General features: G+C 60.3%; 44 protein-coding genes and 1 pseudogene (1 of these 45 running past the window's edge). 33 read left to right on the top strand and 12 right to left on the bottom strand.

The annotated features are described in order from the left end of the window. Window positions 1–1,416, top strand: partial view of a 1-deoxy-D-xylulose-5-phosphate synthase gene (dxs, locus tag QNJ86_RS02250; protein WP_283830949.1) — the 3' portion only. It extends 471 nt beyond the left edge of the window; only the last 1,416 of its 1,887 coding nucleotides appear in the window; its start codon lies beyond the left edge, outside the window; its stop codon occupies window positions 1,414–1,416. Window positions 1,417–1,524: 108 nt separating this feature from the next. Then, window positions 1,525–2,577, top strand: coding sequence for an inorganic phosphate transporter (locus QNJ86_RS02245; protein WP_283830948.1), 1,053 nt, complete (start codon window positions 1,525–1,527; stop codon window positions 2,575–2,577). A 133-nt stretch (window positions 2,578–2,710) separates the two neighbouring features. Here the strand turns inward: QNJ86_RS02245 and QNJ86_RS02240 are convergent, their stop codons facing one another. Continuing rightward, entirely contained in the window at window positions 2,711–2,884 is a 174-nt protein-coding gene (locus tag QNJ86_RS02240; RefSeq protein WP_283830947.1) for a YegP family protein, read from the bottom strand. Between the two features lie 151 nt (window positions 2,885–3,035). Then, window positions 3,036–3,551, bottom strand: coding sequence for a GNAT family N-acetyltransferase (locus tag QNJ86_RS02235; RefSeq protein WP_283830946.1), 516 nt, complete (start codon window positions 3,549–3,551; stop codon window positions 3,036–3,038). 192 nt (window positions 3,552–3,743) lie between these two features. Here QNJ86_RS02235 and QNJ86_RS02230 point away from each other — a divergent pair, with 192 nt between their 5' ends. From QNJ86_RS02230 to rpsA, 3 genes are all read left to right on the top strand, one after another. Then, a complete protein-coding gene (locus QNJ86_RS02230) occupies window positions 3,744–4,178 on the top strand; it encodes a Fur family transcriptional regulator (protein ID WP_283830945.1) in 435 nt (144 codons plus the stop codon). A 153-nt stretch (window positions 4,179–4,331) separates the two neighbouring features. Continuing rightward, window positions 4,332–7,259, top strand: a complete 2,928-nt coding sequence (locus QNJ86_RS02225) for an EAL domain-containing protein (RefSeq protein ID WP_283830944.1) — start codon at window positions 4,332–4,334, stop codon at window positions 7,257–7,259. Between the two features lie 266 nt (window positions 7,260–7,525). After that, entirely contained in the window at window positions 7,526–8,764 is a 1,239-nt protein-coding gene (rpsA, locus tag QNJ86_RS02220) for a 30S ribosomal protein S1 (RefSeq protein WP_283830943.1), read from the top strand. A 143-nt stretch (window positions 8,765–8,907) separates the two neighbouring features. On the opposite strand, the gene QNJ86_RS02215 is transcribed toward rpsA, so the two are convergent. Beyond that, window positions 8,908–10,887: an acyltransferase family protein gene (locus QNJ86_RS02215; protein ID WP_283830942.1), complete on the bottom strand. Its 1,980-nt coding sequence runs from the start codon at window positions 10,885–10,887 to the stop codon at window positions 8,908–8,910. Between the two features lie 286 nt (window positions 10,888–11,173). Here QNJ86_RS02215 and mnmA point away from each other — a divergent pair, with 286 nt between their 5' ends. The 3 genes from mnmA to uvrB all read left to right on the top strand — a co-directional run bounded on the left by mnmA (window position 11,174) and on the right by uvrB (window position 15,180). Further along, entirely contained in the window at window positions 11,174–12,241 is a 1,068-nt protein-coding gene (gene mnmA / locus QNJ86_RS02210; protein ID WP_283830941.1) for a tRNA 2-thiouridine(34) synthase MnmA, read from the top strand. After that, the gene (coaE, locus tag QNJ86_RS02205) at window positions 12,238–12,837 is read left to right on the top strand and encodes a dephospho-CoA kinase (RefSeq protein WP_283830940.1); all 600 of its coding nucleotides are present in this window, start codon (window positions 12,238–12,240) and stop codon (window positions 12,835–12,837) included. Before mnmA ends, coaE begins: the two co-directional genes overlap by 4 nt. Before the next feature lie 192 nt (window positions 12,838–13,029). Continuing rightward, window positions 13,030–15,180, top strand: coding sequence for an excinuclease ABC subunit UvrB (gene uvrB, locus QNJ86_RS02200; RefSeq protein ID WP_283830939.1), 2,151 nt, complete (start codon window positions 13,030–13,032; stop codon window positions 15,178–15,180). An 83-nt stretch (window positions 15,181–15,263) separates the two neighbouring features. On the opposite strand, the gene QNJ86_RS02195 is transcribed toward uvrB, so the two are convergent. Continuing rightward, a complete protein-coding gene (locus QNJ86_RS02195) occupies window positions 15,264–16,574 on the bottom strand; it encodes an MFS transporter (protein ID WP_283830938.1) in 1,311 nt (436 codons plus the stop codon). Between the two features lie 1,141 nt (window positions 16,575–17,715). Between QNJ86_RS02195 and QNJ86_RS02190 the strand changes: the two genes are divergently transcribed. From QNJ86_RS02190 to pheT, 6 genes and pseudogenes are all read left to right on the top strand, one after another. Continuing rightward, the gene (locus tag QNJ86_RS02190) at window positions 17,716–17,889 is read left to right on the top strand and encodes a hypothetical protein (RefSeq protein ID WP_283830937.1); all 174 of its coding nucleotides are present in this window, start codon (window positions 17,716–17,718) and stop codon (window positions 17,887–17,889) included. Then, window positions 17,864–17,941: pseudogene (locus QNJ86_RS13865) on the top strand (hypothetical protein); the annotation flags it as partial. The gene QNJ86_RS02190 and the pseudogene QNJ86_RS13865, both read left to right, overlap by 26 nt. Window positions 17,942–18,019: 78 nt before the next feature. After that, entirely contained in the window at window positions 18,020–20,692 is a 2,673-nt protein-coding gene (locus QNJ86_RS02185; RefSeq protein ID WP_347278110.1) for a leucine-rich repeat protein, read from the top strand. A 77-nt stretch (window positions 20,693–20,769) separates the two neighbouring features. Continuing rightward, window positions 20,770–22,125 (top strand): InlB B-repeat-containing protein, encoded by a 1,356-nt coding sequence (locus tag QNJ86_RS02180; RefSeq protein ID WP_283830935.1) that lies wholly within the window; start codon window positions 20,770–20,772, stop codon window positions 22,123–22,125. 541 nt (window positions 22,126–22,666) lie between these two features. Then, window positions 22,667–23,728, top strand: coding sequence for a phenylalanine--tRNA ligase subunit alpha (gene pheS, locus QNJ86_RS02175; protein WP_283830934.1), 1,062 nt, complete (start codon window positions 22,667–22,669; stop codon window positions 23,726–23,728). Window positions 23,729–24,008: 280 nt separating this feature from the next. After that, on the top strand, window positions 24,009–26,480 hold the full coding sequence (pheT, locus tag QNJ86_RS02170) for a phenylalanine--tRNA ligase subunit beta (protein WP_283830933.1): 2,472 nt from the start codon (window positions 24,009–24,011) through the stop codon (window positions 26,478–26,480). A 56-nt stretch (window positions 26,481–26,536) separates the two neighbouring features. Here pheT and QNJ86_RS02165 read toward each other — a convergent pair whose 3' ends face one another. The 3 genes from QNJ86_RS02165 to QNJ86_RS02155 all read right to left on the bottom strand — a co-directional run bounded on the left by QNJ86_RS02165 (window position 26,537) and on the right by QNJ86_RS02155 (window position 27,934). Then, on the bottom strand, window positions 26,537–26,821 hold the full coding sequence (locus tag QNJ86_RS02165) for a type II toxin-antitoxin system RelE/ParE family toxin (RefSeq protein WP_283830932.1): 285 nt from the start codon (window positions 26,819–26,821) through the stop codon (window positions 26,537–26,539). A 3-nt stretch (window positions 26,822–26,824) separates the two neighbouring features. Continuing rightward, window positions 26,825–27,082, bottom strand: coding sequence for a type II toxin-antitoxin system prevent-host-death family antitoxin (locus QNJ86_RS02160; protein WP_283830930.1), 258 nt, complete (start codon window positions 27,080–27,082; stop codon window positions 26,825–26,827). Between the two features lie 129 nt (window positions 27,083–27,211). Beyond that, the gene (locus QNJ86_RS02155; RefSeq protein WP_283830929.1) at window positions 27,212–27,934 is read right to left on the bottom strand and encodes a LytR/AlgR family response regulator transcription factor; all 723 of its coding nucleotides are present in this window, start codon (window positions 27,932–27,934) and stop codon (window positions 27,212–27,214) included. 477 nt (window positions 27,935–28,411) lie between these two features. Here QNJ86_RS02155 and QNJ86_RS02150 point away from each other — a divergent pair, with 477 nt between their 5' ends. The 4 genes from QNJ86_RS02150 to QNJ86_RS02135 all read left to right on the top strand — a co-directional run bounded on the left by QNJ86_RS02150 (window position 28,412) and on the right by QNJ86_RS02135 (window position 32,316). Beyond that, window positions 28,412–29,275 (top strand): DegV family protein, encoded by an 864-nt coding sequence (locus QNJ86_RS02150; protein WP_283830928.1) that lies wholly within the window; start codon window positions 28,412–28,414, stop codon window positions 29,273–29,275. 125 nt (window positions 29,276–29,400) lie between these two features. Then, window positions 29,401–30,120 (top strand): TVP38/TMEM64 family protein, encoded by a 720-nt coding sequence (locus QNJ86_RS02145; RefSeq protein WP_283830927.1) that lies wholly within the window; start codon window positions 29,401–29,403, stop codon window positions 30,118–30,120. Window positions 30,121–30,160: 40 nt separating this feature from the next. After that, window positions 30,161–31,045, top strand: coding sequence for a methionyl aminopeptidase (locus QNJ86_RS02140; protein WP_283830926.1), 885 nt, complete (start codon window positions 30,161–30,163; stop codon window positions 31,043–31,045). Between the two features lie 446 nt (window positions 31,046–31,491). Further along, on the top strand, window positions 31,492–32,316 hold the full coding sequence (locus QNJ86_RS02135; RefSeq protein WP_283830925.1) for a hypothetical protein: 825 nt from the start codon (window positions 31,492–31,494) through the stop codon (window positions 32,314–32,316). Window positions 32,317–32,611: 295 nt separating this feature from the next. On the opposite strand, the gene QNJ86_RS02130 is transcribed toward QNJ86_RS02135, so the two are convergent. From QNJ86_RS02130 to QNJ86_RS02120, 3 genes are all read right to left on the bottom strand, one after another. Continuing rightward, window positions 32,612–33,040, bottom strand: coding sequence for an FKBP-type peptidyl-prolyl cis-trans isomerase (locus tag QNJ86_RS02130; protein ID WP_283830924.1), 429 nt, complete (start codon window positions 33,038–33,040; stop codon window positions 32,612–32,614). Window positions 33,041–33,156: 116 nt separating this feature from the next. Then, on the bottom strand, window positions 33,157–33,591 hold the full coding sequence (locus QNJ86_RS02125) for an FKBP-type peptidyl-prolyl cis-trans isomerase (protein ID WP_283830923.1): 435 nt from the start codon (window positions 33,589–33,591) through the stop codon (window positions 33,157–33,159). A gap of 58 nt (window positions 33,592–33,649) precedes the next feature. Beyond that, complete coding sequence (locus tag QNJ86_RS02120) at window positions 33,650–34,954, bottom strand: glutamate-cysteine ligase family protein (RefSeq protein WP_283830922.1); 1,305 nt, start codon at window positions 34,952–34,954, stop codon at window positions 33,650–33,652. A 131-nt stretch (window positions 34,955–35,085) separates the two neighbouring features. Here QNJ86_RS02120 and QNJ86_RS02115 point away from each other — a divergent pair, with 131 nt between their 5' ends. The 10 genes from QNJ86_RS02115 to QNJ86_RS02070 all read left to right on the top strand — a co-directional run bounded on the left by QNJ86_RS02115 (window position 35,086) and on the right by QNJ86_RS02070 (window position 48,708). Continuing rightward, window positions 35,086–36,930, top strand: coding sequence for a polysaccharide biosynthesis protein (locus tag QNJ86_RS02115; RefSeq protein WP_283830921.1), 1,845 nt, complete (start codon window positions 35,086–35,088; stop codon window positions 36,928–36,930). Between the two features lie 157 nt (window positions 36,931–37,087). After that, complete coding sequence (gene argC, locus QNJ86_RS02110) at window positions 37,088–38,152, top strand: N-acetyl-gamma-glutamyl-phosphate reductase (protein WP_283830920.1); 1,065 nt, start codon at window positions 37,088–37,090, stop codon at window positions 38,150–38,152. A gap of 76 nt (window positions 38,153–38,228) precedes the next feature. Continuing rightward, window positions 38,229–39,569 carry a bifunctional glutamate N-acetyltransferase/amino-acid acetyltransferase ArgJ gene (gene argJ / locus QNJ86_RS02105; protein WP_283830919.1) on the top strand — a complete coding sequence of 447 codons (1,341 nt, stop codon included), beginning with the start codon at window positions 38,229–38,231 and terminating at the stop codon, window positions 39,567–39,569. Continuing rightward, window positions 39,566–40,549, top strand: a complete 984-nt coding sequence (gene argB, locus QNJ86_RS02100; protein WP_283830918.1) for an acetylglutamate kinase — start codon at window positions 39,566–39,568, stop codon at window positions 40,547–40,549. The genes argJ and argB overlap by 4 nt, the downstream gene beginning before the upstream one ends. A gap of 182 nt (window positions 40,550–40,731) precedes the next feature. Beyond that, on the top strand, window positions 40,732–42,003 hold the full coding sequence (locus tag QNJ86_RS02095; protein ID WP_283830917.1) for an aspartate aminotransferase family protein: 1,272 nt from the start codon (window positions 40,732–40,734) through the stop codon (window positions 42,001–42,003). Window positions 42,004–42,173: 170 nt separating this feature from the next. Beyond that, complete coding sequence (locus QNJ86_RS02090; protein WP_283830916.1) at window positions 42,174–42,602, top strand: arginine repressor; 429 nt, start codon at window positions 42,174–42,176, stop codon at window positions 42,600–42,602. A 236-nt stretch (window positions 42,603–42,838) separates the two neighbouring features. Then, a complete protein-coding gene (locus QNJ86_RS02085) occupies window positions 42,839–44,173 on the top strand; it encodes an argininosuccinate synthase (protein WP_283830915.1) in 1,335 nt (444 codons plus the stop codon). A 12-nt stretch (window positions 44,174–44,185) separates the two neighbouring features. Continuing rightward, window positions 44,186–45,580, top strand: coding sequence for an argininosuccinate lyase (argH, locus tag QNJ86_RS02080; protein WP_283830914.1), 1,395 nt, complete (start codon window positions 44,186–44,188; stop codon window positions 45,578–45,580). Between the two features lie 194 nt (window positions 45,581–45,774). Further along, on the top strand, window positions 45,775–48,096 hold the full coding sequence (locus QNJ86_RS02075; RefSeq protein ID WP_283830913.1) for a transglycosylase domain-containing protein: 2,322 nt from the start codon (window positions 45,775–45,777) through the stop codon (window positions 48,094–48,096). A gap of 84 nt (window positions 48,097–48,180) precedes the next feature. Further along, complete coding sequence (locus QNJ86_RS02070; protein WP_283830912.1) at window positions 48,181–48,708, top strand: hypothetical protein; 528 nt, start codon at window positions 48,181–48,183, stop codon at window positions 48,706–48,708. A gap of 93 nt (window positions 48,709–48,801) precedes the next feature. On the opposite strand, the gene QNJ86_RS02065 is transcribed toward QNJ86_RS02070, so the two are convergent. After that, a complete protein-coding gene (locus QNJ86_RS02065) occupies window positions 48,802–51,051 on the bottom strand; it encodes a transglycosylase domain-containing protein (RefSeq protein WP_283830911.1) in 2,250 nt (749 codons plus the stop codon). Between the two features lie 187 nt (window positions 51,052–51,238). Between QNJ86_RS02065 and QNJ86_RS02060 the strand changes: the two genes are divergently transcribed. The 5 genes from QNJ86_RS02060 (at window position 51,239) to QNJ86_RS02040 (ending at window position 57,265) form a co-directional block, all read left to right on the top strand. Next, on the top strand, window positions 51,239–53,755 hold the full coding sequence (locus tag QNJ86_RS02060; RefSeq protein ID WP_283830910.1) for a U32 family peptidase: 2,517 nt from the start codon (window positions 51,239–51,241) through the stop codon (window positions 53,753–53,755). A 125-nt stretch (window positions 53,756–53,880) separates the two neighbouring features. Continuing rightward, window positions 53,881–55,092: a tyrosine--tRNA ligase gene (gene tyrS / locus QNJ86_RS02055; RefSeq protein WP_283830909.1), complete on the top strand. Its 1,212-nt coding sequence runs from the start codon at window positions 53,881–53,883 to the stop codon at window positions 55,090–55,092. Between the two features lie 111 nt (window positions 55,093–55,203). Further along, on the top strand, window positions 55,204–55,812 hold the full coding sequence (locus tag QNJ86_RS02050; protein WP_283830908.1) for a hypothetical protein: 609 nt from the start codon (window positions 55,204–55,206) through the stop codon (window positions 55,810–55,812). A 14-nt stretch (window positions 55,813–55,826) separates the two neighbouring features. Further along, window positions 55,827–56,318 carry an RNA polymerase sigma factor gene (locus tag QNJ86_RS02045; RefSeq protein ID WP_283830907.1) on the top strand — a complete coding sequence of 164 codons (492 nt, stop codon included), beginning with the start codon at window positions 55,827–55,829 and terminating at the stop codon, window positions 56,316–56,318. Beyond that, window positions 56,315–57,265, top strand: coding sequence for an anti-sigma-I factor RsgI family protein (locus tag QNJ86_RS02040; RefSeq protein WP_283830906.1), 951 nt, complete (start codon window positions 56,315–56,317; stop codon window positions 57,263–57,265). Before QNJ86_RS02045 ends, QNJ86_RS02040 begins: the two co-directional genes overlap by 4 nt. Before the next feature lie 214 nt (window positions 57,266–57,479). On the opposite strand, the gene QNJ86_RS02035 is transcribed toward QNJ86_RS02040, so the two are convergent. Further along, on the bottom strand, window positions 57,480–57,671 hold a 192-nt coding region (locus QNJ86_RS02035; RefSeq protein WP_283830905.1), incomplete at its 5' end, for a hypothetical protein.

Here is a 57,671-nt window from a genome sequence, read left to right as displayed (position 1 = left end):
GCCTTGAACCACATCGGCCAAGCTCAGACGCCCCTTGTCATCATCCTGAACGACAACGAGATGTCCATCTCGCGCAACGTGGGCGCCCTTATGAAGCACCTCGGCTACATGCGTGCCTCTTCGCAGTATCGCCAAACGCGCGACTCGGTGCAGGAAGTGCTCGAAAGCAGCGGCGCCCTTGGCACGGCACTCGCGAACTTCGGGCGCAACGTGAAAGAGTCTATGAAGCAGTTCGTGCTGCCGCGCGCGATGATCTTCGAGCAGTTGGGCATCCTGTGTACCGCGCCCATCGACGGCCACGACATCGGCGCGCTCAGGGAGACGCTGGCCACCGTGCTGGCCACCGACGCGCCCGTGCTCATGCACGTGGTAACGCGCAAAGGTGCAGGTTACGCGCCCGCCGTGCGCGAACCCGAGAAGTTCCATGGCATTGGCCCCTTCAACATTGAAACGGGCGAGTTGAAGAAAAAGCCCGCCTCAGCACCCTCCTACACCAGTGTGTTCGGAAAGGCACTTATTGAGGAAGCTCGCCGCGACGACCGCATTGTGGCCATCACGGCCGCCATGAAGGATGGCACCGGCCTGTCCGCATTCGCTGAAGCATTCCCCACGCGCTTCATCGACTCGGGCATTGCCGAAGAGCACGCCGTGGGCCTGGCGTCGGGCTTGGCGGTGGGCGGCATGAAGCCTGTGGTGGCCATCTATTCCACGTTCCTGCAGCGTGCGCTCGATCAGCTCATCATCAACAACGCGCTGCCGAACCTGGACGTGGTGTTTGCCATCGATCGCGCGGGCATTGTGGGCGAAGACGGGCCGACGCACCACGGCATGTTCGACCTTGCCTATACGCGCATGGTCCCCCATATGCGCGTGCTTGCCCCGTCTGACGAGGCCGAACTCGTGCACGCGCTGCATACGGCGCTGGCGCTGGGCGGCCCGTTCGCCATCCGCTATCCGCGCGGATCGGCCGAAGGTGTGCCGCTGCCCGATGAACCCGAGGTGCTGGAAGTGGGCCGCGCACGCGTGATGCGTGAGGGCAGTGACGTAGCCATTCTGGCATTCGGTCGCATGGTCTCGCGTGCCCGCGGTGCGGCAGAGTTGCTGGCCGCACGCGGCATTGAAGCGCGCGTCGTGGACATGCGCTGGGCCAAGCCGCTTGACGCAGACGAAATTGCGCGCGCCGCGCAAACGCGCCTCGTGGTGACGGTGGAAGGTGGCATTTGCGCGGGTGGTGCAGGCGAAGGTGTGCTGGCTGAGTTGTCGCGTCAAGGCAGCGACGTGCCCACGCTCGTGCTGGGCATTCCCGACACGTTCGTTCCCCAAGGTAAGGCGGATCTTTTGCTTCACGACTTGGGCCTCGACGCCGAAGGCATCGCCGCCTCCATTACGAAGCGCCTGAACGCCCAGGACAAGTGATGTGCGCCGCAACTTTACCTAAACTTGATCTTCCCGTTGCTCCTATTTAACAATGAATCACTACTATAATTCTGAGTGCTCTTTAACGGAAAACGAAAGGGGATGGTAGTGGGCTTCGATCTGGGTTCGTTTGTCGCCGCGCTTGCGGGCGACCCGGTGCTTGCGCTTATTGTGGTGCTGACGCTGGGTGCTACGGTGGTAAACGGGGCAACCGACGCGCCGAACGCTATCGCTACGGTTGTCGGTACGAAGGCTATGCGTCCCGGTCCAGCCATTGCAATGGCTGCCGTCTGCAACTTCGTTGGGTTGGCGGGCATCACCATGATCTCGTCGGCCGTGGCCGCCACCATCTTCAAAATGGTGGACTTCGGCGGCGATAACCACGCGGCGCTTGTCGCTCTGGCCGCTGCTATGGTGGCCATCATCGTGTGGGGCGTGGTGGCCTGGTACTTCGGCATTCCCACGTCACAAAGCCATTCGCTCATCGCGGGCATCACCGGCGCGGCCATTGCGCTGCAGGGCGGTCTTGCTGGTGTGAACGGTGCCGAGTGGATGAAAGTGGTCTATGGCCTGGCCATTTCCACGGTGCTCGGGTTTGGCACCGGGTGGTTATTCACGCGCCTCATCAAGCGAACGTGCGCAAATGCAAACCGCCGCAAGGCCAACGAATTCTTCAAGTGGGCCCAAATCATCTCAGGTGCGGGCGTGGCAATACTTCATGGTGCGCAAGACGGCCAGAAGTTTTTGTCGCTGTGCATGCTTGGCATCATGCTGGCCATGACCGGGCAGTCGGGCGGCGACGTGACGTTCCCGTTCTGGCTCGTGCTGCTGGTGTCGGCCGTCATGGCGCTTGGCACGGCCGTGGGCGGCAAGAAAATCATCAAGTCCGTGGGCATGAACATGGTGAAAATGGAGCAGTACCAGGGCTTTTCTGCGTGCCTGTCCGCCTGCTTCTGCATCGGCCTGGCAACGTTCACGGGCCTGCCGGTGTCCACGACGCACACCAAAACCACGGCCATCATGGGCGTGGGCGCCGAGAAAAGCCTCCGCAACGTGAAGTGGGGCCTCGCCGGACGCATGGTATTCACCTGGATACTCACGTTCCCCGGCTGCGGTTTGCTCGCGTTCGCGTTCACGCACCTCTTCCTCACATTCTTTTAGGTTTCGGTGGTCTGACGGCAGAACAAAAAACCAGGCCACGCCGCGACACAGAAAGGCCCTGGCACCCGCCGTGTGCGGACGTGCCAGGGCCTTCCCAATAACTCACCTACGCCAACCCAGTAGCGCAGGTGCGCTAGTCCTCTTCCACCACGTCGGCGTCGGGGGCGTTCTTCTTCACGCTTTCGATGCCGTTTTTGCACGACTCCTTCGACTTATACGTCTCAGACGTGGCGATGATCTCGCCATTTCCCGCCTTCAGTACGAAGTGATAGCCCGCGCCGGTCTTCTTGATAACGAATTTACCCATGGCCTTCTCCCTTTGTCCGAGTATTCTCGCGCTGCGGAAATCATACTCCCGGAGCAGGGCGCGAAGAGGGCCGCGCGGCGCGGTTCACCCATCGTTTGAAGTCACGCGGCCCGCCGCACGCGCTGCACGCCACAAGCGCGCCGCAAACGCCTTACGCCTCGATGCGCTTCTCCATGATGAAGTCGTCCATGATGAAGCCCTGGCCGATGTCGGTTTCCACGGAGTCGATGGTCTCGAACCCCTTGCCCTTGTACGCGCGTACGCCCAGGTCGTTGTACTTGTTCACCGTGAGATACATCGCGGAAAGCCCGCGCTCGCGGCACAGGTCCTCGTAGAAGCGAATGGTCTGCGAGGCGAACCCGTGCCCGCGTTCCTCGGCACGCAGATAAATCTTCGAAATGAAGAACCGGTTCGTCTCTGGTTCCACGTGGCCGCCCGTGTAGCCCGCGATGCGCCCGTCTTCCGGTACGCGCAAAAACCAGTATTCGTAGGCGTGCTCGCGCATGTCGCGCTCGATGGCCTCAAGGCTTTGGAACTGCTCCACCATGTAGTCGGTCTGCGCCTCGCCAATGAGTGCCGGCCAGTACTCGTGCCAAATCTCGTCAGCCAGCGCGGCCAGCGCTGCCTTGTCCTCAGAACTCGTCACGGGAACAAACTCAATCGTCATGTGTATCTCCTTCCTTATACCCCTCTACTTTACCGCAACCCGCCGCCCACCCATCGCTCCCCGGGGATGATTTCGCCGCCGTTCGGTGCGCAGAGGTGCGCCACGCCGCACCCGCGACTTGCATCTGGTCGCTAATGAGATATAATCCTATTTGACTTACACTACAGTTAAGCGACCATCAGAGGAGCGTCTATGAGCACAGCCACCGGAAAGCGGACCAGTGCGGCGGCCCCGCCCACGCGCAACACCATACAGCGAGCCCTTGTGCTGGAGGCGGTGCGTTCGCTGCATAATCACCCCACGTCAGCCGACGTGTACGACGTCGTGCGGGCGAAGCATCCGAACATCTCGCGCGCCACGGTGTATCGCAACTTGGGCGTGTTGGCGAACCGCGGGGAAGTGCTGCGCGTGGAGGTGCCGAACGGCGCCGACCGCTACGACTTCTTTAACGAGCCGCATTACCACGGGAAGTGTCGCGTGTGCGGCGGCGTGTTCGACATTGACATGCCCTATCAGGAAAACCTGTTAGCCCAGGTGGTCGACTCGTATGGCTTTACCATTGAAGGCCACGAAATCATCTTCGACGGAGTGTGCGCCGACTGCCGCGCTGCCGCCCAACGCGGCTAGCCCGGGCCGCTCGACGCGCCGTGGTTGCGCGTTCGTAAAGGTAACGACTTGATAGCCCTGTTTTCAACCACCCTCCTTACGTTATAGTATGGGGGGTGGTGTTTTTTGACGCTCCACCCGCACGGGATCACGTTGAAACAATCAAAAGGAGGGATGGCGCGCACCGTGTTCGAATCTGTGGGAAACACCCCCGCTCAGCATGACGAAAACGACAACTGCACGCTCCCTCAGTCCTTCCACGCCAGCGCACCCGCGCAGCTTACCAACAACGGGGAAGCGGAGTTGCGCAATGCACTCGAAGCCGAAAGCATGGTGCTGCGGTGCGCCCACGAGCTGTATCGTGTGTGCGATATCGACAGTGCAGCCGACATCATGCTGAGCACGCTCGGGGCGTATTTCCAGGCCGATCGCACCTACCTCATGCGCTTCCACGGCGATCTGATGTCGAACACGCACGAGTGGTGCGCTTCCGGGGTAATACCTTATAAAGAGAGCCTTCAGGGTGTGACTCGCTCCATTGTTGAGCGATGGGCGCCGTTCCTTGAAAACGGCGAATGCCTCATCATTGAAAACGTTGCTGCACTACCGTTAGGATCGGCCGACCGCGAAGCGCTCACTGCCCAAAGCATCGATAGCGTGGCGGCGGCTCCCCTTGAACGAGATGGCAAAGTGGTAGGGTTTCTTGGTATCGACAACCCCGCGCGGTCGCTCGTGCGTAATGTGTCTTCACCGCTAAAAACGCTCGCGTACTTCTTCATGATGACGGAGAGGCGCATAGAAACGGAGCGTCGCCTCACGCTCATGAGCTACCACGACGAGTTGACCGGCCTCTACAACCGCAACCGCTATTTGGTGGATCTTGAGCACCTCAAGAAGGCAAAGGAAGGCTCGCTTGGTATTGCTTTTGTGGATGTGAATGACCTCAAGGAGACGAACGATGTGTACGGCCATGCGTGCGGCGACGAAGTGCTCGTTGCCTGCGCCGCAACCTTGGCCGATGCGCTGCCGGGTGCCGACCTTTACCGCATCGGCGGTGATGAGTTTGTGGCGCTCGTGCGTAACGTGGACGAAGCAAGTTTCTCCCGCATGACGTCCGCACTTGAGCGCGCCTTTCCCTGTACGACAGAGGGCGAAGGGCCTGGTGGAGACCGCGTGGCTATCGGTGCTCAGTGGTCGGCGCGCCCGTCCGACGTCTCCGCCTTACTGGCGGCTGCCGATGCCGAAATGTATGCGCGCAAGCGTCGCTACCATCTGGAAAAGGCGCTGTCGGGGCGTTTGCTACAAGTGGTTGGAGACGAGACGCCCGACCACGTAACTGCCTCCGTCAGCTTGGGTGACGTGGCGCGTCTCGAGCGCGAGCAGGCTGCCACCTACGACAACCTCCCCGGGTTTGTCGCGCGCTATCGCGTAAGTCCGCAGGGGCTTAAGCTTTTGTACGGCAATGAACGCTTTGTCGACTTCTTTGGTGCGGTGGACGACCCATTGACGGCCAAGCTGTTTCAGAAAAACCTCGATTTCAACGCCGACGTGGTGAAACAGTTCTTCTCGCGCATCCTTAGAGGCGAGTCGGTGTCCTTCGACGTGGAGGCCATCAGTCGCGCCAACGAGAAGGCGTCCTTCCGCGTGTACGCGGACTGTGTGGACTGGATTGAGGGTGACCCCGTGTATCTGGTGTTGTACCTGGACACCACTGAAACCGAGCGGCAGCGCCGCCGCGCCGAAGAGGCTGCCGAGCGTCTGCGTACGCTGGCCTACGTTGACTCAGTGACCGGTGGACGTAACCGCACCAGCTTTGAGGCCGACGCAGGTGCTGCCGTGAAGGCCGCGCCGCCGGGCACCTATGCACTTGTGGCGCTTGACGTGGACAAGTTCAAGGTAGTGAACGACCAGTTCGGCCTGGACGCGGGCGATGCCGTGCTGCGCGCCGTGCATGAAAGTATTGACGCACACCTGAGCGAAGGTGAGTTGGCGGCCCGCATTTCGGCCGACCTTTTCAACCTGCTGGTGAAAGCGGACCAAGCCGAGCGTGTGGCCGCGCGCGTGGAAGAGGTGGCCGCCGCCGCAAATGCGGGACTCACCTTGGGAAATGCGCAGGCCTACCTGCTCACGCTCACGGCGGGCATCTACGTGGTGGACGATCCTGCGCTACCCATGATGCAGATACAAGACCGCGCCAACGTGGCCCTCAGCAAGGCGTCGTCCGGCGTGCGCACGGGCCGGCTGAGTTCATGCCGCTTCTACAATAACGAAGACCGCGTGCGCCTCGCCCACGAAAAGGATGTGGAAGGTCGCATGCGTGCGGCCCTCGAAGCTGGCGAGTTCATCGTGTATCTCCAGCCCAAGCTTGACCTGCGCCGCGGCGTGATAGCCGGCGCCGAGGCGCTCGTGCGTTGGCGCGACCCCGAGCGCGGGCTGGTGCCGCCCAACGACTTCATCCCGCTGTTCGAGCGCAACGGTTTCATTGTGGAGCTTGACTTGTACGTGTTTGAGCAGGTATGTCTTCTTCTGCACGACTGGCTTGTCGCGCGCCGCCGCCCCGTGCCGGTGTCGGTGAACCTCTCGCGCGTGCACCTGCGCGACCCGCACTTCCTCAACCGCTTCGAGGAGGTGCGCCACCGCTGCGGCGTGCCGGCCTCGCTCATCGAATTCGAACTCACCGAAACGCTAGTGTTTGACAACCCGCAGCTGCTCACCCACGTTATCGACGCCATCCATCGGGTGGGTTACACCTGTTCACTGGACGATTTTGGCAGCGGCTATTCGTCGCTGAACGTGCTCAAAAACCTGGAGGTGGACACGTTGAAACTTGATCGCGTGTTCTTCGACGACGCGGGGGTGGACGAAGACGGCGGGCGCGGTGCCGACATCGTGTCGGTGGTCATTGGCCTGGCGCGACGCCTCAACATGAAAACGGTGGCCGAAGGCGTGGAAACCGACGAGCAGCGCCGCTTCCTGGAAGAGGCGGGGTGTGACTTGCTGCAGGGCTTTCTGTTTGCGAAACCGCTGCCCCCCGACGCGTTCGAGCGCCTTGCGTTCGGCCCGGAAAGTTCGGAAAGCGGCTCGGAAATATCGTGCGCATAATATCGTGCGCAACAGGGTGGGTCCCTGTTGCGTTTCATTTTGTAATTTTTAATATCGTGCGCTTCCTGAAAATGAGGAAGGAGCCGGGGGCGGCTTGTGCTATACTAATGCAGCTTATCGGGATAACGCCGGTAAGCAGACGTAATGTAGGCCCCCGAGACATGTTTTGTTGCACAGCTGAGCGAGCAAGCTTTTGCAAAGCGAACATGGTGTGAACAAGTAATCATGACGAAGGGTCCCCGATGTAAGTTTGAAAGGGGTCCGTTTTGACCGACATCAAGAACACGTCCGTCATCGACTTCAGCGACATCTCCGACGAGCAGATGAACGAGATGATTGACGGCACGCTGACCGAATTTGACGAGGGCGATCTCGTCGACGGCACCGTTGTTAAAATCGAGCACGACGAAGTGCTCGTGGACATCGGCTTCAAGAGCGAGGGCGTCATTCCCTCCCGCGAGCTGTCCATCCGCAAGGACGCTGATCCGTCTGACATCGTTGAACTGGGCGAGAAGATTGAAGCTTTGGTTCTGCAGAAGGAAGACAAGGACGGCCGTCTGATTCTTTCCAAGAAGCGCGCCGAGTACGAGCGTGCCTGGATTCGCGTCGAAGAGAAGTTCAAGGCTGGCGAAGTGGTTACCGGCGAGGTTATCGAAGTCGTCAAGGGCGGCCTCATCCTCGACATCGGCCTGCGCGGCTTCCTGCCGGCGTCTTTGGTCGATCTCCGTCGCGTCAAGGATCTCGACATGTACCTCAACACCGAGATCGAAGCGCGCGTCATCGAGATGGATCGCAACCGCAACAACGTCGTGCTGTCCCGCCGCGTGCTGCTTGAGGAAGGCCGCAAGAACGAGCGTGCCGAAATCCTCGCGAAGCTGTCGAAGGGCATGCGTCTCAAGGGCACTGTTTCCTCCATCGTCGACTTCGGTGCATTCGTCGACCTGGGCGGCATCGACGGCCTGGTGCACATCTCCGAGCTGTCTTGGAACCATGTCAACCATCCCTCCGAGGTCGTCAAAGTGGGCGACGAGGTGGAGGTCGAGGTGCTCGACGTCGATCTGCAGCGTGAGCGTATCTCGCTCGGCCTCAAGCAGACGACGGAGGATCCGTGGATCAAGCTCGTCGAGAGCTACCCGGTGGGCACCATCGTCGACGGCAAGGTGACGAAGATCGTGCCGTTTGGTGCGTTCATCGAGCTGGGCCAGTCCATTGAGGGCCTGGTGCACATCTCCGAGATGTCGCAGCGCCATATCGACACCCCTGCGCAGGTCGTGAAGGCTGGCGACGAGGTGAAGGTGAAGGTCATGGAGATCAACCCCGAGCGTCGCCGTATCTCCCTGTCCATGAAGGCTGCTGCCGAGGAACTGGGCTTCGAGATTGAAGTTGACGAGTCCATCCAGGTGGAAGAGAAGCCGGCCAAGAAGAAGGCCGAAAAGAAGGAAGAAGCCCCGGCTGCCGAGGCTGCTGCCGAAGAGGCCCCCGCCGAGGAAACCCCCGCGGAATAACCTTCCTGAAAAACGAGTTACCAAAAGGAGCCGGCCCAAGGGTCGGCTCCTTTTTTGCGCGGGACGTGCTGAATAATTTCGGGATGCCACGTAGGGGCGGTTCACGAACCGCCCGTTCGCGCGAAGCGCAAAAACGCAGGTACCTACGCGGTTTCTTCTCCCGTAGGCTCGGGTTCCGCAGTGGGATCTTCCGGCTCCGCATCCGATTCCACAGGTTTTTCCTGTGCGTCGCCCACGGGTTCCTCCTGCGCAGCATCCAGGGCATTCCGGTCGCCCTCGGCATGTTGGGGGAGGCGGTCGCCCAGGGCTTCGCGTACGAGGTCGATGTAGAACCGCGCGCCCTCGTCGGTAAGGTGGGTGCCGTCGCCGTCGAACAGCTCGTCGCGACCCTCGCTTGCCGCGAACCAGTCGATGAGGTGCACATTCTCGTAGCGCTCGGCGGCGCGGGCTAAGGCCTCGTTGGTCGCTTGCACCCAATCGCGCGGACTGCGCGTGTTGATGAACCATATCTGCTTGTCCGGCCCCACGTCAGCCACCAGCGCATCCAATTCCTCGTCGGTGGCCAGACCGTTGGTTCCCAGCGCGAACACTACCAGCCCACCCACAATATCCTGGTCCTTGTACGCGTCGTACACCTCGCGCCCCACGTAGATTTGCCGGTTGATGGCAGCGTCAATGGCGCCGAAGGGGAACACCTCGTCAAATACCGGTATGGCGCGCACCGACACGGAGTCGCCAATCATCAGCACATCGAGCCGTGGTTTTTCGGGCGGCGTGTTCGCGGGTTGGTCGGCGGGTGGGTCGTTTATGACGCTGTCGGCCAGTGCCTGCTTCGCGTCGGCTGCGGCGGCGTTCGTATCGTGCGGTTCCTCCTGTTTCAGCAGTTCAGCGCCTTCCACACTCGACGTCGGCGGTACGAGCGCCAGTCCTCCGGCGGCCACCAGCACCAGTGCAACACACCCAATTCCCTGCGCAGCATGCTTCTGAAGCCAACGCTGCGGCGCCACCTCGTGCGCACGCACACGACTCACGAAGCGCCCGATGGCTCCGTGGCGAATGGGGTCTTCCACAAAGCGGTACGAAAACGCCGCGCACGCAAACACCACGGCCACCTGCACCAGGCGCAGCCACCAGGGCACCTCGCCCACGCCGCCCGGATCCATGAGCAAAAGCAGCGGATAATGCCACAGGTAAATGCCATACGAGCGCTTACCAATCCACACGAGCGGGGCCGCCCCCGCCGCGCGCCCTAGAAGGCTGGCCGGGTGCACCATTACGGCAATGACTACGGCCGTTAGCGCCGAACACAGCACCAGCCCGCCTTCATACAGAAACGGCGAGAACCCGTTCGAAAACGCCATCATTAGTACCACGCCCACCAGCGCGCCGACGCCCACCACGTCAAGCACCGTGCGCACGCGCTTCGACAGCTTCACGCTGCCTTGTGCGCCCAGCTGGTGCGACGGCCACGCGAAGGCCAGCCATGCGCCAATGAGCAGGGAGAACGCGCGCGTGTCGGTGCCATAGTACACGCGGCTGGGGTCGGCGGTGGGGTCGAACAGAAGCGCCATCTCAAGCGCCGACAGCGCCGCCAACACCAGCGTGGCGTTGCGCAGCGTGGTTTTCTTCGCACCGGCTTTCAGCGAAACCAGCAGGGCGACCGGCCACACGAGGTAGAACTGCTCCTCAATGGCGAGCGACCAAAAGTGCGCCAGCGGCGAGGGCGAGCCCAACGCCTCGAAGTACGACACGTCATGGAATATCTGCCACCAGTTGTTGAAGAAGAGCAGCGATGGTAGCACGTCGGGGCGCATCTTCGTTAGCAGCTCGTGGTTGAACAGCGTGCAGAGCGCCGCTGTGCACACCACCACGAACACGATGGCAGGCACGAGCCGCCGGACGCGGCGTAGCCAAAAGTGCGGCAGGTCGATGGTGCTCGTGTTGTCGTGCTCAATAAGCAGTAGGCTGGTAATAAGGTAGCCCGACAGCACGAAGAACACCGTGACGCCCAGAAGGCCGCCCGGGGCCCAGGGCATATGCATGTGATAGGCGATAACGGCCAGCACGGCCAGCGCGCGCAAACCATCAAGCGCGGGTATGTAGCGCGATTTCGAGCCCGGCATGCAGCCTATCCTCCCTGGTTATCGCATCGTGTGCGCCGAAGCGCGGAACGTGGGGGCACGGCGTTTTCCTCCCGTTACCAAAAGCGCATCATAGCGCCGCAGGCCCCGTCTGCGAAGACCCTCCACGAATTGTTAACATACAGCAGGGGGCTGACATATAAGGTTGAGCCGCCAGTTGTCGTTCTGCGGGGGAGGCGCGCGGTGTTTTCATGCGCTCTTCCTTTATACTGGGCGGGTTGAAAGGCTCCGCGCGCGGCGGGGTGTGCGGGCGAAGAAAGGCAGGGGTATGGCGGACGTGAGTGAAGGCGTGCAGCGCGTTGCGGTGGGCATGAGTGGCGGCGTGGACAGCGCGGTGTGCGCTGCGCTGCTGATGCAGGCCGGCTACGAAGTGGTGGGCGTGACCTGCCGCTTTCAGGACGACGCGTCTGCCGATGCCGCCGCGGCCGATGCCGCCTCTGTGTGTGCGTGTCTGGGGGTGCCCCACGTGGTGCGCGACTGTACGGCAGCGTTCGAGCACGCGGTGGCCGCGCCCTTTGCTGCGGCGTGCGGGTGTGGCCTCACGCCCAGCCCGTGCGTGGGCTGCAATGCCTCCTGCAAGCTTCCCGCACTGCTGCAAGCGGCCGATGAACTGGGCTGCCAGAAGGTGGCCACCGGCCACTACGCGCGCATAGCGCAGCTGACCGATTCCGGCCGCTACGTGGTGAAAACGGCGCTCGACGAGCGCAAAGACCAAAGCTACATGCTGGCGCTACTCTCCCAAGACCAGCTGGCGCGCCTTTTGCTGCCGCTTGGCGGCATGACGAAGGTTGAAGTCCGCATCCGGGCTGCGGACTGGGAGCTTCCCGTGGCTGAAAAGCCCGAAAGCCAGGACCTCTGCTTCACCACCGACTACCGCGCCTTCTTGCGTGAGCGCGGCGTGCGCGACGAGCCGGGCCCCATCGTTGATGGCGCGGGCCGCGAAGTGGGCCGCCACGAGGGTCTTTCCAACTACACGGTGGGGCAGCGCAAAGGCATTGGCGTGGCCGCGCCCGAGCCGTATTACGTAGTGGAAAAGCGCGTGGCCACCAACGAGCTGGTGGTGGGGTTCGCCGACGAAGCGCGCATTCGCTCCGTGCACCTGGCGCACGCGAACTGGCAGGCCTTTGAGCGTTTGGACGCGCCGCGCGCCGCCAGCGTGAAACTGCGCTACCGGAGCCGTGCCGTTGCGTGTATCATAGAACCCGAACCCGCGGGCGGGGTGCGCCTTGCGCTGCGCGAACCCCAGCCAACGACGGCGCCGGGCCAGTACGCCGTGCTCTACGAAGGGGCCACCGTGCTCGGAGGCGGCATGATTCAGGAGGTAGCATCGGTATGAAAAAGCTGTTCATCATAGGTGGCATGGGTGCTGGCAAGTCGACGGCCCGCAAAGCCCTCGTGGATGCCGGGCTGCCGTTCATCGACCTGGACAAGGTGGGCCACGACGTGCTCACCTGGGACACCGTGAAGGAAGAGCTTGTCGAAACGTTCGGCGCCGACATCATGAATGCGGAAGGCGAAGTGGACCGCAAGGCGCTCGCGCACAAGGCGTTCGTGAGCCCCGCCGAAACGCGCAAGCTGAATCGCATCACGGTGCCGCGCATCGAGGACGCCTACCGAGACCAGGTGGCCGAACTGTCTGCCGCCGGCAACAAGGCCGTGGTGGTGGAGTATTCCGTGTTCAAAAACCGTACATCGTCGCTCGCGTATGACGCCGACGTGGTTATTGCCGTGCTGGCTCCGCTCGACCTGCGTATTGAGCGCGCCGTGGCCTCCGGCTTCGACGAGCAGGACGTGCGCCGCCGCATCGCCCGCCAAATCACCGATGCCGACCGCATCGAAGCCGCCGACGTCGTCTTCAACAACGACGGCACCCCCGAAGAACTCCGCAACCAGGTCATAGCCTGGTGGGGAACGTACAGCAAGGATCTGTAGGGATTCGGACAATTCTGGTACAGGGAGGGCGCCGCTGGTTGGCGCCCTTGTTTTTTGTCGACGGCGAATAACAGTTTCTTCACGAACATCTGTTCATATTGCAGCGGCTGTGCTACACTGGGTGCCTTATGAGCTTCTGATCGCCGCGCGGGTTGTGGGCGCGGCGTGGCGCTTTGTCTCGGAAGGAGCATCATGGCGCATCTTTCTAACATTGAGGGTATTGAGATGGAAGGTAAGCTGCCCGAGGTACGGCTGGCCACCACGCCCTTTGAATCGGTGTCCCCCTACGAGCCGGCGGGCGACCAGCCGCAGGCCATCGAGAAGTTGGCGCGCGGCATTGAGGAAGGCCTGCGCTACCAGACGCTGCTTGGCGTTACCGGCTCGGGCAAAACCTTCACCATGGCAAAAACTATTGAGGCGGTGCAAAAGCCTACGCTGGTCATGGCGCCGAACAAGACGCTGGCCGCCCAGTTGGCAAGCGAACTCAAGGAATTCTTCCCGAACAACGCCGTGGTGTACTTCGTGTCGTACTACGACTACTACCAGCCCGAAGCCTACGTGCCCTCATCCGACACATTCATCGAAAAGGATGCCTCCATCAACGAAGAGGTGGAGAAGCTGCGCCACGCGGCCACCTCTGCGCTGCTGTCGCGGCGCGACTGCATTGTGGTGGCGTCGGTCAGCTGCATCTACGGCATCGGCAGCCCGATGGACTACGCCGGCATGGCTGTGTTCGTGGACAAGCAGAAGGAAATGGATCGCGACGACGTCATCCACGAACTGATTGACATTCAATACGACCGCAACGACTACGATCTGGTACGCGGCACCTTCCGCGTGCGCGGCGACTCGCTTGATGTGTTCCCGCCCTACGCCGACAACCCCGTGCGCATCGACTTTTGGGGCGACGAAATTGAGGCCATCACCGAAATTGACAACGTCACCGGCGAGGTGCTGAACGAGTTCGAGGCGCTGCCCATCTGGCCGGCGTCGCACTACGTGGCCACGCGCCCGAAGATGGATCGCGCGTTGGGTACCGTCCGCGATGAACTGCGCGAACGTCTGCAACAGTTCAAGGAGGAAGGCAAGCTCCTGGAAGCGCAGCGCCTGGAAATGCGCACGAACTACGACCTGGAAATGATGGAGACGATGGGCTTCTGCTCCGGCATTGAGAACTACTCGCGCCACATCGACGGGCGCCAGCCGGGCGAGCCGCCCTACACGCTCATCGACTACTTCCCGAAAGACTTCTTGTGCATCATCGACGAGAGCCACGTCACGGTGCCACAAATTCGCGGCATGCACGAGGGCGACCGCTCGCGCAAAATCACGCTGGCCGAGCACGGGTTCCGCCTGCCTAGCTGCCTAGACAACCGCCCGCTGCGCTTCGATGAATTCGAAGAGCGTATCCCGCAGTTCGTGTACGTGTCGGCCACGCCGGGCGACTACGAGCAGAAGGTGAGCCAGCAACAGGTGGAGCAGATCATTCGCCCCACCGGCCTGCTTGACCCCGAGATTATCGTGCGCAGTTCGGCCTCGCAGATTGACGACATCATTGACGAGGCGAAGGAACGCGCCGCCCGCGACGAGCGCGTGCTCATAACCACGCTTACGAAGAAGATGGCCGAAGACCTGACTGACCACTTACTCGACCAGGGTGTGAAGGCGCGCTATATGCACTCAGACATTGCCACGCTTGAGCGCGTTGAGATTCTGCGCGAGTTGCGCCAGGGCAAGTTTGACGTGCTGGTGGGCATCAACCTGTTGCGCGAGGGCTTGGACTTGCCCGAGGTGTCGCTGGTGGCCATCTTGGATGCGGATAAAGAGGGCTTCCTGCGCAACCACCGCTCGCTCATCCAGACCATCGGCCGCGCAGCCCGCAACGTGTCGGGCCAGGTCATCATGTATGCGGACAAAATTACCGACTCCATGCGCCTGGCCATCGACGAAACCACGCGCCGCCGTGCCATACAAATGAAGTTCAACCAAGATCACGGCATCGAGCCGCAAACTATCCGCAAGGCCATCAATGACATTATGGAATACGTAACCGACGAGGTGGGCAATACCACGGCTGAGCAGGTGAACAAAGAGCTGGCCGCCCTCTCGCGTGAAGAGGTGCTGCGCATCATTCAGTCAATGGAAGACGAGATGGCCTCCGCCTCGCAAAACATGGACTTCGAAGAAGCGGCGCGCCTGCGCGACCAGGTGGTTAAGCTGCGCGCAAGCGTGGAGGGCTCAAGCGAAGACGACGTGCTGAAAAGCCTGAAGAAGAATGCCCGCAAGGGCAGCGCATTCGGCAACCGCAAAAACGCCGCCTACGGAAGCAGTCGCCGCTCGTAAAAAGCGGCGGGTAAGAACTCACGAAGAGGGGAGCGGGTGACCGCAGTGGTTGCCCGCTCCCCTCCACTAGTGTCGCGTTACGCCTAGTCGCGCGAGACGGTGGTGTCGGCGACTTCCGGCATCCCCGCCTCAGCGGCAGCATCCTCGTTGTGGTCAAGGGCGCGCACACTCTTCGGCAGGTACACCAGCAGGCCCAGCACAATACACACAAGGCCGTCCACCATGAAGAACGGTGCGATACCGATGGCTTCGGCCAGCATGCCGCCAAAAGCAATGCCCACGGGTGAGGCCAAACCAAGCGCAGCCGTGGTGAATCCCAGAGCGCGGCCGGTTTTCTCCGCCGGCACGTTCTTCTGCACCAGCGTGATAAGCGGTCCGTTAAACCAGGCGCACGCCATGGCCATCACCGCGCACAGTACGGCGAACGCGGGGAACATGTCCGGCGTCAAGAACCCGCAGGTCGACGTGGTTACACCCACAATGAGCGCCGCCACGGCAATGAGCCCGGCGAGTCGCTTGCCGCCACCCCACGCCATGAGTAGCACCGACCCCACAATCATGCCGATGCCAAACGCCGCCTCCACAAGCGAGGCCATGTAACCATCGCCACCAAAGTGGTCGTACGTCATAAGCGGGAACACGGCGCCCAGTGGGGCAAACGCCATCATGCCCACGGTAATGCCCGCAATGAGAATAACCAGCCCGCGCGTGGACGACAGTGCCTTCCACCCGTCGCGCATGTTCTGAAACACGTTCTGATCGTCAGTGGTTGCGTCGTGCACGGTGGGAATCTTCGCCAGCGCAAGGCCCGCCACCGCGGCCACGGCACCGAAGAAGTCCAGGAACATGACGGAGTGGAAGCCCAGCGTAGTGTACAGAAAGATGCCGAACGCCGGCGCGCCAACGGAGGCCACGCTCATAAGCAGCTGGTCAAGCGTGTTGATGCGCAGCAGGTGCTTCTCGGGCACAAGCAGCGGCATGGCGGCCATCATGGCTGGTCCGTGGAACGCCTGCCCCAGGCTGCGCACCACCACCATGAACAAAATGAGGCCGAACGTCACGTGCCCCATGAGGATGATGAAGCCCAGCACGAGTGACACCACGCCAATGCCGAGGTCGGCCACAATCATGACCGTTTTGCGGTTGTACTTGTCGGCAATTACGCCGCCGAAGGGCGAGAGCAGGCCCTGCGGCAGATACGCGCAGATGGCCGCAATGGCAAGCGCAAGCGCACTGCCGGTGGTTTCGGTAACGTACCATACGGCCGCGTAACCAGCGGCGTAGCTGGTAACCATGGAAACAGCCTGGCCAGCCCAGATGGTAACAATGATGGCAAGCCAGCGCTTCGGAAGCGGCTGGCCCGCAGCGCTCAAAGGCGCAGGGGACTCGTTCATGAAAAGCTCCTTGTATACGATGGTTGGGTGGTTTCAGCATGCGGTAGCACCGTCGGTTGCGCTACCTACTCCGGTTGGAATTGAAGCTGAAAAGGGAAACTACGCGTTGCGGAGGCACGCGTCTTAGAAATACAGCTGTCCAGCCATCAAAAACAGAGCTCCTTGGATCGAAAGCAACAAGGGCTGCCCAGTCTACCACGGACGAAGTGGTTTGTCACCCGGGCAAAATGGCGCGGGTACTGGCTCAGAAATGTGCCGCGCCGCGCACCGCCGCGCACCGCCCTGTAAAAAAGTGACGCGCTTACGCGCTATCTATTACGCCAAGAGTACTCTACATCCCTAACCTTACGACGCGGGCTGACTAGTTTGTAGGCGAGGTCTGACTAGAAGGATAACCTGCGTAGGGATGCAACAGCGACGGCGCGCAGCGCCTAGTCCCTTTAGGGATGCATCCGCTCCGCCGTAGGCGGAGAACACAACCTGGTAAGTTGTGTGGAATTGCCCTCGTCATAAAGATAGGGAAGGCAGCAATTTTTAGCGTATTCGATAGCGCGAAGCGCGTCACACTTTTGTTGCATGGCGAGCAACAAAACAAGCGGGTGAACAGCACGTTTGCAGCGAAGCATTGCCCCTGGTTGTCATCCTGAGCGCAGGCGGCGAAGCCGCCGGAGTCGAAGGATCCCGTGCGGCGTTAGCGAGAAGTCTCCCAAGAGTTTTCCAAAATTGCCCCCTTTGCAAAATGGAAACTGTAGCTATACTGTCGAATATATCCATCCCGGGCACTAGTCTGGGGAACTCGGCATGTACGTATGCCGGATACGTTGTAAACCGAAACGAAGTGAGGAAGCGATTACCATGCGGCTGACAAGCAATCGCACACACGGCAAGACCGTCGCAAACGCGGCTGTCTCTGTCGTTCTGGTCGCGAGCCTCGCGTTTTCGGGTACGGTAACAGCCTTTGGTGCTGAAGCCGAAAATCTCCGGGGGGGGGGGGCTTTCTGAGCCTCTTATCTCCCAAGGAGATACCCAAGGCGCGACCTCCGCCGGATTACCTAGCACCTACACCCCTGCACTTGATTCTCAAACCACAGGCGCTCTGCCTCTTGTTCAAGGAACCCCCAAAGCAACTCTTGGCACCTTTGTGTCCGAAGGTCTTATCTTCGAAGTGAACGAAGACGGTACGTCCGTTTCTCTTGTTGGCATCCACGCCACCGATCTCAAAACCATCTCCGTCCCCACCCAGGTAGCTAGTGGTAGTGACACCTATACGGTGACTACCCTCAAAAACCTTGCGGGGGGGGGGGGCATTCACTGACTCTTCTGTAGAGTCACTCTCCCTTCCCGAAACAATCCAACATATCGACGACGGTGCACTCGTAAACTGCCCGTCGCTCAAGCATGTCCAAATAAGCCCCAAGTGTGAGGGCTTTGTCTCGTTTGACGACATGCTCTTTACCAAAGACTACTCGCAACTCCTGCTCATTCCCGAGGGCAAGGAGGGCGCTGCTTCTCTCCCCGACCAGACCACCCTTGTCCCTGCTGCTGCATTTTCCCGGTGCAGCAGCCTCTCTCGGCTCCTGGTCGGGGACAGTGCCACGTTTACCTCTTACGACGGCATCCTCTACAGCAAGGATATGAAGACCCTGGTAGCCTGTCCTGCAGGCGTTGGTGCCTCCATCGTGATTCCTGCTGAAACAGAAACCATCGACAAAGATGCTCTTGCTGGCTGCAAAGACCTCGCATCCATCACTGCCCTGGGCACTGTCCAAAAGATCGACCCCACAGCCTTCACGGATGAAACCAAAGCAACAGCAGTGGTAGCCCTCCCGGCAGGCCAAGACTACGAAGCCCGCAAGGCAACCTGGGAGCAAGCCGGCTTTAAGAACTTCGCTGAACCCGCCAAGCCCGGCTCAACCACAAACCAAGACAGCGCCAACGAAGCCACTGGCCTCACCTACACCCTGCTTGATGACTACACCCTCTCCGTCTCCTGGCAAGGCAAAGATGATCCCGAGGCTGACCTTGAAATCCCCGTCTCCACCGAGATCAACGGCGTCCCTTATCGCGTGAGCACCATAGCCGAAAACGCCTTCGCGAACCGCGGCTCCCTCACCAGTATCAAACTTCCAACCACTATCACCACCATCAACAACGGAGCCTTCGCCGGCTGCGCGAACCTATCAACCATCGAGTTTCCAAACACCCTCCGCGAGATAGGGGAGCGAGCCTTCGAAGCCACCTCTCTCAAGGACATCTGGCTTCCTGCCAGCATAGAGTCCATCGGCTCCCGCGCCTTCGCATCCTGTTCATCACTTAATCGCATGGTCGCCCTCGGCACTCCCGAGGTCGCAAGTGATGTCCTCGCAGGCTGCACTAATGTTTCGATCTACATCCCCTCCGGTTCCGAGGACTCCTGGAACCCAGGTCTTCCTGCTGATGGTAACCACCTCATGCCCTACGGCATCACTCTCTCCGAAGAACCCCTCGCCATCGAAGCGGGCCAGGAAGCCAACCTGCTAGAAGGCGGCAGCCTGGAAGTTCCCGATCCCATTGAGGCTTCCTACTCCTACGCTGCCGCTCCCTTGTCGGTGGATGCCGGCACTGTCTCAGCCAAGAAAGCCGGCACTTCTGACATCACCGCAATTCTTACCCTCGACGATGTCGAACTCACTCGCGCAACCCGCACCGTAGAAGTCTCCCCAAACCCCAATGCTGAGGCCGACATTGCCCTTTTCGATGCCAGCACCTCCCTTCCTGGAGCCTACCTCGCTAATCCCCGCGATCTCCAAATCAACGTCTCTGCCCCCACGCAGGTTATCCTTGGAGAAGGTAGCGGCTATGATGTGGCAACAAAGCCCGACTGTGCTACTGGCTCTGCGGTCTTCAAAAACAACTCCGTTGGTCTTGCTGTACAACTTGATAGTATTGCATGTGAAAACACCTCCACGGAAAGCTTCATCGAAACAAATGACCCTGCAAGAAGCCTTGATACTCAAAGTATTTTTAGCCTCTATCCCCAAAATAATGAAGGTGCAGCTGTAGACTTCGGCTATGGGGCGGGTGTGAATAACGTCACTCTTGCTGAATCTGATAAAGCAGCCTTCGGTATGGGCCCCGAATCTTGGGCTTCCTATACCTTCCGTTTGAACCTGACGAACGATCTCGCTCTGGCAAATGCTCAAGTGATAGAAGGAGTAGCGAATGGCAGTAGTGATCCAAAACCCCTCGCTACGGTCATGTGTACGTTCGAAAGCTTTACGTTCAAGCCATCGGGCAATGGTACTAAAAATGCCGATTTTTACCTCGAAGACATCTCGGTAACTCCGAATCAGATTTATTCTCTCGATGATGTTAAAACACATGCTAAAGATATTTCCCGAAAAGGGACGGGTTCCTTGTACTACGACATGTACGCAGCTTTCGCCACTGATGATACTAAGTACGTGTGCAAGTCAACATGGAACGATGGTCGAACATACGACTTGCGCATTATCGGAGTTTTCCATGACGATAAGATATCCGGCAGCAAAGCTGGTCTTACGTTCCAGTTTAAAAACCTATTTGGAACTGAGGGCTACCAGATGAATAGTTATGAGAAGACCAACGCCGGCGGCTGGGGTACTAGCGAACTCCGCGCAAACATGAACCCCGGAATTGACATTGTTCCTTATGGCGAGGATACCAACACCATCTGGAGCCAAGTCCCCGAAGATCTGCAAAACTCCATCGAGGTTGTCAAGAAGAAATACCAGCCTGACAGCCAGGAGAATACCTCTACAACCATCACTTCCAACGACAAGCTTTTCCTTGCGAGCTACTCCGAGCTTGTTGAAGCCAGTTATTGGGCTTCCGACTATCCTTGGTCGGCTCAAGAGGGCACACAATATGCTTACTGGCATGGCAAGGTGGATCAAAACAACAATGTAAACGAATGTCTCAAGAAGGTATACCAAAAAGATGCTGAAGCAGCAGCTTCTTCGGTTGGCGTCATTTGGTGGGAGCGCTCTGTTAATCCGAATACCTTCTTGAGCTTCCTTCGGGTGAACTCGGAAGGAAACCCCGGCGACAACAATCACGCTACGAGTTTTTATGGAGTGTGTCCCTGCTTCTGCCTTTAAAAATACAACGAACGATCCAAGAAGCCTTTTGTTATAAGTCCCAAGTAATTGCATTATTGGAAGGGATACCGACAAGCATGTCAAGCAAGAAAAACATATCAAACTTTCGGTTCACCTGGCATGTTGTGACGTACGCACTTGCTTGTGCATTTGTACTGACGGCTCTGGCGCCCGTCCCTGCTATTGCGGCGGATGCCGGCAACTTCGGTACTGCGCTTATAGGGTTGCGTGTTACTGACTCGTCCAAAAATCAGTCAGCAGGTGAAGGAGGCCAGCCAGGCAAAACGCCTATCGGTCTCCGTGTGACCAACTCCAACAGCACTAAGCTCATTACGGTTCGAGTGACTTTTAGTGGCAATGGTGGTATGTGGGGTGCAGCGACAACTCAAGGCTTCGATGTTACACTGCTTCAACCTACAGTCGCTCCTGTTGAAGATCCCAAAAAGCCCGGCTACAAGTTTGATGGCTGGTCCACAACGCCGACGGGGGAGGCGGAAGAACTGCCGACGAAAACTACGCAGTCTGCCACTTGGTATGCTGTGTGGAAGGCTGATACTTACCCTGTTAAATTTGACCCAAATACCGGCTCAGGTGGTCCTACTGCGTCCACTGCTACCTATAATTCTTCCATGGAGGTTATTTCATCTTTTCCAACAAAGAAGGGTTACGAGTTCTTAGGCTACTTTGACGCTCAAGCTGGTGGTAATCAATACTACAAAGCTGACGGAACCAGTGCTCAGAACTGGGACAAAACCTCGGGCGATACCTTGTATGCCCAGTGGAAGGCAAAGACCTATACGGTGAAGTTTGACTTCGCTGAGGGCAAAGATGGCGATGTCACAGCAGTTGTTACCTATGATGCCCCTATGCCAAAGATCAAAATCCCTGACAGGGGTGGCTACACGTTTGCTGGTTACTTTGATGACAACAACAAGCAGTACTACGACGAGAAGGGTGAAAGCAAAGCCGACTGGGACAAAGATACTGACAACGTGACACTTAAAGCTCACTGGAACTTACAACTCAACTTCAAGTTCCCCACTGCTGTTCTTATTCAGGTGGATGCTTCGGGCAACGTCACGGGGGAAGATCTTGAGTTTATGTCCACTTCGGCTGAACCTATCAAAGTAACCTCGGTTATCAGCAAGCAAGGTGAGGATGCTACCTCGCTTTTCGCTAACGAAACAACCATAAAGGGTGTACGTGTTCTGCTTACGCCTCCCAAGGGTTCTGGGGCGGAAGTGAAGGTTCCTCTTACCACACCTGCAGCAGGTGAAACCATTACTGGCGGCTGGACTATAGCTGCTAATTCCAATCTTGCAGTTGCTTTCGGTATGTCTCTTCCCGAAGGAGCACAGCTCAACTACCTAGCAGATGCCCAAGTAGCTGTTGCTAACCTCTCTTATGAGGTGGAAGCTGTTCCTTCTTCCTAATGCCGGCGCGCCATGACCCGCGGTGGGGATCACCCGCTCCGCCATGGGTCATGCGGTCAATGTGCGGCCACCTTCTCCCACCTTCTTCCTCCTTCTTCCGTGAAACCTCTGCGGAAAAGTGGGCGCGCTTGGCGTTCGTTGGGGTATACTTCACGGTTACATGCGATGACGAAGACAGCGTCGTGCATCACTGCCGCCCTCAGAGACGGGCTTCACCGGCTGAAAGGGCCCGGACGGCACGCGCGACGATTCCCTTCCGAGCAGCGCGTTTGAACGCGGACGCCCATGGCCCAGCGGCCTGCGGCGAGACGCTCAAGTAGGACGCGCCGGGTGCTCCCGTCACAGGGCAAAACGAGCGGGCGGCACGCGCGTTGGCGCAGCCGTCAACCGAGGTGGTACCGCGAGAGCCTTCTCTCGTCCTTGGATCCGGGGATCACTCCCCAACGGGCAAGGACGCGAGAAGGCTCTTTTTGTTTGGCGCGGGGGCCGAGCACGGCGCTTCGCAGAGGCGAGAAGAGACGGAAAGGAACGGGAGAAGCTGATGGCAATCGTGGAGGAAGTGGCGGCGCTGCGCGAGCAGACGCTGGCCGACATCGCGCAGGCGGCCGACACCGCAGCGCTTGACCAGGTGCGCGTGGCGGTGCTCGGCAAGTCAGGCTCGCTCACGGGGTACCTGCGCAGCATGGGCCAGGTGCCGAAGGAAGAGCGCGCCGAGGTGGGCAAGACCGTAAACGAGGTGCGCGTGGAAGTGGAGGCCGCGCTGGCCGAGCGCAAGGCCGCGCTTGAGTCTGCGGAACTGGCGGCTGCCATCGACGCGGCGGCCGTGGACGTGACACTGCCCGGCCGCGCGCAGCAGATGGGTACGCGCCACCTGATCAATGGCATCATCGACGAAATTTCCGAGATCTTCTTGGGCCTGGGCTACTCGGTGGCCGAGGGGCCTGAGGTGGAGACGTGCTACTACAACTTCGAAGCGCTGAACGCACCGGCCGATCACCCCAGCCGCGGTTTGGCCGACACGTTCTACGTGGTTGACCGCTCGGGTGCCGAATGCAACGTGCGTGGCGAATCCGACGTGCTTCTGCGCACGCAAACCTCCGGCGTACAGGTGCACGCGATGGAGGACGAAGAGCTGCCCATCTACGTGATTGCGCCGGGCAAGGTATACCGCCGCGATGTGGCCGACCCGTCCCACCTGCCGCAGTTTCACCAGATCGAGGGCTTGGTGGTTGATCGCGGGATCACCTTTGGCGACCTGAAGGGCACGATGGACTACCTGTGCAAGCAGGTGTTCGGGCCGGAGCGCAAGACGCGGTTCCGCGCACACTTCTTCCCGTTTACGGAGCCGTCCGCCGAGGTGGATGTGAGCTGCGGCATCTGCCACGGCGAAGGGTGTCGCATGTGCAAGGGCACGGGCTGGATTGAGATTCTTGGTTGCGGCATGGTGGACCCGAACGTGCTTTCCATGTCGGGGATTGATCCGGAGGAATATTCCGGCTTCGCCTTCGGCATGGGGGTGGAGCGCATCGCCTGCCTGAAGTACAACGTGCCGGATTTGCGCATGCTGCTTGAAGGCGACATGCGATTCTTGCGGCAGTTTTAGTTTTGTGGCGGGGCGGTGGGCGACGCCCAGTCGCTCAGACAGTCCTCGCTTCGCTGCGGAACTCGCTTGGTGGGCATCGCCCACCGTCCCTTCGCGAGCGCTTAGGTTGTCGATCTACTTGGAGTGCGTCACAGCTTGTCATCCTGAGCGGAGTGCGAGGCTGCGGATAGCTTGTCATCCTGAGCGGAGTGCGTAGCGCGGAGTCGAAGGATCCCGTGCGGCGATAGCAAAGAGAGCAACGGGGCCGCATGCAGCGGCTAAAGATAGAAGGAAGAACAACATGAAAGTATCTCTCAAGTGGCTTTCCGACTATGTGGAAGTGCCGACTGACATTAAGGCGTTCTGCGACCGGCTTGACCTGACGGGCACGGGTGTGGAAGGTGTGGAGAAGACGGGGGCGGCGCTGGATGGTGTGGTCGTTGGGCACGTGGAGACGTGCGAGGCGCACCCCGATAGCGACCATATGCACGTGGTTACGGTGAACGTGGGTGCGGACGAGCCGGTGCAGATTGTGTGCGGCGCGCCGAACATCGTGGCGGGCATCAAGGTGCCGGTGGCCGCGGTGGGCGCGGTGCTGCCGGGCGATTTGAAGATAAAAAAGTCGAAGCTGCGCGGGGTGGCAAGCGCGGGTATGTGCTGCTCGCGTCGCGAGTTGGGCATGGGGGCCGACCACGAGGGCATCTGGATTCTGCCGGATGACGCGCCCGTGGGCATGCCCATTGCCGACTACGCGAAGCTTTCCGACACGGTGCTTGACCTGGAGATTACGCCGAACCGCCCCGACTGCCTGAGCATGGCGGGCTTCGCGCGCGAAGTGGGCGCGATGTACCAGAAAGAGTGGACGAACCCGCTCGGCGAGATGGCCGCAAAGATGCAGCTTGATGTGGCCGCAACGCCGGTGGACGAAGCCGTGCAGATAACCATCGAAGACGACGTGCGCTGCCCGCGCTACACGGCGCGCGTCATTCGCGGCTGCAAGGTGGGGCCGAGCCCCGACTGGATGGTCGAGCGCCTAGCGGCCATCGGTCAGCGTTCTATCAACAACATCGTGGACGTGACGAACTACATTCTGTTCCTGCTGGGCCAGCCGCTGCACGCGTTCGACCTGGACAAACTCACTGGTGCTGACGGGCGTGCGCACGTGGTGATTCGCGCGGCCAAGGACGGCGAGCAGCTGACCACGCTCGATGGCGAGAAACGCACGCTCACCTCCGATATGACGGTTATTGCCACGCCTGAGCAGGGCGCGGTGGCGCTGGCTGGTGTCATGGGCGGGCTCGACACTGAAGTCACGGACGCTACGGTGAACATCCTGCTTGAGGCTGCCACGTTCGAGGCTGGTCGCACCAGCCGCACGAGCCGTAACCTGGGTCTTATCTCCGAAAGCTCGCTGCGCTACGAGCGCGGCGTGGATGATCACGACATTGAGGCGCGCTCCGCCGCGGCCGCCGCGCTCATTGCCGAGGTGGCGGGCGGTACCGTGAGCGTCGCGCGCGCCAATGATGCAGGTATCGTGGATGTGTGGCCGCGCGTGTCTGAGCCGGTGGAGCTTGCATTCCGCATTCCGCGCTTCTGTGTCATGATGGGCGCGGACATTCCGCGCGACTTCATTGCCGACATTCTTGTGCGCCTCGGCTGCGAGGTGGCGGACGCCGCGGATGCCGACACGCTGGCCGTGACCGCACCCACATTCCGCCCGGACCTCGTGCGCGAAATCGACCTGTATGAGGAAGTGCTGCGCCTCTGGGGCATGGATCGCATTCCGGCCACGCTGCCCGGCGGCCGCGAGCGCGTGGGCACGCGTACGCCGGCCGAGCGCACCATGGATACCATCAACCACACCCTGCGCGCGAGCGGCCTGAACGAGACGATGACCTACTCGTTCGCCGAGCCGGGCGACCTTGAGCGCTTGCGCCTGCCCGCTGATGGTCTGGGAGAACCGGTGGAGCTCATCAACCCGCTGAACGCCGACCAATCCGTTATGCGACAGAGCATTATCCCTGGTCTGCTGCGTAGCGTTGCCTACAATCAAAGCCGCGGCGTGAAGAACGTGCAGCTGTACGAGTCGGGCATGGTGTTCTTCGCTCACGAGGGCAAAAAGCAGCCGAAGGAGAAGCGCAAGCTGGCCGGTGTCCTGGCCGGTGCCATGCGCGACGCTGGGTGGAACGACGCGCCCGCTGCGTTCGACTTTTTCGACGGCAAGGGCGTGGTGGAAAACCTCGCGCGCGAACTGGCGCTGCCGAAGGTGCGCTTCAAGGCGCTTGCCGCCGACGAGGCCCCGCACCTGCAGCCTGGCCGTGCGGCGGCGGTGCTGTCCGGCGGCACCGAGCTTGGCTGGGTAGGCGAGGTGCACCCGCTGGCCGTGGACGCGTTTGAGGCCGACGCGCCGGTGGTGGCGTTCGAGTTGGATGTGGACGCGCTCGTGAAGGCTAGCCGTCCCGCGCGCGATTACGTGGATGTGCCCACATTCCCCGCCGTGTCCATGGACGTGGCGTTTGTGGTTGACGAAGCCGTGACCTGCGAGAAGCTGATGCAGTGCATGAGTTCAGCCGGCGGCAAGCTGCTGGAAGACGCGCGCCTGTTCGACGTCTACCGCGACGAAGAGCGCGTCGGCACTGGTAAGAAGTCCATGGCGTTCGCCCTCACGTACCGCGCCTCCGACCGCACCCTCACCAGCGAGGAAGTCGACAAAACCCACGACCGCCTCATCAAAAAAGTAAGCGCCGCCACCGGCGCCGAAGTTCGCGGCTAACAACCAAAAAAGCCGGGCGAATCCCTCGCCCGGCTTTTAATCACACTCACTAATAGCTATCGATACAACTCATCATGTGTTCCCGTTCTTTCGAAGCCCACGACCTCGTTTTCTCTACTATATATAATGAGCCAATCGCTTTTTCTTCCACCTATATGGAGTTCTCTCTTGCCTTGAAGACTGCCTTTTAAAGCATGATCATTGAACGAAAGCGGGATAGGCGTTGTATCAGAGTTGAGCACAGCAACGACAGCCGCTTTGAATTCATTCATATCACGATGTTTTTTAAGGCACCGTTTAACGTCGCGCTCGAAATTTGGCGTTCGGTAGAACTTATACATGAGTTATATTCCCAATTCCGAAAACAGCTCTTCAGCGCTTCGGTATATTTTTGTTCGAGGGTCATTTCGCATGGCTTCGGATTGCTGCATAGCCTCAAGGGTTTCCTCGTTGGGTGTTTCCTGGGCAGGTGAAATGGTGATATAGGGGCGATTGCGCTTAAAGACAGTGACTGATTGGCCTGTCTCATTGACAAGGTTTGCGATTTTATTCAGATTCGCTTTGGCTTCGGACAGCCCGACGGTAAACGTTGACATAGTCATAGAAACCTCCTTTTCTTAAGGTGAGTATAGCATGGATTGACCTTAAAAAGGTATCAATAATAGGTCTAAAAATAGGTCTATTTAGAAAGAAAACTGTTAACCGAATGTGCGGCGATTTTCCTTACTTATTTACTCCGCGTCGCGGGTGGCGGCGAAGAGGCGGTCGAAGTAGCGGCGGCGGGCTTCGGCGTGGGAGGAACGGCGCACGGGGAGGCGTTTGCCGCCTTCCATGATGAAGCAGCCGTCGTCGGTGAGTTCGCTCACGTGGTCGAGGTTCACCATGATGCCGCGGTGGCAGGTGAAAAACTGCGGGTAGGAAGCCAGCATGTCCACAAGGCGGGCGAACGACTGCCGCCAGCGCAAGAGCCCGGCCTCGGTGTTTACCATCAAATAATGGCCGTCGGTTTCCACATAGCGAATGCGCGACAGCGGCACATTTACCGGCACCGCGCCGTCGCGGGCCAAAAGCACCGTTTCGTCCGTCGCCAGGCGCGCGAGGGCTTCGTCCAGCACCACGGCCAAATCCTCGTCGGTGTAGGGCTTCATCAGGTAGTGGAATGCGCGCACGCGGAACCCGTCCACCGCGTGGTCGGCCGACACGGTGGTGAATACCACCAGCCCCGGGTAGCGTTCCTCGTGCAGGCGCTCGGCAATGCGAATGCCGTTTTCGTCGCCCAAATAGATATCGAGAAATATCAGGTCAAACGCCAGTGTGTCCTTCGCGAAAAGCCCGCCGCTCTCGGAAAACCGCGCTGTTTCGCACGTGCGCCCGCGACGCGTCAGATGGGCGACGATGGCGTGCTCGAGCGCTTCGGCATCGGCGGAGCAGTCGTCGACGATCGCGATTCTCATGGGCCTCTTTCTCCAGTGAAGGCGGGACACAGCAAGGCCCCGATCATGTGCGGGCTGGACGCCTTCCATGCTGATCGCGGCCTCCTTCCTATTTTCGCAGTTCACTCGGATGGTGAGGGTTCTTTTCGTGCCTGAAACGGGCTTTTTGTGTCACGTACGTGCTAACCAGGCCCAAGAAGCGCTGTCGGGGGAAGTGTAGCACGCCGCGCGCAAGCCGTGGCTGTCGTCGTTTTTGCGGTCGTGCGAAGGAGCATGACACGGCGGCCGAGGGAGACCGGTTCCCTTCTGCGGAAACCTGCACTGAGCTGCTTGCTAAAACAAAGAGCGCGTGTCATGCATGAAGATGGCGTGGCTCCGTGCACGCTTGGGTCTTCGCCCAAACCTATGACGCTATAATTTGACGCACGAGGAGAAGGGTGGGCCAGGGGTGCCCACCGCAGAGCGGTTGCGTGCCGCCGGGGAAAGAAGGGCGGACACATGACCGAGGGTATCGCGCTTGTGACGGATACAAACAGCGGCATCATGAGCGACGAGGCTAAGGCGCTCGGCGTCCACGTGGTGCCCATGCCGTTTGTGGTAGACGGCGAGGAATGCTTCGAAGACGTGAGCCTAAGCGCCCCGCAGTTCTACGCGCGTCTGGCTGAGGGTGCCGACATCGTTACCTCGCAGCCCTCCCTTGTTGACTTGGGAAAACTGTGGCGCGACTTGCTGGAAACATATGCCGAGATTATTTATATTCCCATGTCAAGCGGCCTTTCTGGGTCGTGCGAGACCGCTCATGCGCTGGCGGAGCACTTCGACGGGCGCGTGCACGTGGTAGACAACCAGCGCATTTCCGTCACGCAGCGCGAGGCTGTGCTTGATGCTCTGCGCTGGGTAGCTGAGGGCCGCACCGCCGCCGAGGTGACCGCGCTGCTTGAGCGCACGAAACTTGACGCAAGCATTTATATTATGGTGGACACACTTGACTACCTGCGCAAAGGCGGGCGCATCACGCCGGCGGTTGCCTCCATTGGTTCCTTGCTGAAGATCAAGCCTATCCTGCAAATTCAGGGCGAGAAGCTGGACGCGTTCGCTATTGCGAAGTCGTTCAAAGCCGCCAAGCGCACCATGATCAAGGCGCTCGCTACCGACATTGAGCGGCGTTTCACCAGCGTTGAGCACGTGCACCTCTACGTCGCCCACACGAATCGCGACGAAGATGCCGAATCCTTCGCCGCCGACATTCGCGACCATTTCGCCACGGATGCTGTTCACGTGGCCCGCCTTCCCTTGAGCATCGCGTGTCACGTGGGCCCCGGTGCCCTCGGCATTGGTTGCGCGAAGAAGCAGTTCGCGTAAGCGCGCCTTCGTAACCCGGTCTTCAACGAACCGTTTCCCGCCGCACGCGCACACGCGCGTGCTTCGTATGACAATGGCTGGTGGCATACGAGCGAAGCGAAGGCGGAAGCGGAAGGTGGCGGGCGATGGGCGAGCCGGATCGGCAGGAGCAGCGGGCGCGGCATATTCGGATTGCGATCCTTGCGGCGCTGGCCGTTGTGGTTGTGGTCGCCGTCGTGCTGCTGGCCACGCACGGGCGCACGGTACTTGCGTATCTCACGAATGGCCATGTAGTGCAGCAGCAGGTGGAGCGCCTGGGTCCGCTTGCCCCCTTTGCGCTAGGGGTGCTGGTGGTGTTGCAGGAGGTCACCGTCATTGTGCCCAGCGAGCCGCTTGAGCTGGCGGCCGGCTATGCGTTTGGCTTTTGGGAAGGCGCGTTGGTGTATCTGGCGGCCAGCGTGGTGGGCTGCCTTGCCATTATTGGCATTGTGCGCCGCTTTGGCGAGAAGGTGTTGCGGGTGCTGGTGTCGCCCAAACGCCGCGAGCAGTTGCAGCGTCTCAAGTATTCACAGCGCTTCGACTTGGCCATTCTTGTGGCGTTCTTCATTCCCGGGCTGCCGAAAGATATCATGGCGTACTTCGCTGCGCTGGCGGGTATGCGGCCTACTCACCTGGTGGTTGTCACCACGGTGGGGCGGTTGCCCTCGGTGGTGGCGGCCACGCTGGCCTCGTCGTATGCGGCGGCGGGGGACTGGCGTGCCACGGCGCTCGTGTTCGCCATCACGGCGGTGTTTGTGCTGGCGGGCATGCTTATCTATCACCGGGTGACACGTCGATCTTCGCGAAACCCCAACGACAAACACTAAGTTCGCGGTACAATAGCCCGCGAGCGAAAGGAATACCTGCATGTATGATGGACAGCCCCAGCCCGGCCGCAACGATGAATGTTGGTGTGGCAGCGGCAAGAAGTACAAGAAGTGTCACCTCACGTTCGATGAGCGCCTGCAAAACCTGGCCGACCAGGGGTTCGAAGTGCCCCCGCGCGATCTGCTGAAAACGCCGGCCGACATTGAGGGCATTAAGCGCAGCGCCGCTATTAATATCGGTGTGCTCGATTACGTGGCCGAACATATTACGGTGGGCACCACCACGGGCGAGATTGACCGCTGGGTGCACGATTACACGGTGGAGCACGGTGGCATTCCGGCCGACCTCGGCTACGAGGGCTTCCCCAACAGCGTGTGCACCTCGGTAAACGAGGTGGTGTGCCACGGCATTCCGTCGGATGACCACGTGCTCGCCGAGGGCGACATCGTGAACGTGGACTGCTCCACTATTTTGGACGGCTACTATTCGGATTCTTCGCGCATGTTTTGCATTGGTGAGGTGTCGGCGGAGCGGAAGCGCCTGGTAGACGAGACGAAGAAGGCTCTTGAGGCCGGTTTGGCGGCCGTGAAGCCCTGGGGTTTCATTGGAGATGTGGGCGCGGCGGTGAAGGCGTATGCGAACAGCTGCGGCTTCACGGTGGTGCGCGAGTTTGGTGGCCACGGCATCGGGTTCGATTTTCACGAAGACCCCTTTGTGAGCCATGTGGCTGAGGCGGGTACGGGCATGGTACTGGTGCCGGGACTCACGTTCACTATTGAACCCATGATTAACGCCGGCGCGCAGGAAATTGACATGACCGATCCGAACGGCTGGACGGTGCGCACTGCCGACAGAAGCGATACCGCGCAGTGGGAAGTTCAGCTGGTGGTTACGGAAGACGGCTACGAACTGCTGAGCTGGTAGTGTTGGTGGTGACGGGTGCCTTCAAGGCGAAGTGAGTGCTTTTTGCCTGTTCACCCGTCAAGCACGAAGTCAAGAGGAAGATGCCCTCGCCGCGTCTTAGGGGCGCGTCTGCCTGCGTGTTTTGAGGGTCTTCAAGTTGCGTACAATTGTTCCAATTTTTTCCAATTTTGCAAACAAACGTTCTATTACTATGCTATACTGTCGGCGAACAAAAAGAGCCAGTGCAAGCGCTGTTTCGGTTATTGCTTTTTCGTAATACCGCAGCCCATAGATGGCGGCAGTGTTCCCTGCCGCCCGTACCACGCTTGCAAGATCCTCTCCGCCCGGGAACGCAGGGAAGCGAGGTGTCTTGCCATGTCCGCGCACGTGTGTGCCCGTCATGTCGCAGGAGCTTTCCAACTGTCTCATGCCTCCAAAGCTAGGCCTTCTTATGAGGGGAGGCTGTCATGAGCAAGCATTCTGTGAAGAAGCACAAGCACCTGCGCTTGAGTGATCTTCCCACGCTGCAGGAAGCGCTCGCGACGTGTGATCGCGAGGTGTTTGCGCGGGTTGTCATAGATGATTTTGCCTGTCGGGGCTGGCGGCCTACCAGGGAAGAGCGTGCTTCTATGTGCCGGCGGCTCAACGCTTCGCTCGATGCGATGATGGCGCTTACCGTTAACCCGCAGGCGAACCGCAACTGGGTACTGGTGCCGCGTGAATCGTATGTGTTGAGCGCGCGGGACTGGTCTATCAGCTGGCGTCTCCATGCGGCGTTGGTGCCTGTGCTTGATGAGAAAAGCGCGCGTCGGCTTGTTCGCGCGACGGGCGGCCCCGCTGCTTCGTATAAGGAGGTCAAGAAGGCGGATAAGCGCTTGCGAAAGGTTTTGGGGCCTCAAAGCCCCCGGGTAGATGACGGCGACTGGGCTGGTCTGGAGCGAACGTACACGCTTGCTCCCTGGGAAGACACGCTGGGGTGCAAGGTGTGGCTCGGGAGCGGCTGGTGTCGGCGTGAGCGTTACGTGGCGCTGGCCAGCGCCTACTGGGAGATGACGTTCTTCGGCTTCGAATACGACAAGGTGCAGTCCCGTGCCGCGCAAGAGAAGGCGGCGCGCGTACTCGGCGACGCTCCGGAGAAGGAAGCCTCGTGTACTCCCGTGCCGCACCTCGACTCGCTCGACCGTAAAACCTCGCAACGCTTGGCTCGCCGCATTGCGGTCATCAATCACAACGCACTGTATACCTTTACTGAGCGCTTGCTCGATTTGGCCGTTCGCCTGGAGAGGGGGTGAGGGTAATGAATGCTGTCCAGCTTTCCTTTGTAGAAAACACGCGCACCCTTGCGCGCCTTGTGCGTACCGCCGATGCCCCCGTGCTCGTAAAGGAGGGGAGCGAAGATGCTTTGGTAGTGCTGTCGCCCCGCGCTCTTGAAAAACTCCTGTTCGGAGGCGGTGGTTGCGGGACGTTGGCCTTCCCACGCGTGCCTTGCTGCTTCGAGGAAGAGGCTCTTCCATGGTAGCGCTTGGGTCTCTCAATAACAAAAGGCGCCCGAAGGCGCCTTTCGAGGCAACGTGCACAGAGGTGCGATTAGTCGCAGACTTCAACCAGCGTAATCTCGAAGTTGAGGTCCTTGCCTGCCAGCTCATGGTTCATGTCGAACGTGGCTACGCCGTCTTCGATGGATTCCACGAACACGGGGAAAGGCTGGCCGCTCGGGCCACGCATGTAGATGGTCTGGCCCACCGGCAGCTGGTCGCCATTGGGAATCTGGTCAACGGGCACCTTCTGCACCATGTCGTCGCGACGCTCGCCATACGCTTCGGCTGCGGGAATGTGTACGGTCTTCGTTTCGCCTTGCTCCATATCCTTCACGGCTGCGTCGAAGCCCGGAATCATCTGGCCAGCGGCGCAGGTGAACTCAATAGGCTCACCGCGGTCAACCGAGGAATCAAACTTCGTGCCGTCATCCAGCGTGCCCGTGTAGTGGACCTTGACCTTTTTACCTTCGTTGCTCATGAAAAGAGCTCCTCTCGATCAAAAAACAGTAGACTCAGTCTACCTTACGGGTTCGTAGAACCCTGGCTGCGGCTTGAAAGTCTCTCCAAGTCGTCACAAGTCTGTCGCTCAGTTGCTCAGCGGTCGGGCAAGTCGTTCACGTCCAAAAGCGTGAACTCGAAGTTGAGCGCCTTGCAGATGGCGTCGTGGTTCAGGTCGAATAAGGCCACCTCATCGTCAAGCGATATGAGCCGCGCAGGGAAGGTTTGGCCGTCGGGTTGTTCGAGGTTTACCATCTCGCCCACCACCAACCGAACGCTGGCGGGTATCTTCTCGCGTTTTATGTCGATGATGCGCTCGTCGGTACGCTCTTCGTACGCTTCACTTGGGCTCACGTGCGCAGTGCGCGTTTCGCCTATAGCCATGTCGCGCACGGTTTCAATGAAGACGGGAGGCATCCAACCCTCTATGCAGGGAAACTCAATGGGCTCTCTGGTTTGGTCGATGAACACCGAACCATCGTCGAAGAACCCTTTGTATGCCACCGTCACCATCTTGTTGGTATGGTCCATAAGGACCTCCTTCATGCGATACGCCGTGCCGTGTTATCGAACTGTCGCACGTGTCCTGTTAGTTGTGCTGTTCGCTCAGACTTGCCAACGTAGTGCGGCGGGCTACCAGCTGCGCCAAGGGGGCAAGATAGGGCTGCTCATGTTCACTCAGCCCTGCATGAGCCAATTCCATCACGCGGTCGGCAAGCTCTGCGACAGGACGCCCGTATACCTGCGCCTCGTATCCGTGTGCCATGAGTGCGGCCTTGGCGTCGTTCACATCGGCAGCGCTTACCTTCGCAAACAGTTCGTCGAGTGCGTCCAAGTTAGCTGCGCTGTAGAAGAGCCCTTTAACTATGCCAGCATAGGCCACCACATACGGAATGGGCAGCGCATCGGCGGGCCGTATCTCAATATAGGTCTTCAGCCGCACGTCATTGAAGAACATCGACGCCGCGTGCTCCACCTCGGCGCGCGTCATCGTACGCGTGGCATAGATATCACCGAACGTGCGCTCGGAATAGCACCACTGCTCCTTGCGACAGGGTACCAGAATGGCGGGGGTGTCCAACAAATATTCAGCATAGTGGCGCAGGTCGAAGGCGGGGTCCATCACGCCGGGTACCAGTCCGCAGCGGTCGGGATCGCACTTTTCCCATATCTCGGTGCGAACAAGCTGGTGGGTGCGTGGCTTTCCCTCGAACACGGGGGAGTTGTCGCACATGAGCGAAAACAGCGGCACCAAAGCAAACGCCAGGCGCAGCTTGCGCAAGCAGTCGGCTGTCGACCAGTAATCAATCGACACCTGGGTAGACGCGCTACCGCGCATCATGCGCTGCCCAAACGGCCCTCGCTCGGAAAAGTACAAGTCCATGAACTTGTAGCGGCGCTTGGGAATAAGCTCCAAATCCAGCGCAGCCGCTGTGGGGTGGTAGCCTATCGTGAGCGCACGCTCGCCCACGGGGGACAGTACCTCTGTAAGGTCGCGCTCAAACGCCTCGAAGGTGTGAAGCGCCTCGTCCAAGTTCTCGAAGGGTCCCGCCGACAACTCAAGCTGTGCCGCCGGCTCAATGGTCACGGCTTCGCGAGGGCGCGCCACGCCCAGAAGATCGCCTTCCGGGTCGCGTGTTGTCTGAGGAAAGGAGGCCTGCAGCTGCTCCAAAAGCCACTCCACTCCGTGTGCACCGTGGTACGAAACGGGGGACAAATCGTCGCGCACAATGGTGTGCTCCAGCTCAATGCCCAGCTCGCCCCGCACCGAAGCGGGCTTGATGCCGCTTTCGAAGTACGAAACGATGGCGTCGATGTTGCTTTCCCGCGCCGGCTGGGCTGTGTGAACGGGGGTTTCTATGGTGGGTGCTTTCACTTGGGCTGTTTTATTCATGTAGCAAACTCCTGAAGGCGCGTGGGTCAAGTGCAAGATAACGTTACTTTGTATACAATAACCTTTCGATCGGCGAGCTTGTCAGTGAAATGACGACGTTTCGCTTATTCCACTAAAGGACGAGGCTACACGTGGATGCTCACATCACAAAAAGAACAGCGCTTCTCTTGTTGCTTGACATCGTAGCGACGTATGCCGCCTATTGGTTTGCATCGCTTTTGACCGACGTGGAGGGCGAGGTTTTCGTTAACAACGAGATCTACTTCATGTTGGGTATTCTTGCTCTTATCAATGTGGCGGTGCTCGGGTTGTTCAGGATGTATAACAACCTCTGGGAATACGCCAGTATTGACGAAGTGATTCAAATCGTTTTGGCGGTGGTGCTTTCCACACTGGTCGGTGCTGTGTTTTTGTGGATCATCGACGTGCGCCTACCCATTCGTGTGTTCGTTGTCTCGTGCATCTTACTGATATTTTTCATGGGAGGCATACGGTTCATATTCCGCATCATGCGGCAGAAGGGCCGCGCACTTGCCTCGTCGCAGCGTGCGTGTGACCGCCCGCGCACCCTCATCGTGGGTGCGGGTGAGACCGGCTCGCTGGCCATTGGTCGCATGGCTTCGAAGGATCCCTACATGCCTGGCATTCCGCTCGTGGCCACCGATGATGATCCTTCCAAGCGCGGCAGCCGCATCCATGGCGTGAAGGTAGAAGGCGGCACTGATGACATTGTTGATCTGGTAGACAAATACGACATCGAGCAAATTGTCGTGGCTATTCCCTCGTCCACGCCGGAAGAGCGCAAGCGCATCTATGGCGAATGCACGAAGACCGACTGTAAGCTGCGTACCCTGCCGAATGTCCGCGAACTCTCGCTCGACGAGATCGGCGACGTGAAGCTGCGTGACGTGGATGTGGCCGACTTGCTTGGCCGCGAGGAAATTATCTTGAACACGCGCGCGGTGTCGGGCTACATTGCTGGCGAGACGGTGCTTGTCACCGGCGGCGGCGGATCAATCGGTAGCGAACTTGTCCGCCAACTGTGCAAGGTTGCTCCCGCACGCATCGTTATCTTCGACATCTACGAAAACGATGCCTACATGCTGCGCAACGAACTTCTGGGCGAGTATGACGACATCGATCTCGTCATTGAGATTGGCAGCGTGTGTGATGAAGCGCGTGTGAACGAACTGTTCGCGAAGTATCGCCCGGGTGCTGTATTCCATGCGGCCGCCCACAAGCATGTGCCGCTCATGGAGTCCTGTCCGCGCGAGGCGCTGCACAACAACGTGTTCGGCACGCTGAATGTGGTGCGCGCCGCCGACGCCTTTGGTGCCGCACGCTTCATTTTCATCTCCACCGACAAAGCCGTGAATCCTACCAGCGTCATGGGTGCCACGAAGCGCATGGGCGAGATGGTGATGCAGTACTACGCACGCACATCAAAAACCATTTTTTCCGCCGTGCGATTCGGCAACGTGCTGGGCTCCAATGGCAGTGTTATTCCGGTGTTCCAGCGCCAGATTGCCGCAGGCGGCCCTGTCACGGTGACGCACCCGGAAATCGAGCGCTTCTTCATGACCATTCCCGAGGCGTCGCGCCTGGTTATCCAGGCAGGTGGTATGGCACGCGGCGGCGAGATATTTATTCTCGACATGGGCGAGCCTGTCAAAATTGTCGACTTGGCGAAGGGCCTCATCCAGCTGCAAGGCCTCGTGCCTGACGTGGATATCAACATCGTGTTCACCGGCTTGCGCGATGGCGAGAAGATGTACGAAGAACTGCTCATGGATGAGGAAAGCACGCTTCCCACCAACAACGCCTCTATCATGATTTCCACCGGTCAAGAAATCAGCTACGACGAAGTGGCCGCCAAGCTTGACGAACTGGAAGCCGCCATCAGCAAAACCGACGAGGAAGCAATCCACATCCTCGAAACCGCCGTCCCCACCTACCACCACACGAAGAACTGCTAAATGAGGCGTCCGCGGTTTCGCAGAGCGCAAAGATAAGTGTAACTATTTCATTGCGCGCCTTGCAAAACGTCCGTTTCTTTCTTAGGATGATGAAAACCGGGCTTGAAGCGCATTTTTGTGCAGGCGCACTATTTTGGAAGTACAGGCGAGGAGCAACATGGCCATCACAACGGGAATTGTGGGAGCAGCAGGGTTTGCGGGCATCGAATTGGTGCGCCTTGTGCTGCGCCACCCCGACCTGAATTTGGTTGCCGTCACTTCCAACGAGCTTGCTGGCACTCCCGTTGCCGTGGAATATCCTGGCTTTACCGGTGCCACCGACCTCACGTTTATCACGCACGATGACCCGGCTCTTGAGACTTGTGACCTGGTGTTTCTCGCGGTGCCGCACACGGCTGCGCTGTCGATGGCACCCGCATTGGTTGCGCGTGGCGCGACGGTTATCGACCTGTCGGCCGATTTCCGCCTCAAGGATGCAGCCGTCTACGAGCAGTGGTACAACACGCCCCATACCCAGTCCGAGCTGCTGTCTCGCGCGGCATTTGGCCTGCCTGAACTCTTTCGGGCTGATCTCACTCGCGTTCACGCGAGCCGGGAGGCAGGCGAGGGCGTGCTGGTGGCGTGCGCGGGTTGCTACCCCACGGCTACCTCGCTCGCGGCAGCGCCTGCCGTGCGTGGGGGGCAAGCTGCGCCGGATGGCGTTGTGGTGGTTGACGCCGTATCGGGCGTGACGGGTGCCGGCAAGAAGGCCAGCGCACGCACACACTTCTGCTTCGCCGACGAAAACGTGGAGGCCTATAGCGTAGCCTCGCATCGTCACACTCCCGAGATCGAACAGATACTGGGCCTACAAGGCCGCCTCGTGTTCACGCCGCACCTTGCTCCGCTGAATCGCGGCCTGCTGTCCACGGTGAATATCCCGCTGGCACCCGACGCGCCCCTTGATGCGGCCGTGTATGTGGAACACTACCGCACCTTCTACGAGGATTCACCGTTTGTGCAGGTGCTCACCGCGGGCTCCATGCCGAAGACGTCCTCGGTTGTTGGTACAAACAACGCCCATATTGGCCTCGCTGTGAACGCTTCTGCGCGTATGCTCATTGCCGTGTGCGCTATCGACAACCTGGGCAAGGGGGCAGCCGGTCAGGCGCTGCAGTGTGCAAACGTGGTGTGTGGCCTGCCCGAACGACGAGGTTTTGACGCCATCGCCGTGCCTGTGTAGGCAACCTTTCACGACCCTTGCGAGCACTCTCCAGCAAAGGTCATCCCCTCAGTAAGAACCAAGAAAGAGGCAGCCCATGATCGACCATCCCGCAATCGCCTCCGCGGCGCCCGCGCCACTGCGCGACCAGGGAGCGCCTGCTGCGCCAGCGGGTCCCGCGCCCTCGTCTCCGCTCGAAGGGGGCGGTGTTACCTCGGCGAAGGGGTTTCGTGCCGCAGGTGTGCATGCTGGCTTTCGCAAGAACCCCGAGCGATTCGACTTGGCGCTTGTGGTTGCCGACGAACCGTGCGCGTGCGCTGCGGTGTTCACCAAAAACGTATTTTGTTCGGCGCCGGTGAGCGTCTCGCGCGAGTACTTGGGGGCCGCGGCTGGCGAGCCAGCGTACGGAACGGCGCGCGCCGTGGTGGTGAACTCGGGTAACGCGAACGCAGCAACGGGTGAGCGCGGTCTAGAAACCGCCCGCACGTCGGCGCGCCTTACGGCCGAGGTAGTTGGCTGCGCGCAGGAAGAAGTCATGGTGGCTTCCACCGGCGTCATTGGCGAACATCTGTCGCTCGAACCGTTCGAAGCGGGACTTCCCGTCGCCCACGCTGCTCTTTCCGCTGCTGGTGGGGCAGATGCTGCGCGCGCCATCATGACCACGGATACGCGCCCGAAAGAAGCTGCCGTCAGCTTCGACGGGAGCGACATTGGGTATCCCGGCTGCATCTTTACGGTAGGGGGCATGGCAAAAGGCTCCGGCATGATTATGCCGAACATGGCCACGATGATATCCGTAATCACCACCGACGCGCCCGTGTTGTCCGACGTGCTGCACCATGCGCTGACGGAAGCCGTGAACAACAGCTTCAACAAGGTCACGGTGGATTCAGACACTTCCACAAACGACTCATGCTTCCTGTTTGCTAACGGCGCGGCCGCACCTGCTGGCGTGCAGTCCTTCGCACCCGGCTCACCCGCTCTCGCCGCGTTCCAGCAGGCGCTCAATGCTGTGTGTCAGAACCTTGCACGCCAGATGGCCGCCGACGGCGAAGGCGCCACGCGTCTTGTGACGGTGAACGTCACCGGCGCGGCCAACCAGGCAGATGCCGACGCCGCCGCCCGTGCGGTCGCAAATTCGCCGCTCGTGAAAACGGCCGTGTACGGGCATGACGCCAACTGGGGTCGTGTGGCTATGGCCATCGGCAAGTCGGGTGCCGTCTTCCGCCAGGAAGAGGCGGCCATCGACATCCTGGGTTTGCCCGTGTGCCGCAAGGGACTCACCGTGCCGTTCGATGAAGACGAAGCGCTCCGACGATTCGAAGCACCCGAAATCATTATCGATGTCGACCTCGGTGCCGGCGACGCCGGATCCACCATGTGGACCTGCGATTTTTCCCACGACTACGTCACGATTAACGGAGATTACCGCTCATGAAGTACGCAAAGGACACGCGCCCCAAGGGTGTTTCCCACAAAGCCGCAGAAGTGCTCGTCGAGGCACTTCCCTGGATCAAAAACATCACCGGCAAAACGGTGGTCATCAAGTATGGCGGCTCGGCCATGGTCGACGAAGAGCTGCGCGCCGATGTCATGAACGACATCGTGCTGCTCAAAATTGTTGGCGTGAACCCGGTCATCGTGCACGGCGGCGGCAAAGCCATCACGGCTGCCATGGATCGCATGGAGCTGCCCGTCGAGTTCAAGGACGGTCAGCGCGTCACCACGCCCGAGTCCATGGACCTGGTGCGTACCGTGCTCATGGGCAAGGTGAACCTGGAGCTGGTTGAAGCCTTGAACGAGCACGGTAACTTCGCCGTGGGCGTGTCGGGCGCGGATGCGGGCGTTATTGTGGCTGAACAGGCCTCACCCGACCTCGGGCGTGTGGGGCGCATCACGCGCATCAACTCACCTCTGCTCGACGACCTGGTCGCCGGCGACTACATCCCTGTGGTTGCCTCGGTGGCGCTCGGCGAAGACGGCGGCTTCTACAACGTGAACGCCGACATGGTTGCCGGTCACATCGCCGCCGCCATCGGCGCGCACAAGGTAGTCTTCCTCACCGATGTGGACGGCCTCTACGAAAACTTCCAGGACAAGTCCTCGCTCATCTCGAACCTCACGCTGTTCGAGGCGCAGTATCTCATCGAGAACAACATCGTGTCCACGGGCATGATCCCCAAGCTCAAGTCGTGCGTGCATGCGCTCGAATCCGGCGTGTTCCGTGCTCACATCATCAACGGCACCACGCCGCACTCGCTGCTGTTGGAGCTGCTCACCAGCACCGGCGTGGGCACCACGATGCACTCCACCGAAGAGGCATGCAAGTTTGATGCACACCCGCTCGGCAATTTCGCCTCCAAACTTCTGGAGAACCGCCAGCAGGCGCTCCAAAACGCAGGGGGAAGCCAGTCGTAACATAGCTGTGCCCCTAAGGGGTTCTCCGTAGGGCAAGGGCTCTGCCCTTGCCGCTCGGCATTGGGAAAATTGCAGGTCAGACGTAGTTATCGGCAAGGGTAGAACCCTTGCCCTACGGTCAACCTGGCGGGTAAAGGGCTCTTGTTGTAGAGCTCAGTACCACTGATTGAAAGGATGCTCGCATGAGCCTTCAGCACCAGCAGGAATTGGAATCGACCTACGTCATGCACACGTTTGGGCGCAAGCCCGTCGAACTTGTACGCGGCCGCGGCATGGAGGTTGAGGACGACCAGGGGCGCACTTACCTGGACTTCATTGCTGGCATTGGCGTTATCAGCCTGGGTCACTGCCATCCCGCCGTGGTGCAGGCGCTGCAAAGCCAGGCCGAAAAGCTCATCCATGTGAGCAACTACTACTATATAGAGCAGCGTGGTGAAGTGGCCAAGCGCCTGTCCGACCTCTTAAACGAAGGGGCCGCCTCCGACGCCGAGCCGTGGGAAAGCTTCTTTGCGAACTCGGGTGCCGAAGCGAACGAGTGCGCCATCAAGCTGGCGCGTCTTTACGCGCGCAAGCACTCCGCTGATCAGGTACGCGCCGCGGGCGGCAACGAGGAAGCCATTCACGCAGCCGAGGCCGCCGCACCCCGCGTGATTGTCACGCTTGATCGCAGCTTCCACGGCCGCACGCTGGCCACGTTGGCCGCTACGGCGCAGCCTGCCAAGCAGGAAGCCTTCCAGCCCCTGCCCGACGGCTTCGCCCACGTGCCGCTGAACGACGTGGCCGCCCTAGAAGACCTGTTCGCCCGTCGTGGCACAGAAATCTGCGCCGTCATGGTGGAGTGTGTGCAGGGCGAAGGCGGTGTGCACCCCTGCACGCCTGAGTTCTTGCAGGCTGCCCGCAACCTCACGCACGAGCACGGCGCGCTGCTCATGTGCGACGAAGTGCAAACCGGCATCTTCCGTTGCGGCACGCCGTTCGCGTTCCAACGCTTCGGCATTGTGCCCGATGTGGTAACTATCGCCAAGGGCGTCGCTTCCGGCATGCCAACGGGCATGTGCGCGGCGCGCGCCCAGGTGGCACGCGCGTTTGGCCCCGGCGACCACGGCAGTACGTTTGGCGGCAGCTGTCTGGCCGTTGCCGCAGCAGAAGCCACGCTACGTACGCTTGCCGACGAAGGTTTTGCCGCCCACGTGGAGCGCACGGGCTCCTATCTGCGCGAACAGCTTGCCCAGCTGCCGCATATAAAGGAGGTGCGCGGCCTCGGCCTCATGGTAGCCGCCGACGTGGACGAAACGGTGAACGCCAACGACGTGGTGCTGCGCGCCCTTAACAAGGGCCTCCTGCTCAACGCCACCGGCCCGCACACGCTGCGCTTCCTGCCGCCGCTTGTCTGCGAACTGGCGCACATTGACACTCTTATTGAACGCCTGGCGCCGCTTTTGGCGGCCGTCTAACGCACATTTGTCGAAACTTTGCGGCCTTTTGAAAATTCAGGGTTCGCAAACACGGTGTCATGGGTTACTATTTACTGCATAAATTTTGCCGGACTTGCGAATTTCTGCATATTCGGCGAATGGCTGTGAGACTGAATGTGATAGTTCGCCGCTAATAGAGAGTGGAGGGCATGAGAAAACGTCAGCAACGGCATGACATTATTCGCGACATCATTCGCGAGCATAATGTCAAGACGCAGCGTGATCTTGCGGATCAGCTGCAGGCTGCTGGCTACGATTGCACTCAAGCCACCATTTCTCGGGACATCATGGACATGGGTCTGGTGAAGTCCCGCGACGGCTATTATGTGCTGCCGGAGGAAATGCGCCTCCAGCGGATGGTCTCTGAACTGGTTGAAGAGGTACATGTGGCTGGCAATCTCATCGTGGTTAAGACGTTCTCCGGCGGAGCCGCCGGCGTCTCCGCAGCGCTCGATAAGGCGAGCCTGCGCGGCGCATTGGGCACCGTTGCCGGAGACAACACCATCATGATTGCTGCCGAGAGCCCTGAGGCCGCTATCGAAGTTGAGCGCGCCATCGACCGTCTGCGACGACGTTAAGTCGTCTACTTTCTCGCGAGGGCTCGCTTTTCCCCCTCCTTTCCCCCCAAGCTGCACCGCAGCATAAGTCGTGAGGGCCGCCCGGCGCTCACGCCATCGCGAAAAGCCGCGATGAGCACGGGACCCCGTGTGCCAGCCGCCTCCTTCGGCGTGCCGACCCAAGGTTGACTCGTACCCATCGTTAGACCCGGGCATAATCGCAAACCAGCAGAAAATTTTGGGAAGGAACTATCATCATGGCAGATCAGAAGGACAAAGTTGTACTTGCGTACTCGGGCGGCCTGGACACCTCGTGCTGCATCAAGTGGCTTCAGACCGAGAAGAACCTCGACGTCATTGCCGTCGTCGGTGACGTGGGGCAGGAGCACGAGGGCCTGGAGAAAATCAAGCAGAAGGCGCTGAAGTCCGGCGCGCTTGAGTGCCTCGTGGTGGACATGCGTGACACGTTCGCGAATGAATATCTGTCGAAGGCGCTTGCTGCCAACGCCATGTACGAAAACAAGTATCCCCTGGTCTCCGCGCTGTCGCGTCCGCTCATTTCCAAGCACCTTGTGGACGCCGCACACAAGTTCGGCGCAAAATACATCGCGCACGGCTGCACCGGCAAGGGCAACGACCAGGTGCGTTTCGAATCCAGCATCACCATGCTTGACCCCGACATCGAAATTCTCGCGCCGGTGCGTGAGTGGGATTTGCACACGCGGCCTGAGGAAATGGAGTGGGCGCAGGCTCATGGCATCGAAGTGCCCACGACGAAGGCTTCGCCGTACTCCATCGACGACAACCTGTGGGGTCGCGCCATCGAGTGTGGCGTGCTGGAAGACCCCTGGGCCGAGCCGCCGACCGACATCTACACGATGACCTCCGACCCGATTGACGCGCCCGACCAGCCGGAATACGTGGAGCTCACGTTCGCGCGCGGCATCCCCTACATGATTAACGGCAACCAGAAGAGCTTCCTCGGCATCATCTATGCCCTGAACGAGATTGCTGGCAAGAACGGTTTTGGCCGCATCGACATGATTGAGAACCGGCTTGTAGGCGTGAAGAGCCGCGAGTGCTACGAAGTTCCCGCAGGTCTGGCGCTCATTCAGGCGCACAAAGCACTTGAGGACTTGGTGCTGGAGCGCGAAGTGCTGCACTACAAGCTGGGCATCGAACAAGCCTGGGCGAAGGCAGTCTACAACGGCCAGTGGTTCTCCCCGCTTAAGGAAGCCCTCGACGCCTTCCTCGCTTCCACGCAGCGCTGCCTGTACGGCACCGTGAAGCTGAAGTTCTACAAGGGCTCCTGCACGGTCGTGGGCCGCAAGAGCGCCTACTCGCTCTACGATTACGCGCTGGCCACCTACGACAAGGACGACGCGTTCGATCACGCCGCCGCCAAGGGCTTCATCGACCTGCACGGTCTGTCCACGAAGACGTGGGCCAAGAACCGCAGGCAGGAAGGCGCGCCGGCTGAGTTGTTCGACGCCGAGAAGCAGGCCGGCCCGCTGAAGAAAGGTAAGTACGAGGACATCACCCCGCTGGGTGCGCAGGCTGTCGTTGAAGAAGCCGAAGCCATTCTGGCGTAGGGAAGGAGCACGATGGCACTCTGGTCAGGCAGATTCACCGAGAGCGTGAGCGAGTTCACGCAGCGCTTCGGCGCGTCGCTGCCGGTGGATAAGGCGCTCTACGCGCAGGATATCGCGGGCTCCACGGCGCACGCGCGCATGCTGGCGGCGCAAGGCGTCATCTCACAGGATGACGCCGACGCCATCGCGGCGGGTCTCGCGCGCATCAAGGAGCGCATCGAGACGGGCGATTTCGCGTTCGACATCAATGACGAGGACATTCACATGTCGGTCGAACGCGCGCTTATCGCCGACATCGGCGACGCGGGCGCTCGCCTGCACACGGGCCGCAGCCGCAACGACCAGGTGGCCACCGACACGCGCCTGTTTGCGAAGGCGCGCTGCACCGACCTCATGGAGGCGAACGTCGCGCTGCGCCGCGCGCTCATCGTCCAGGCTGAGGCACACCCGGACATCATCATGCCTGGTTACACGCACTTGCAGCACGCCCAGCCGGTGCTCTTCGCGCACCACATGCTGGCCTACACGTGGATGCTCGCGCGCGACTTCGAGCGCCTGGCCGCCGCCCGGCGCGCGGCTGATGCGAGCCCGCTTGGCTCCGCGGCGCTCGCGGGCACCACGTATCCGCTCGATCGCCAGATGACGGCGGAGGCGCTTGGCTTCGCCCGGGTCATTCCGAACTCGCTTGACGCGGTGTCCGACCGCGACTTCTTGCTGGATTTGTCCTACGCCTGCAGCGTGTCGTGCATGCATCTGTCACGCCTGTGCGAGGAAATCGTGCTCTGGTCAAGCGCCGAGTTCGGCTTCGTGGAGCTTTCCGACGCGTTCTCCACGGGTTCGTCTATCATGCCGCAGAAGAAGAACCCGGACTTCGCCGAGCTCATCCGGGGTAAAACAGGTCGCGTGGTGGGGGATCTCGTGGCGCTGCTCGTCACCATGAAGGCACTGCCGCTCGCGTACAACAAGGACCTCCAGGAGGACAAGGAAGGCGCCATCGACGCCGCCAAGACGCTGGAAGAGTGCCTTGTGTGTGCGGCGGGCATGGTGGAAACCATGAGCATCAAGCCTGAGAACATGCGCGCCCAGGCGAAGAAGGGCTACCTGGCCGCCACCGATGTGGCCGACTACCTGGCCAAAAAGGGCATGCCGTTCCGCCGGGCGCACGAGGTGGTGGGGCATTTGGTGCTGCTGTGCGAACAGCGCGGCTGCGACTTGGAAGACCTCACGCTGGCCGACTTCCAGGCTGAAAGCGACCTCTTCGAGGCTGATATCGTGTCGTCGCTCGACTTGGAAGCCATCGTGGCCGCCCGCACCACCATTGGCGGCACCGGCAACGCCGCTGTGGCCGAGCAACTGGCGCAGGCGAAGGCCGTTCTCTCCACTGATGAAACCACCGTTTCAAACTAGCGCACCTTTCTCGAAGGGCCGGGCGAACTAACAGCCCGGCCCTTCGTCTTTTCATCACCTCTGTGCGGGCAATCCTCCTACACCTTTCCGTTGACCCCCCTGGCCCGTGTGACCTTTTTCCAACAAACTTGTGAGGATATAAGGGGTGTCGGGGCCCGATGATACAATGTCGGGAGTTTTTTGGAGGTGTTCACGTGGCTTCACGTTCCATAAAGAACAGGCCCAGCGCGAAAAAGAAGCATCCATCCATCGCGCTGCTTGTCATAGTTACGGTTTTTGCCGCCGTCATTCTTGCCGGTGGGGTAGGTGTGTACGCCCTCGGTTCGTCCTGGTTACAGGACCTGCCCGACTACGAGGACGCCGATGCATTCAACACGGCCATGCCCTCGGAGGTGTACGCGAGCGACGACAAAACGCTGCTTGCCCGCTTCCAGCTGGAGAACCGCGAACCCGTCACCCTTGACGAGGTGAGCGACTATGTGAAGAAGGGTACCGTCGCCACCGAGGACGAGCGCTTCTACGAGCACGGCGGTTTCGACCTGTGGGGTATCGCCCGCGCGCTCGTGGTGAACATCACCGGTTCGGGCCGTGAGGGCGCGTCCACCATCACGCAGCAGTTCGTGCGCAATACCATCCTTGCCGAGGAAATGGATGACATCTCGCTTAAGCGCAAGGTGCGCGAAATGTATCTGTCCGTGAAGCTTGAGGAACGCTACTCCAAGGACGAGATACTGCTCATGTATCTCAACACTATCAACTACGGCTCGGGCGCTCACGGTATCCAGGCGGCCTCGCAGCGCTACTTCTCGAAGGATGCTACCGACCTCACTATTGCCGAGGCGGCCACGCTCATCGGTATTCCGCAGTCGCCGTCGTACAACAACCCCATCGACAACCCGGACAACTGCATTGCCCGCCGCAACGTGGTGCTTGAGCGCATGGAGTCGAACAACGTCATCACGCCTCAGGAGCATGAGGCCGCCAAGGCCGAACCGCTCGTGCTGAACCCCACGGTGCCCTCGAATGACGGCATTGTGATGTATCCCTACTTCGCCAGCTACGTGCGCGACTTGCTCACCGACCCCGATGGCCCGTACAAGTACTCGGTGAACGAGGTGTTCAAGGGCGGTTTGCGCATCACTACCACGCTCGATTTGACCATGCAGCAGCAGGCCGAAGCGGCCGTTGCTGCCAAGCTGGAAACGATGCCCGAGTCTATCGATGGCTCGCTGGTGGCGGTGGACCCGGCGACGGGTCACATTAAAGCGCTGGTAGGCGGCAAGGATTATTACACCAGCCAGGTGAACCTTGCCACGGGCACCGGCGGCGGGGGAGGACGTCCCTGTGGCTCGTCGTTTAAGACATTCACGCTGTTGGCAGCCCTTGAGCAGGGAATCTCGCCCCAGACCATGGTTGATTGCTCGTCGCCGGCGAACATTCAGGGCTATGGTATCCCGCTGCAGAACATCGATAACATCAACTACGGTACGCGCAGCATCGCGCGCGCCTTCGCCGTATCGTCGAACACGGGCTTTGTTCGCTTAGAAATGGCTGTTGGTGTTGATAAGGTGGCCGATATGGCCCGTAGGCTCGGCATCACTTCGCCCCTCAGCGACGAAGATCCGTCGCTTACGCTCGGAACACATAACGTGACCATGCTCGACATGGCCGGCGCATACGCCACCATCGCAAACGCTGGCGTGCACCATGACCCCACACCCATTTTGAGAATCGTCGACAGTTCGGGTCGTGTGACGGACAACTCGGCCCCGGCGGGCGACCAGGTTATCTCGCCCGAGGTTGCCCACGCCGCCTCCGAAGTGATGAAGGGCGTTGTCAGCAGCTACGAAGGTACGGGCACCGACGCCTATCTGCCAAGCGGTCAGACCGTGGCGGCAAAGACGGGCACCAGCAGCGATTACCTGGATATCACGTTCTGTGGCATCACGCCCCAGCTGTCCGTGGCTATCTGGTTGGGAGACCCCGAGAACGACACGCAAGTTCCCGAGCACACTGGCGCGGGAGATGTATTCCGCAACTTCGTGAGCGAGGCCTTGCAGGGCCAGCCTCTCGAGGACTTCCCGTATGCCTCTGACCCGGTGTATCAGTCGTTCTCCAACTCCACGTATCACGTGGGCGGGTATTATAGTTCAAGCAGTTCGTCCAACTCAGGTTCGTCTGACAACGATTCGAATACTACCGATAAGCCTACGGGCAGCGAAACGCCTGGCACAACGGATCCGTCCGGTGGTACTGACAAGCCCGGAGAAACGCCGGGTGGTAACACCAATCCGGGTGATACGCCGGGAACTACGCCCGGCGGAAGCGATACCCCTGGTGGCAACACAGGGGGAGAAGGCAGCGACCCGCCCAACGGTGGTGGCACCACGCCTGGTGGCGAAGGCGGCTCAGGTGGCGGAGGCTCGGGGGGTGGAGAATCCGGTGGCGGTTCGGGCGGCGGATCGGGTGGTACCACACCACCGGCATTCGTGCCAGCCCCGGAACCCACTGAATAAGCGGTTCCACCCTGCCGCGACAGCACAGGTACCGACGACGCCCGCCCCTTACCTGGGCGGGCGCCTCAACGATAAGGAAGTAGGATGCCCATGAAACATCGTACGTTTACCAAATTCATCTGCGCCCTCTGCGCGGGCGTGTTGTTCGTCGCAACGCTTTCCGGCTGCGCCGCTCAGGAAACGGCGGCCACGAAGCAACAGGCGGAGAATCGCCACTACATGACCCAAGTCAACCAGACGATGGAAGATTTGCAGAGCCGCCTCGATGGCTTCGCCGATGCAGTATCACGCAACGATGTGGTGGGTATGCGTACACAGGCGGACAATGCCTACAAGGCACTCGACGATCTGAACAAGCTTGAAGTGCCCGATCAGATGAAGGATATCCAGAAAGAATACGTAGACGGCACGAACGAGCTGAAGGACGCGCTCAACGCCTACATTGAACTCTACACCGAGATTGAAAGCGCCACCGACGCGCAGCCCTTCGACTGGTCAACCTATGACAGCCGCATTGCCGACATCAAGAAGTCCTACGACGAAGGCATCGGCAAACTCCAGTCCGGCGATAACAAAGCCAACGAACTGAACGGTAAAGAAGATAAGAAGTAAGACCTGGGATAGAAGTAAGGTCTGCATCGCCACAAATAGCACCCTCTAAAAGAAGACCCGCCTGATCACTCGGCGGGTCTTTTCATGCTCTCGTTATTCCTGCCCCGCGTGCGTTGGTTGCGGCGTCGGCGTAGGCGGGTCGGGGTTCGGCGGGTCAGGCGTAGGAGGAGGGTCAGGCGTCGGCGGATCTGGCGTGGGATCGGGTGTTGGCGTTGGGTCAGGCGTTGGTGGTGGTGTCGGTGTGGGATCGGGTGTCACGGGCTTGGGCCCGGCTGACACATGCAGCAGAAGTCGATCGCCCTGCACCGACTGGCTGATGATAGTTCCCGCTGGTACCGTGTCGGAGTACTCATCGATGGTGTACACCTTATAGCCACCGAGAAGCTGACGCGCCTCTTCCAGCGTACGTCCGGTCAGGTCAGGAGCTTTCGTGGGGTCCTTCGCTTCGTCACTCTTGTCGCTCAGCTTGTCATTTTGCTTCTTGTTAAACTCGTTGTCGTACGTGGGATCCTTCGTTGTGGGGAAGGGCACAATGGCCTGGCCCTCAAGCGCGCGCGACATGAAGTTCTGCCACAACCAGTTGCAGGTGAGCGTGGAGTCCGTTGGGATGTTGCCAGCCGGATTGCCAATCCACGCAGCGCATGCCAGTTGCGGCGCGTAGCCCACCAGCCAGTGGTCGGCGAAGTTTTCCGTCGTGCCGGTCTTGCCGGCAACGGGCTGACCGTTCGACGGGCCGTATCCGGAGGCAGTGCCCTCGCCAGTTTCAAACACGGTGCGCAGCACCTTCGTCACCGCACCCGCCACTTCTTCGGAAAGAACCTGCTCACCGTCTTGGGGCGCCTCATACACCACATTGCCTTCGTAATCGACGATCTTCGTAATAGCGGTGGCCTCATGTTTCACGCCATTGGCGGCGAAGGTGGCATATGCGCTGGCCATTTCAAGCGGCGTGACTTCCGACGTACCTTCGGTCAGCGTCAGCACGGGGTTGAGCGTGCTGGTAATGCCCACCAACTCAGCCATCTCAGCGATAGCTTCCGGCGTGATTTCCTGTGCCAAGCGAATATAGCCCGTGTTCGACGACACCGCCGTCGCGCGCTGAATGGAGCGCACTCCGTAGTTCGTATTGCCGAAGTTTTCGATACGCGTGCCGTCGGGCAAGGTCATGGGGGAGGTGCAATCGATAAGCGTCTGCGGGCTGATGCCCATCTGAATGGCGGCCGCAAGCGTGAAGGCCTTAAATGATGAACCCGCCTGCCTGCCCGTTCCGCCGCCGCCGGTGGCTAGGTTAACCTGGCTGGCCTGGAAATCTTTGCCGCCCACAAGCGCCTTCACGTACCCGTTCGACGGATCCACCGCCACCAGAGCGGCATCCAAATCCTCCGCCATGTTTGCACGCTGGTCGGCGCACGCAGCTTCGGCCTTGTCCTGCAACGCGGGGTCGAGCGTCGTATAAATAGTGTAGCCGCCCTCAAACAGGTCGCCGTCGGACAGCCCGTACTTTGCACCGTCATTCAAAAGCAGGTTGCGCACGTAGCTGGTGAAGAAGTGGTAGTTGTAAATACCCTGATCAGGCGCAGGAGGCGCCGGGTTCAGCACGAGGTCCTCCGCTTGCGCAGCATCGTGTTCGGCCTGCGTGATGCTGCCGGCGGTCAGCATGCGGTCCAGTACGACGTTACGGCGCTGGCGGCACGCCTCTGGGTTCTCCTTGGGGTTCAAGTACGTGGGCGACTGTGGAATGCCAATAAGCGTGGCCGCCTGGGTCAGCGTGAGATCCTTTGCGGACACCTGGAAGTAGTTCTGCGCCGCCGCCTCAATGCCGTAGCAGCCATCACCATAGTTAATAGTGTTGAGGTACAGCACGAGAATTTCTTCTTTGGTGTGCACCTTCTCCAGGTCAAGGGCCAGCTGAGCTTCGCGAATCTTACGCTCGAACGAAATCTCGGTAGCTTCCTGCGACAGCACGGTGTTGCGCACGAGCTGCTGGGTAATGGTGGAGGCGCCCTCCAAGGCACCGCCGCCCAGGTTCACCAGCACGGCGCGCGCAATACCGGGAATGTCCACGCCGGTGTGCTGGTAAAAGCGCACGTCCTCGGTGGCGACGGTGCCTTCCAGAACGTAGTCGCTTATCTGATCGTAGGTGACGGGGTCACGCTTTTCCAGCTGAAATTCGGCGAGCATCGTAGTGCCGTCAGCTGCGAACATGTGCGAGTCGCGGGCGTAGTTGAACGCGTCGGTGTTCTCCAAGCTGGGAAGGTCTTGCGTCCATTCGTCGATGACATGGAGCACGCCTTGAACGCCCTGGTAGGCCACGAAGCAGAGAGCCGCTACGGCAACGAGCACAAGCCACTTCGCGGCATGGGTGCGCGTTTCGCGCTGTTTTCGCCGTATTTTCATGGTTCAAGTATACTAGCATACGGCCGTTACCGAAGGGTAACGTAGCTGACATGCGGAAGGAAAACATCACAAAACGGCTGCTCGTATGGGTAAAGCTTCGGAGCAGCCTCAAGAATACGGTATGAGGACCTACATGACGAACAAAAGTGAGACGAGCCAGGGGTTGGTGGAGCTGCTGGCACCCGCCGGAAGCATCGAGGCGCTGCATGCGGCAGTAACGGCCGGTGCCGATGCGGTCTACCTGGGGCTAGAGGATTTTAATGCCCGTCGCAATGCCGACAATTTCACAGCGGAGACGTTTGCGGAAGCGTGCGATTACGCGCATTTGCGCGGCGTGCGGGTGTACGTCACGCTGAACACGGCTGTGCTGCCTTCCGAGGCTCCCCGCGCGCTCGAATGCGCCCGTCAGGCGTATCGCGCAGGTGCCGATGCCTTCATCGTGCAGGATATCGGTGTGGCAGCTGAGCTCACGCGCACGTTGCCCGAGGCGCGCCTGCATATATCAACCCAGATGAACACCCATAACGCGGCAGGGCTTGAGGCTGCCGCCGCGCTAGGCGCACGCCGTGTGACGCTGGCGCGCGAACTATCGCTGGCAGAAATTGCGCACCTGGCCCAGGTTGGCACCGAGTTGGGCGTAGAAGTTGAAGCCTTCGCGCACGGGGCGCTTTGTGTGTGCTACTCCGGGCAGTGCTTCATGTCGTCGATGATTGGCGGGCGCTCGGCGAACCGCGGGCTGTGTGCCCAGGCGTGTCGCCTGCCCTATGAACTGCGCAACCGCGCGACGCGCGGCAGTTTGCCCGCGCCGGGTGAGCACCTGCTTTCGCCGCAGGACTTGTGCGCCATCGACCTTTTGCCTGAACTGGTAAATGCCGGCGCGGCATCGCTCAAACTTGAGGGCCGCATGAAGTCGGCCGACTACGTGTTCGTCGTCACGTCGGCCTACCGGGCGGTGCTCAACCGCGTGCTGGCCGCGAAGCACGCTTCTCCCGAGGGTCGCGCGCCCGAAGGGCAGGAAGCCGAAGCTGCGGGCCTGCGCGCCACGGCCGAGGAACGCCGGGCGCTCGAAGAGGCGTTTTCGCGCGGCTTCACCACGGCGTATCTCCAGGGCAAGCGCGACAACGACATCATGAGTTACGGTCGGCCGAACAATCGCGGCGTCTTCGTGGGGCGTGTTGCCTCCGTGCGCGACGGTGTGGCCGCCATCGCTGCCGAAGAGGAACTGCACGAGGGCGACGTCGTGGAGTTCTGGACCAACAAGGGTCACTTCGCCCACACGCTCGGCCCGCTGTCGCGCGACAAGGCTGGGTATGTGCGCACATCCCCGCAGCGCCCTGTTGGCAAGGGTGATCGCGTGTTCCGCGTACGTAACGCAGCCGGCGGCTTTGCCGACGATGCACTTGCTCCGCGCATGGCGGTTGTAGGGTCGGTGCACCTGCACATCGGCGAGCCCCTGCGTATGGAGTTTTACCGCGCCGACGCAGGCGAGGGCAGCCACGCATCGCTGGTGGGCGAAGCGGAAGGCCCCGTCGTGGAAGCTGCTCGCACGAAGGCGGTTACAGCCGCCGATGTGCGCGCACACGTTGATCGACTGGGCCAGACCCCCTTCGAACTGGTGGATCTCAAGGTGGACTTGGACGAAGGCGTGGGCATCGGGTTCTCCCAACTACATAAGGTGCGCACCGCTGCGCTCGATAACCTGGCCGCTCGCCTGCTCGCGCCCTATCGCGACCGCATCTTGCCGCGCGTGCACGAGCGCGAACACCACGCCCCGGCGCAGGCCCCGGGTTGCATGGTGACCGCGTGGGCAACAAACCCCGCGTGCACGCGTGCCGCGAAACGCGCCGGTGCTGAGGTGGTGTACGTGCCTGCCCTCAACTACAAGCGCGGCGAAGCGGTGGTAGCTGGTCAGCGCACCGGTACGGCCGAGCAGGCGGGCTATCCCAACCGCTGCGTCACGGCGCTGCCTGTCGTCGACCACGACCCGCTGCCCGGCACGCGCGAAGAACTCATGGACTTCGACCCCTGGCGCTACGTCAAACCAGACAAGCCGGTGTTCGCCGACAGCCTGGGTTCCATCGTGCGCGCTACGGCGCTCGGCGCTCAGGTGGAAGCAGGCCCGCACCTGCCGCTCACGAACCGCCTGGCCCTCAGGACGGCAGCCGACTTGGGCGTGCAGCGCGTGTGGCTTTCGCCTGAGTTAACACTGGGCCAGATTGCTGATCTTGCGGAAGACGCGCCGGTGGCGCTCGGCCTTGTCATCATGGGCGCGCAAGAACTCATGGTGTGCGAGCACTGCCTGCTCATGAGCCAGGGCCCCTGCAACGAACGTTGCGATGAGTGCGTGCGCCGCAAGAGCCCCCACTATCTGAAGGATCGCAAAGACTATGAGTTCCCCGTGGTCACCGACGCGCTCGGCCGTAGCCACCTCTACAACGGCGTGGCGCTCGACGTGGTGCATGCGGTACCCGATCTTATTGCCGCTGGCGTGTCGGCCCTCATGGTGGACACCACTCTCATGAATACTGAGGAAGCCGCGGCAGCCGTCGCCCGTGCCGTTCGCGCCCGTGACGTCGCCCAGCGCGATGGCAACTCCCTCGCAAAAGTGCCGGGCACTACCAGCGGCCACCTCTTCCGCGGAGTGTCCTAGTTCTGCCGTTCTGCCGTTCTGCCGAACAGCGGAACGGCTCGATGCTGCGAAGCGCCGACTTTGAGGGACCTGTCTGCTTTTATGCTAGAATCGCTACCTATATATAGGTAAGGAAAGAGAGACCGATGCTATCAGCCGAAGAACAACTTCACACCATCGCTTCCGGCGCTGCTCAAATCGTACCGGAATCCGCGCTGCTTGAGAAACTCAAGCGCGGAAAGCCCCTCAACATCAAGCTGGGCGTAGACCCTACGGCGCCCGATATTCACCTGGGTCACGCGGTGCCGCTGCGCAAGCTGCGCCAGTTCCAAGACCTCGGTCACGGCGTTACGCTCATCATCGGCGACGGCACGGCCCTCATCGGCGACCCGTCCGGCCGCAACTCCACGCGCCCTCAGCTCACCTCCGAGCAAATCAAAATCAACGCGCAAACCTACGTCGATCAGGCGTTCAAAATTCTCGATCCCGAGAAAACTACGCTGCGCTACAACTCCGAGTGGCTGCTCTCCCTCAACATGGAGGGTCTGCTGAAGTTGGCCAGCAACTTCACGGTGGCCCGCATTCTCGAACGCGACGACTTCCACAACCGCTACACCTCGAACCTCCCCATCAGTCTCCACGAGTTCCTCTACCCGCTCATGCAGGCCTACGACTCGGTGGTCATCAAAGCCGACGTGGAACTGGGCGGCACCGACCAGCTGTTCAACCTGCTCGCCGGCCGCGAACTCATGGAGAAAATGGGCATGGAGCCGCAGGTGTGCCTCACGCTTCCGCTGCTTGAGGGCACCGACGGCGTGCAAAAAATGTCGAAGAGCTACGGCAACTACATCGGCCTCACCGACGAGCCCGCCGACATGTTCGGCAAAGTGATGTCCATTCCCGACGAACTCATGGTGAAGTACTACCGCCTGGCCTCGGCGCTTCCGGTGGATGAGATCGACGAAATCGAGCACGGTCTGGCCGCTGACGAACTGCATCCTAATAAGGTAAAGCGCGCGCTCGCGCAAAACATCGTGGCCGCCTACTACGACGAGGCCGCCGCGCAGGCTGCCGAGGAACAGTTCGACCTCGTGTTCAAGCAGCACGCCGTGCCCGACGACATTCCGGAGTTCGCCGCCGATCTCACGCCCAACGACGAGGGCATGGTATATCTGGCGAAGCTTTTGGCCGACGCAGGTCTTGCCGCCAGTGCAGGCGAAGCGCGCCGTCTCATCGATGGCGGTGGCGTCAAAGTGAACGGCGAAGCGCTTCCCGCAAAGTCCTACAACGTGGAGCCCTCCCTGCTGAAGGATGCCACGCTCCAAGTGGGCAAGCGCAAGTTCATGAAGCTTATCTAGCGCACCGCACAGCACCTTGCAGGAAAATTTTTCAAATTTCCTGCAAGGAAGTGCCCCGCTCGTTCGTGTTAGTTCTGTACAGACGAACGAACGGTCAAGGAGGATCCTTCAATGAAGAAAAGAACTATCGCACTTGTGGCGGCAATCGCCCTCGTCGCGCTCGCCGTGCCCACTCTGGCATTCGCTGCCGGCTTCCACGGCTTGGCGCCCACTCCCACCGCCTCTAACGCGCCCGCTGCGGCACCAGCTGCGCACGAAGTGCCTGCCACCCCCGCGCCTGCCCTCATGGATGAAGTGGCAGCTGCCGTCAACCGGGTTGAAACCACGCCGGTTGCCGCCCCCTGCGCCGGCTACGTCGATGCCGATGGCAACGGCGTCTGCGACACCTGCGGAAGCGCCACAGGAACCTGCCCGGGTTACGTCGATACCGACAACAATGGTGTATGCGACAACCGCACCGAGGGAACTTGCCCGCAAGGTGGGTGCGCTGGCTGGATTGACGCCAATGGCGACGGCGCGTGCGACACCTGCGGCAGCACAACCGGTTCCTGCCCCGGCTACGTTGACGCAAACGGTGACGGCGTGTGTGACTCCTATGGAAACGGCACCTGCCCCGGGCACGGCCATGGCAACGGCCAGGGTAGTGGCGCATACGGCTACGGCAACGGCCAAGGTCGCGGCCATCACGGAGGCGGTCACGGCGGCTGCTGGAATCGTTAGTCGTTCCTCGAAGCGTGCGGCCGCATGATGACATAGAGTGCACCATTGCGGCGCACGGTTCGGCAGTCTGGCGTGTGTGCGTCTTGTACTTCCGCTCTTCTGCCGACGCGCAGGATGCCTTCCAAGACACCATGGTCAAGTACGCCCTGGCCGACGACAAGGCGTTCAACGACGAAGAGCATCGCAAAGCCTGGCTTTTGCGCGTCGCCACCAATGTTTGTAAGGACATGCTCAAAGCAGCCAGTCGCACCAATGCACCCCTCGACGAGGTGGGGTGCGCCGACCGCTTCATCTCGCGAGACGAAGCTGCGCAGCCTGCCTCATTCGTAAGCGAAGTGGTCGATGCGCTTCACGCGCTCACCGACCCACCGCGCACGCCGCTCTACCTCTCCCTCTACGAAGGCTACTCCGCGCCGGAAATCGCCGACATGCTCGAGGCCCCCGTCAACACGGTCTATTCCTGGATTGCGCGCGGCAAAACGATGCTGAAGGAGGCCCTGTCATGAGCGATCTCGAACGCCGCGTCCGCGACGCCTTCAACGCCATTGAGCTTCCCGACGAAGTGACTGCGCGCACCCTTGCCGCCATTGACGAACTTTCCGCGTCCGCCTCCGCCCCCTCTACGGAAGACATTACCTCGCGCCAACCCGCTGTCGATCCTTCGAACGCAGCCTCTCAAACCAACACCTCAGGCGCAGCCACCCCGACACCCCGTCGCCCCCGCGTCGTGCGCTGGCGTCGCGCTGCCGTCGCATTGGCAGCCTGTCTCGCCGTGGCGGCCGTTGGCTTTTTCGGCTCGCGTCTCTATTTTGAAGAAGTGGCCCATGTGGGCATCGACGTGAACCCTTCGCTTGAGCTTGGCATGAACCGCTTCGACATTGTGGTGTCCGCGCACGCTCTTAATAAGGATGGCGAAGCGTTGCTTGCCGCCGCACCCGTGGTGGGGAAGCGCTACCCCGACGCCATGGACGCACTCACCTCAAGCGAGGCCTTCGCGCCCTACCTCAACAACACTACTTATATAGAGATAAGCGTGACGTCCGACGACGAGAGCCGCGCCGCGCAGCTGCAAACCCAAAGCGACGTGTGTCTGCGCAGCCTTCCGTGCGAAAGCTCGTGCCATACCCTCGACGAACAGACGCGCCACGAAGCCCACGCGGCCGGTATGGGTGGCGGTCGCTATAAAGCAGCCCTGCGCCTCATGGAGTTAGACAGTACCGTCACCCTTGAAGACTGTGCCGCGCTCAGCATGCACGAACTGCGCGTGCGCATTGCCGCCCTCGACCCCGAAGCCGCAGCGGATAATTCTACGTGCGCGGGTTCCGGCGCGGAAATGGGCACGGGCTCCGGTGTGGGCGAGGGTCATCACGCGGGCAAGGGCCATGGCCAAGGAAGGGGCGCCCAGGACGGACGCGGCCGTGGACAAGGTGCCTCTGCGGAGCCTACTAATTAAAGGGGTACTTCTTTCACGCTGTTCTGTGCCCTCACAGAACAAGGTAAACCCAGGGGCGATCCCCCGCGTTATTCACTCATAGGTGTGTTCATGCCACATCTATTCACATTTTCATCATGGTACTAAAACTTGTGATCAGGTAAAACGCAAAATAGCGGAAAGAAAGAAGCAAAAAGTTGAAATTAACGCTTGCATGATCATTGCCTTACGGGTATTATACAAAACCCGCGCTTGAGGAGAGCGCGCCGTTTTCTTCGAAAAGGGCTTGTTTCAAGTTCGAAGATCGGGAAGCTGTTTCAAAGCAGTCGCTCGAAAAAACTTCGAAAGTTTTGAAAAAAGTTCTTGACAAGAGGGAAACGGGAGAGTAAAGTATCTCCTTGCGCTGCTCGCCACGGCAAGCGGCGAA

The organism is Gordonibacter faecis (assembly GCF_030077735.1).
In the GTDB taxonomy this organism is placed as follows: domain Bacteria; phylum Actinomycetota; class Coriobacteriia; order Coriobacteriales; family Eggerthellaceae; genus Gordonibacter; species Gordonibacter faecis.
This window is presented reverse-complemented; position numbering and strand designations above follow the sequence as displayed.

What these genes read in the sequence shown, in the direction of transcription:
- argC (WP_283830920.1), top strand. Translation starts at nt 37,088, where the DNA reads ATGGCCATCACAACGGGAATTGTGGGAGCAGCAGGGTTTGCGGGCATC.
- QNJ86_RS02180 (WP_283830935.1), top strand. Translation starts at nt 20,770, where the DNA reads ATGTCAAGCAAGAAAAACATATCAAACTTTCGGTTCACCTGGCATGTT.
- argH (WP_283830914.1), top strand. Translation starts at nt 44,186, where the DNA reads ATGGCACTCTGGTCAGGCAGATTCACCGAGAGCGTGAGCGAGTTCACG.
- coaE (WP_283830940.1), top strand. Translation starts at nt 12,238, where the DNA reads ATGAAAAAGCTGTTCATCATAGGTGGCATGGGTGCTGGCAAGTCGACG.
- QNJ86_RS02135 (WP_283830925.1), top strand. Translation starts at nt 31,492, where the DNA reads ATGAGCAAGCATTCTGTGAAGAAGCACAAGCACCTGCGCTTGAGTGAT.
- QNJ86_RS02130 (WP_283830924.1), bottom strand. Translation starts at nt 33,040, where the DNA reads ATGAGCAACGAAGGTAAAAAGGTCAAGGTCCACTACACGGGCACGCTG.
- QNJ86_RS02185 (WP_347278110.1), top strand. Translation starts at nt 18,020, where the DNA reads ATGCTCTTTACCAAAGACTACTCGCAACTCCTGCTCATTCCCGAGGGC.
- QNJ86_RS02070 (WP_283830912.1), top strand. Translation starts at nt 48,181, where the DNA reads ATGCCCATGAAACATCGTACGTTTACCAAATTCATCTGCGCCCTCTGC.
- QNJ86_RS02145 (WP_283830927.1), top strand. Translation starts at nt 29,401, where the DNA reads ATGGGCGAGCCGGATCGGCAGGAGCAGCGGGCGCGGCATATTCGGATT.
- pheT (WP_283830933.1), top strand. Translation starts at nt 24,009, where the DNA reads ATGAAAGTATCTCTCAAGTGGCTTTCCGACTATGTGGAAGTGCCGACT.
- QNJ86_RS02230 (WP_283830945.1), top strand. Translation starts at nt 3,744, where the DNA reads ATGAGCACAGCCACCGGAAAGCGGACCAGTGCGGCGGCCCCGCCCACG.
- QNJ86_RS02225 (WP_283830944.1), top strand. Translation starts at nt 4,332, where the DNA reads ATGGCGCGCACCGTGTTCGAATCTGTGGGAAACACCCCCGCTCAGCAT.
- tyrS (WP_283830909.1), top strand. Translation starts at nt 53,881, where the DNA reads ATGCTATCAGCCGAAGAACAACTTCACACCATCGCTTCCGGCGCTGCT.
- QNJ86_RS02195 (WP_283830938.1), bottom strand. Translation starts at nt 16,574, where the DNA reads ATGAACGAGTCCCCTGCGCCTTTGAGCGCTGCGGGCCAGCCGCTTCCG.
- QNJ86_RS02215 (WP_283830942.1), bottom strand. Translation starts at nt 10,887, where the DNA reads ATGCCGGGCTCGAAATCGCGCTACATACCCGCGCTTGATGGTTTGCGC.
- argJ (WP_283830919.1), top strand. Translation starts at nt 38,229, where the DNA reads ATGATCGACCATCCCGCAATCGCCTCCGCGGCGCCCGCGCCACTGCGC.
- QNJ86_RS02060 (WP_283830910.1), top strand. Translation starts at nt 51,239, where the DNA reads ATGACGAACAAAAGTGAGACGAGCCAGGGGTTGGTGGAGCTGCTGGCA.
- QNJ86_RS02165 (WP_283830932.1), bottom strand. Translation starts at nt 26,821, where the DNA reads ATGTATAAGTTCTACCGAACGCCAAATTTCGAGCGCGACGTTAAACGG.
- QNJ86_RS02240 (WP_283830947.1), bottom strand. Translation starts at nt 2,884, where the DNA reads ATGGGTAAATTCGTTATCAAGAAGACCGGCGCGGGCTATCACTTCGTA.
- uvrB (WP_283830939.1), top strand. Translation starts at nt 13,030, where the DNA reads ATGGCGCATCTTTCTAACATTGAGGGTATTGAGATGGAAGGTAAGCTG.
- QNJ86_RS02085 (WP_283830915.1), top strand. Translation starts at nt 42,839, where the DNA reads ATGGCAGATCAGAAGGACAAAGTTGTACTTGCGTACTCGGGCGGCCTG.
- QNJ86_RS02095 (WP_283830917.1), top strand. Translation starts at nt 40,732, where the DNA reads ATGAGCCTTCAGCACCAGCAGGAATTGGAATCGACCTACGTCATGCAC.
- QNJ86_RS02155 (WP_283830929.1), bottom strand. Translation starts at nt 27,934, where the DNA reads ATGAGAATCGCGATCGTCGACGACTGCTCCGCCGATGCCGAAGCGCTC.
- QNJ86_RS02120 (WP_283830922.1), bottom strand. Translation starts at nt 34,954, where the DNA reads ATGAATAAAACAGCCCAAGTGAAAGCACCCACCATAGAAACCCCCGTT.
- QNJ86_RS02140 (WP_283830926.1), top strand. Translation starts at nt 30,161, where the DNA reads ATGTATGATGGACAGCCCCAGCCCGGCCGCAACGATGAATGTTGGTGT.
- QNJ86_RS02040 (WP_283830906.1), top strand. Translation starts at nt 56,315, where the DNA reads ATGAGCGATCTCGAACGCCGCGTCCGCGACGCCTTCAACGCCATTGAG.
- QNJ86_RS02235 (WP_283830946.1), bottom strand. Translation starts at nt 3,551, where the DNA reads ATGACGATTGAGTTTGTTCCCGTGACGAGTTCTGAGGACAAGGCAGCG.
- argB (WP_283830918.1), top strand. Translation starts at nt 39,566, where the DNA reads ATGAAGTACGCAAAGGACACGCGCCCCAAGGGTGTTTCCCACAAAGCC.
- mnmA (WP_283830941.1), top strand. Translation starts at nt 11,174, where the DNA reads ATGGCGGACGTGAGTGAAGGCGTGCAGCGCGTTGCGGTGGGCATGAGT.
- QNJ86_RS02125 (WP_283830923.1), bottom strand. Translation starts at nt 33,591, where the DNA reads ATGGACCATACCAACAAGATGGTGACGGTGGCATACAAAGGGTTCTTC.
- QNJ86_RS02160 (WP_283830930.1), bottom strand. Translation starts at nt 27,082, where the DNA reads ATGACTATGTCAACGTTTACCGTCGGGCTGTCCGAAGCCAAAGCGAAT.
- QNJ86_RS02150 (WP_283830928.1), top strand. Translation starts at nt 28,412, where the DNA reads ATGACCGAGGGTATCGCGCTTGTGACGGATACAAACAGCGGCATCATG.
- QNJ86_RS02090 (WP_283830916.1), top strand. Translation starts at nt 42,174, where the DNA reads ATGAGAAAACGTCAGCAACGGCATGACATTATTCGCGACATCATTCGC.
- QNJ86_RS02050 (WP_283830908.1), top strand. Translation starts at nt 55,204, where the DNA reads ATGAAGAAAAGAACTATCGCACTTGTGGCGGCAATCGCCCTCGTCGCG.
- pheS (WP_283830934.1), top strand. Translation starts at nt 22,667, where the DNA reads ATGGCAATCGTGGAGGAAGTGGCGGCGCTGCGCGAGCAGACGCTGGCC.